Genomic DNA, 57,671 nt, shown 5'->3' with positions numbered 1-57,671 from the left:
TGCGACTCCTGCGGAGCCTTCCTGCGCTGGGACCGTCCGGCGTCCCCGTCGCCCTCATCGGCCGCGTCGGATCCGGACCGTACAGCCGGTGCGGCGCATCCGGCTCCCGCAGCCCCTGCCGCGAACGGCCCGGAATCCGCCCCCGGCGCGGGCGCAGCGGACCATCCTGTACGGCCCGACGCCACCACGCCCGCAACAGGCCGCACCACTCCCTCTGCCACTCCCGCTCCCGCCACCGGCGACGGCACCCGCTCGGCCGCCGTCCCGCAGCAGGGCGCCGGCGCAGACAGTCCGGCCGGCCCGCACGGCCGCGAAGCCCCTGCCGCCCCCCGTCCGGCCGGCGAAAGGGGCGTCTCCGACACCGGTATCCGCGCCCTCCTGGTCCCCGTACCGGGCGCCTCCCCCACCCCGCCGCCCGAGACACCCGGCAGCGTGCTGCCGGGCCGTCCCGAGGCGTCCCGGCCCCGGGTCCGTACCCCGCAGGCGGCCCCCGAGCCCGAGCACGGCGCACCGTGCCCGAGCTGTGGAGCGCTCAACGCACCACGCCGGCACTTCTGCCGGAGCTGCGCCAACCCCCTCGCCGACACCGCGCGCGAGGACGCCGAAGGTCCCTTCGCCGGAGAGCGGCCGCGGCTGCACCGCGACCGCACCCGCTGGATCACCCGGGCAGTGGTGGCAGCGGTGATCGCGGCCGCCGTGGTCGGGGGAATCATCGGGGGGCCGCCGGCCGCGCGGGCCGTGCAGGACCACTTCGCCAAGCGCGTCCCCGTACCCCCGGCCACCTGGAAGGCATCGCACGCCGGCCCCAAGAACGCCACGAAGCTCGCGTTCGACGGCTATTCCAACACCTGGTGGGGGACGGGCTATTCAGGCAACTCGGACGGCCAGTACCTGGAGGCCGGGTTCGGCCAGCCCACCGACCTGCTCAACATTCTGATCACCTCCGGAGCTTCCGCACGCACCCCGCAGGCCACCGACCCGGCCCGGCCGCGCGAGTTCGACCTGATCGTGACGGACTCGGCGGGCAAGCAGCACATCTCGCACCCCCGGATCAATGACGGCGGTGTACAGAAGATCGATGTGGCCGTACGGGATGCGATGACCGTACGGCTGGTGCTGCACTCCGCGTACGGCGCCTCGGACGACAAGCAAGTGGCCATCGCCGAGCTGGAGTTCTTCGGCCGGTCGACGAGGTAGTCGGCGGGGACAGGGACAGTCAGGGGACAAGGACGGTCAGGGGACAAGGACGGCCAAAGGGATCACGCTCCCCCGGAGCATGTCGCCGAAACGACGTTCTCCCGGCGCGCGGCTCGCTGCGCGCGGGGGAACCGAGCGGGCCGCTCAGTGCAGTGGCTGGAAGCGGCGCAGCCGCAGGCTGTTGCTGACGACGAACACCGAGGAGAGGGCCATCGCCCCGCCTGCGATCATCGGGTTGAGCAGACCGAGCGCGGCCAGTGGCAGCGCGGCGATGTTGTAGGCGAAGGCCCAGAACAGATTGGCCTCGATCGTGCGAAGGGTGCGGCGGGCCAGCCGGATCGCGTCCGCCGCTGCCCGCAAGTCGCCCCGTACCAGGGTGAGATCGGATGCGGCGATGGCCGCGTCCGTGCCGGTGCCCATCGCAAGTCCCAGATCGGCCTGGGCGAGGGCGGCCGCGTCGTTGACGCCGTCGCCGACCATCGCCACAGCCTGGCCCGCCTGTTGGAGGCGCTGGACCTCGGCGACCTTTTCCTCGGGGTGGACCTCGGCGATGACCCGGTCGATGCCGACCTCGGCCGCCACCGCATGGGCCGCCGCCGGGTTGTCGCCGGTCAGCAGGACCGGGGTGAGCCCGAGCCGCCGGAGGTCGGCGACCGCCTCGGCGCTGGTCGGCTTGACGGTGTCAGCGACCACCAACGCGCCGCGAACGCTCCCGTTCCAGGAGACGAAGACGACGGTACGGCCCTCCGCCTCGGCCGAGTGCCGCGCGTCGGCCAGCTCGCCCGGCACGGGCAGCGCCTGATCGTCCAGCCAGGTGGCGCGCCCCGCCTGCACCGTACGGCCCTCGACCTGCCCGGTCACGCCCCGCCCCTGCGTATTGGCGAAGCCGGTCACCGGAGCCAGAGCCGCCCCGGACCGCTCGCGGGCGGCGTCGGAGATGGCCGCGGCGATGGGATGCTCGCTCGCGTCCTCCAGGGCACCGGCCAGACGAAGGACCTCCTCGGCATCCTCGCCCTGCGCGGCCACCGCCTCGACCAGGCGCATCTTCCCCTCGGTGACGGTGCCGGTCTTGTCCAGTACGACGGTGTCGACCCGCCGGGTGGACTCCAGGACCTCGGGGCCGCGGATCAGCAGCCCGAGCTGGGCACCGCGTCCGGTGCCGACCATCAGCGCGGTGGGTGTCGCCAGCCCCAGGGCACACGGGCAGGCGATGATCACCACGGCGATGGCGGCGGTCAGCGCGGGGGCGGCCGGGGCACCGGTCAGCAGCCAGACCGCGAAGGTGCCCACGGCCAGGACGATCACGACCGGGACGAAGACCGCCGAGATCCGGTCGGCCAGCCGCTGCACCTCCGACTTCCCGGTCTGGGCCCGCTCCACCAGGGCGGCGATCTGCGCCAGTTTGGTGTCCGCGCCGACCCGGGTCGCCCGTACGGTCAGCCGGCCGTGGCTGTTGAGGGTGGCGCCGGTGACCGCGGAGCCCGGCTCGACCTCCACCGGCACGCCCTCTCCGGTCAGCAGCGACTCGTCCACCGCCGAGGCTCCCTCGACGACCTCACCGTCCGTCGCGATCTTCTCCCCCGGCCGCACCACGAACAGATCCCCGACCGTCAACTCCTCGACCGGGACGCGCACTTCCCTTCCGTCACACAGCACCGCGACGTCCTTGGCGCCCAGGTCCATCAGCGCCCGGATCGCCTCGCCTGCCCGCCGCTTCACCCGAGCCTCGAAGAACCGGCCGGCCAGCAGGAACGCCGTCAGCACGACGGCGACCTCCAGATACAGGTGCTCCCCGCCCAGTACGACAGCCCCGGCGCTCCACAGATACGCCGCCAGCACACCCAGCGACACCAGGGTGTCCATCGTCGCCGAACGGTGCCGCAGATTCATGGCCGCTGCCTGGTGGAACGGCCACGCACCCCACGCGACGACGGGAGTCGCCAGGCCAAGCGCGAACCATTCCCAGCCGGGGAAGTGGAGGGCCGGGATCATCGACACAACGACCACCGGCAGCCCGAGCAGCACCGAGACGATCAGTCGGCGGCGCAGCCCGGCAATGTGCGCGCCCTCGGCATCGGCCGCCTCTTCCTCCGCGGGTGGGGCATCGGTCCGGGACACCTCAGCCCCGTAACCGATGGCCGCAACGGCAGCGATCATCTCCGCAACGCCGACGGCGGGATTCTCCCGCGTGACGCGGGCGGTCGAGGTGGCCAGGTTCACCGACGCGGTCACGCCGGGCAGCTTGCCCAGCTTCCGTTCGACCCGCGCCACACACGAGGCGCAGGTCATCCCGGTGATGGTCAGCTCTATGGACTGCTCGGCATCGGCCCCGGCACTGGTGGCCATGGCGGCACTCCTCACTCCTTGCTCCCTCACCCCTTACTTCCTCACTCCTCTCTTTTCAGTCTCGTACGGCCGGTGCCACGCGGTGAAGCGCTTACCAGGTCTGCTTCTGGCTGACGCCGATGATGTAGCCGTTGGGGTCGGCGAAGTAGAGGACCCTCCGGCCCTGGACCTCGGTCTCCTTGACGACGTCCACGACGGGGCGGATGCGATCGATGTAGCCGTCGATGTCGTCGACGGCGAGGTAGAACATGCCGAAGGCACCCATGGGGGCGTCCTGGTCAGTACATTAGTACCGTAACGGCGCCACCTTGATTACATAATGCGGACATGAAGTCCATTTAGTCGCTATCTACATCACCTTAGCCGCCGCGGGACGATCAAGCATGGCGGGGGCGCGGGGCGCCGTGAGCCGCCCTCACCCAGATAGGGCAAGCACCTAGAGGCGCCGCCGGCAACACCGGGGTAGCCGGAACGCCGGTACAGTACTTTCGTACCGTAATGATTCCCGGTCCGTAGGCAGGAACCCTCAGCAAGGACCCTCAGCAAGTACAAGTGCGGTCGCCTAGGAAGCCGGCGTGCCTCTGGGCGCGACCACGTACCGCTTCGCCGCCAGGGAGCGTTTAGCCGGGCGACCGCTTCGCCGAGCTGTGGTCACGTGATGCGTATGCCACGATGACGGTGATCGCGGTCCTTCCGGGCCAGGGAGGCGAGGTGCACGACGCGACGGACGCCGGCCACTACGCGCAGGACGGCCGGACACCGGTCGAACGCATCGACGCGGTGCTGTTCGACATCGGCGGCACCGTCTACGACGACGAGCGTTTCGTGCAGGCGCTCTACCAGGCGACATGCGAACTGGCCGGCAAGATCGACGAGACCGAGTTCTGGGATTTCTACGACGCCGTCCGCGCAGGGGGAATCGCACTGCGCTCCGCGTTCGCCCGCCGGTTCGTCCCCGGCGGCGACGCTGCGCTGCTGCACAAGCAGATCGTGAAGCACTGGGCGTATCCCGTCGAGGCGCTCTACCCCGACGTCCAACCGGTGTTTGCGGCGTTGGCGCGTGAATACCGGCTCGGCGTCCTCTCCAATTCGCCTCCGCAGGTCCGTGACGCGCTGCGCCGTGACGGCCTGGACGTCCTGTTCGAGGCGGTCCTGCTCGGCGGCATCGACACCGCCGAAAAGCCCGACCTGCGCGCCTTCCGTGCCGTGCTGGACCGGATGGACGTCTCTCCCGAGCACGCCGTCTACGTCGGCAACCGCCTCGACGCCGACATCCGGGGGGCCGCACGGGCCGGCCTGCGCACCGTATGGCTGCTGCGCGGAGAGGCGCCGCCGGCCCCCGTCCTCAGTCAGCTGGCCGAGGCCGACGCGGTGATCACCTCACTGCCCGGGTTGCCGTTGGCGCTGGCCAGGCTGGAGAACCGGGCCCCACCGGTGGCACCACGGGTGCGGGGCGTGTCCATCGCGGCGCTCGACATCACCGGCCAGTACCGGACCCGGCAACGCCTGGCCATCGTGAACGCGGCCAGCGTACGCATCGGCTCCACCCTGGACCTCACGCAGACGGCCCAAGAGCTTGCGGATGTGGCCACCGAGCACTTCGCCGACTTCGTCGCCGTCGACCTGATCGAGGACGTCTCCCGAGGCACCGAGCCACGGCGGGAACCGGCAGCCGGGCCGACCCTGCGCCGTGCCGCGCAACGCTCCGTCCTGGAAGGGTGCCCGGAGGCCGTCACCGAGGCCGGGCAGACGATCCGCTACCCGCGCGACTCCCCCATGACCCACGCGCTGACCGCCGGACGACCGTCCCGGCACTGGGTCGATGATCGGGACATCCAGCGCTGGCTGGACCAGGACCCCGCACATGCCCGCACGATCCGCCGGTGCGGGACCCATTCGCTCATCATGGCGCCGCTCCTGGCTCGCGGGACCTTGCTGGGACTCGCCCAGTACCTGCGGCACCGCGCTCCCGACTCCTTCGACGCGGACGATCTGCTCCTCGCCGAGGAGATCACCGCCAGAGCCGCCCTGGCCATCGACAACGCCCGCCGCTACGCCCGCGAGCGCGACACTTCGCTGACACTGCAGCGCAGCCTGCTGCCCCGGTACGCACCCCGGCACGCCGCGCTGGACGTCGCCTCCCGCTACCTGCCGGCCAGCTCCACGGCAGGCGTGGGCGGCGACTGGTTCGACGTCATCCCGCTCTCCGGCGCACGGGTCGCCCTGATGGTCGGCGACGTCGTCGGGCAAGGCATCCAGGCCTCGGCAACCATGGGACGTCTCCGCACCGCAGCCCTGACACTCGCCGATATCGACATGCCGCCCGAGGAACTGCTCACCCATCTCGACGACGTCGTACTGCGCCTGGACCGTGAAGAGGCACCGCAGGCGGGCCGGGCTACGGCACCAGCGGCCGAGGTCGTCGGCGCCACCTGTCTCTACGCGGTCTACGATCCGGTCTCCCGCCGCTGCACGCTGGCCCGCGCCGGACATCTCGCTCCCGCAATCGTCCACCCGGACGGCGGGGTCGACCTTCCCGAACTTCCTCCCGGCCCGCCGTTGGGGCTCGGCGGCCTGCCCTTCGAATCCGCCGAACTCCACCTGCCCGAAGGCAGTCTGATCGCCCTGTTCACCGACGGCCTGGTCCGTTCCGCCGACCGCGACATCGAACTCGGACTCCAGCAACTGCGCCACACCCTCGCCGGGACCGCAGGCTCCTCCCTGGAGCAGACCTGCGACAGCCTGCTCCACACCCTGCTCCCCGACAGCCCCACCGACGACGTCGCCCTCCTCCTCGCCCGCACTCACGCCCTCGACGCCTCCCAGGTCGCCACCTGGGACCTGGACCCCGACCCGGCCGTGGTGGCACACGCACGGGAGCTGACCACCCGTCAACTCTCCGCCTGGGACCTGGAAGAGACGACCTTCGTCACCGAACTCGTGGTCAGCGAGCTGGTCACCAACGCCATCCGCTACGGCCGCCCTCCCCTCCAACTGCGCCTGATCCACGACACCGGCCTCATCTGCGAGGTCTCCGACGCCAGCAGCACCGCGCCGCACATGCGCCGCGCCCGCGTCTTCGACGAAGGCGGACGCGGCCTGCTCCTCGTCGCCCAACTGACCCAGCGCTGGGGCACCCGCTACACCGGCACGGGCAAAACAATCTGGGCCGAGCAGACCCTTGGCGGCACGGCGGTCGGGTCCGACTGAATCGCTTGGCGATGGCGCCAACGACGCCCCCGCAACCGGCGACTCCGTCCAGCGGTTGGGCTACCTGGCTCGGCCTACCTGACCTGGGCCACCCGTCATGTCACCGGCGTGTCCGGCGTGCGCGGGCCCGGGTGCGCGCCTGCGCCTCACCGGGAGAGAGGACGAACTGGAGCTCCAGGGTGGGCGGCGGCGCGGCCATGCCCGGCCCACCGGCCACCGCCCAGGTGAGGATGTCGTCGGTACTGTCGTCGCCCAGCACCCAGCCGGTCCAGACCGCCCGGCCACCTCGTCGATGGCCTTCGCTGGAGGGCTGCACGACGATGATGTTGGCCTGACTGCAAGGGCCGAGGCACTCGCTCGTACGGACCGCGAGCCGCCCGCCAGACTCCGAGGCGGCGGCGCGGAGTCGGGCGAGTTGCCACTCGTGGTCAGTGCCGGGGTGCTTGCGCGGGCTTCCGCAGCAGCAGCCGCGACACACCACCAACGTGCAGGGACGGTCGCGGGCCGCCCCGATGCTTGTCCGGCCGTCCGGGCCGGTCACAGGGCATTCCGGGAGGGCGGCCGGTGCGCGCGGCCACGGCCGTCCCGGTTGGCGGCGACGGGCACCCGTTCATCTCGCATGGTGGGCATGGCGGTTCAGGCTCCTTCGGGTTCGCGGGCGAGCAACCTCCGTACGGACTCCTTCACTTCCGCCCTCGGATCCTGCCCCGGAGGCCAGGCTCCTATCGCCTTCACGTGTACTCCAGGGCCGCGTAGCGCTGAGTCATATACGACGTCGACGGACCCGGCCCGTTCGAGGCCCACGGAACGTGCCCCGCCGTTCTACCCAACGGGCTCCCGTTCGGCCTCGGCAGGCGTCGCGTCCAGGTGCCAGTGCAGGTCGCGGATGCCGGGCTCCAGGGACAGCCGGGCGACCAGCTGCTCCAGAGCACGGGCCGGGTCACCGGTGACGGCGACCACGGCCTGCAGTCCGGTCGTGTCGTCGTCCTCGCGGCGCACCCGCAGGCCGGTGGGGGTGAGCCCGCCGGCTGCCAGGGACTGCAGGAGCAGGGCACGGATGTGGGTCTCGTCGCCCCGGTCGCACAGGACATGGACGGTGGCGTGGACCCCTTCAGTGTCGGGATCGTGCTGGGGTACACGGTCGATCATCCGCCCAGCGGGGCGCAGCAGGAGGTGGACGACGAGGACCGCGCCGGTGCCGAACAGGGCCAGATCCAGGCGGCCGGAGGCCGCCAGTACCCCGACGGCGGCCGAGCACCACAGCGTGGCCGCGGTGTTCAGGCCGCGTATGGAGGCTCCGTCGCGCAGGATGACACCGCCGCCGAGGAAGCCGATGCCGGAGACGACGTACGAGGCGACGCGGGTGGGGCTGCCGGGGTCGCCGACGGCGTCGCTGTAGAGGACGAAAAGGGTGGCGCCGGCGGAGACGAGGGCGTTGGTGCGCAGCCCCGCCATACGGGCGCGCCACTGCCGCTCAACTCCGATCAGGGCGCCGCAGGCGACGCCGACGGCGAGCCGGAGTGCGAAGTCGAACGTGGTCAGGGCAGCCATGAGGGCCTCCTCTCACCCTGCGTCGGCAGGGCGGGCCGGGCAACGCGGCGCGTGAGGAAGGTCGATGGCTACCGCGTGCCGGAAGGGTGCGTGGACAGAGGGATGCGGGGCCGGCTACGGCCCGGCCTACTGCGACTGTGATCCATGTCCTCACCCCCTTCCGGCTGCCATCAGGACTTCTTGGAGTCTAACGACATGCTTGCGCCATCGCGCAACCAGTCAGCGCGACTTATTTGCGTATGGACGCAACAAACGGCAGACTTCTCGCGGACCGCATCACCGAACGCATCACGGAATGGAGGCAGCCATGAGTGAAGAACCTCCCAGTCCCCGCTGCCTCGCCGGCAGTCTCTGAATCCATCTCACTGCCCTCGTTACGGCTCCTCGCATCGAGCCGTAACGGGCCGTGGCCGGCTGTGCGGCGCTGGAAGTCCAGCCCCGGCCGGCCCTTACCTTTCCCTGCGTTTGTTCTCTCCATACCGGGCCGGTGTTACCCGGGCGCACCATCGCGCCCCGATGCCCCGCCGTGCCCAGAGTGTGGCCGGAGGTTCTTGTGAAGTTGTTCAAGGCCGGCGGCGCCCCCCGCGCGCCGTTCTCCTCCCCGTTCGCGGGCCGCATGTCCCGCATGACCTGGATGGACGTGGTGGTCGCCGCGGCCTTCCTGGTGCTGCTCTATCTCGTCCTGCGGGTCGGCCAGGGCACCACCGTCCGCTTCTCCACCGACCAGTCGGTCAAGGTGGACACCGATCCGTCCCAGCTGCCGTACGACGCGGCGCGCTCGCTGCTGCGGATGTTCGTCGCGCTCGCCGCGTCGACCGTCTTCACCTTCGTGTACGCGTACGCCGCGGCCAAGAGCCGAAGGCTGGAGCGGATCCTGATCCCGGCGCTGGACATCCTCCAGTCCGTCCCCGTGCTCGGCTTCCTGACCGTCGCCGTCACCGGGTTCATCGCCCTGTTCCCCGGCTCCATGCTGGGACTCGAATGCGCGTCGATCTTCGCGATCTTCACCTCGCAGGCGTGGAACATGACGTTCGGCTTCTACCACTCCCTCACCTCCCTTCCCCGTGAACTCGACGAGTTGTCACGGTCGTTCCGCTTCACCAAGTGGCTGCGCTTCTGGAAGGTCGAGGTGCCGTCCGGGATGATCGGCCTGGTCTGGAACGGCATGATGAGCTTCGGCGGCGGCTGGTTCTTCCTCGTCGCGTCCGAGGCGATCAGCGTCAACAACAGGGACTATGCGCTGCCCGGCGTCGGTTCGTACGCCGGAGCCGCCATCACCGACGGCGACCTGGGCAAGGTCGGCTGGGCCATCCTCACCATGGCCGTGATGGTCATCGGCGTGAACTTCCTGTTCTGGCGGCCGCTGACCGCCTGGGCGGAGAAGTTCAAGAACGAGCAGTCCGAGGCCACCGAGGTCCAGAACTCGGTCGTACTGAACCTCCTGCGCCGCTCCAACTGGCCAAGGTTGCTGGGCATGTTGCTGCGCCCCGTGGGCCGCGGGCTGAGCCGGGCAGCCCGTGTCTTCGGCACCGACGACCGGCCGCTGACCGTCGGCCCGGTACGGCAGCGCACCGGCGACATCGCCTTCGCGAGCGTCGCGGGCGCGCTGATCGTATGGGGCCTGACCGACCTCGGCCGCTATCTCCAGGACCACACCGGCCTCGGCGTCTTCGGCGAACCGCTACTGCTGGGCCTGATCACCCTCGTCCGCGTCATCGTCCTCGTCGCCGTCGCAACGGTGATCTGGGTGCCGATCGGCGTGAAGATCGGCTTCTCTCCGAAGCTGACCCGGATCGCCCAGCCGATCGTCCAGGTGCTGGCCGGCTTCCCCGCCAACTTCCTCTTCCCACTGGCCGTCTGGTTCTTCCTCAGGACCGGGGTGTCCCTCGACGTCGGCGGCATCCTGCTGATGGCGCTGGGCGCCCAGTGGTACATCCTCTTCAACACCATCGCCGGCGCCATGTCCATCCCCACCGATCTGCGGGAGGCCATGGATGACCTGGGCGTACACGGCTGGCAGCGCTGGAAGCGGCTGATCCTGCCCGGGATCTTCCCCTCGTACGTCACCGGCGGCATCACCGCGTCGGGCGGCGCCTGGAACGCCTCGATCGTCTCCGAGGTCGTCGTCTTCGGCGGCACCACGCTGACCGCCACCGGACTCGGCGCGTACATCGCCAAGGCCACCGCCAGCGGCGACTTCCCCCACCTGATCGCGGGCGTGGCGGTGATGAGCCTGTACGTCGTCGGCCTCAACCGCCTCGTCTGGCGCCGCCTCCACCGGCTCGCCGACACCCGCTACGCCCTCTGACTTCCCCTCCCCGGTGCGGCCGACAGCCGTACCCCGAAACAGCGATGGAGCCCGCCATGGCCCTCAACGCCCTCCGCAACCTGCGCACCGCACTCACCGCCACCACACCCAGCACACTCGCCACGCCCACCGCGGCCAAGGCGCCGCGCACCGCCGACGGCGACGTCCTGCTCGAAGCCGCCGGCCTGACCAAGAGCTACGCGGGAGCCCACGGCGAACTGCCCGTCCTCGCCGGTATCGACCTGAAGGTGCGCGCCGGCGAAGTCGTCGCGCTGCTCGGCAAGTCGGGCTCCGGCAAGTCCACGCTGCTGCGCTGCCTGGCGGGCCTCGTCCCGGCCAGCTCCGGCACCGTCACGTACCGGGACAAGCCACTGACCGGCGCCAACCCCGGCACCGCCATGGTCTTCCAGACCTTCGCCCTGCTGCCCTGGCTGACCGTCCAGCAGAACGTCGAACTCGGTCTGGAGGCCCGGGGCATACCGGCCGACCAGCGCGCGGAGGCCGCCGTGCAGGCCATCGATCTGATCGGCCTGGACGGCTTCGAGTCCGCGTACCCGAAGGAGCTCTCCGGCGGGATGCGCCAGCGCGTCGGCTTCGCCCGCGCACTCGTCGTCGAACCGGACGTGCTGATGATGGACGAGCCGTTCTCCGCCCTCGACGTACTGACCGCCGAGAACCTGCGTGGCGAGCTGATGGAGCTGTGGGAGTCCGGTCAGTTCCCCACCCGCGCGATCGTGCTGGTCACCCACAACATAGAAGAGGCAGTGCTGATGGCCGACCGGATCGTCGTGCTCGGCTCGCGCCCGTACGGCACGATCCGAGAGACCTTCGAAGTCGGCCTCGACCGGCCGCGTGACCGTAACTCGCCCGCCTTCGAGGACCTCATCGACCGCGTCTACCGCCTGATGACCGGCCGCACCAAGGAAGTCCTTCCCCAAGCTCTCGACTCCTCCCCCAATTTCTCGACCCCGCTCGAACAGGGGGGAACCCCATGCGCAGGGGAGACCCCGATCCCCGGCATCTCCGGCCGCCCCGACGGCGTCGAGCCCGACAAACGCACCACCGCCAACGCCCCGCTCCCCCGGGCCGGCGTCGACGGGCTCTCCGGCCTCGCCGAGATGGTGGCCCACCGCAACGGCCGCTGCGACCTGGCCGACCTCGCCGACGACCTAGGCCTGGCGATCGACGACGTACTTCCTCTGGTCGACGCTCTGGAACTGCTCGGCTTCGCCAAGATCAGCGACAACGACCTGCTGCTCACGGAGCGCGGCACCGCCTACGCCGGCGCCGACGTCCAGCGATCCAAGACGATCTTCGCCGAGGCGGCCATGGAGGCACCCCTGGTCCGACTGATCACCACCAGCCTGCGACAGAACCCCCAAGGCACCTTGCGCGCCGGCTTCTTCCGCGACGTACTCGCCCACCACTACACCAGCGAACAGGTCACCCAGCAGCTGGAAACCGCCACCGACTGGGGCCGCTACGCCGAGCTCTATGCGTACGACGCCGACCCGCAGGAGTACCACCTCGACAACGGCCAAGCCGCTGACGCGCCCCAGCCGTACGACAGGTCTTAGGTCTGCCCGTCGGACACTCCCCACGGGCCCGGCCATGACCCGTCGGACACTCTCTAGTGCTCGGCGACCGGCCGACGGGCACGCACCGCCCGTGGCCGTCGCACAGCCTCTTCCTGCGCGACGGTCACGGGCCCGGCCGACGCGTCGGTCTCCCCGACGCCCTGTTCCACGGGGGCGTTCGCCACCAGCGACGCCTCCTCCAGCAGCCCTCGCACGCGCGCACCCGCCCGGTAGTAAATACGTGTCCCCTCCCGCCGGGAGTCCACCAGGCCGACCGACCGCAGCTTCGCCAAATGCTGGGAAGTCGCGGCAACATGGGCACCCAGCAGCTCCGCAAGCGCGCTCACCGGCAGCTCCTGCCCGCTCAGCGCCCACAGCAACCGGTAGCGCGACGGATCGGCCGCCGCCTTGAGCACGGCGACCGCGCGATCGGCACCGGCTGAATCCCACGACGTAACTTGCGTCCCCATGCAAATATCCTAACCGTCCTCCGGCGAGCAGCAGGGCGACGGCGGCAGCGAGGGCCGCCGCCCGTGCCGCGGACACCACAGACACCGGTCCCCGCCCCGGCCCCGGCCCCGGCCCCGGTCCCGTCCGAAGGCGTGCGGTGGGCACGGCACGGCAGCTCATGCTTCTTCTCCCCTTCCTTCGGTCTTCCTTCGGGTGGCCAACTACCCAGCAGACGTTGCCAGTTGTCGCGTATCACTCGATGAAAGCCGACGCCCGAACAACACCGGCCGCTGCGTCCGGCCTACGCCGGCCCCGTCAACGGGACCGGGCGCCGCCGGGATCGAGGTCGTGAGGCGGACCGCGTAAATCGTCGCCTCGGCATCGCTATCGGTAGCGGTAGCGGCGCGATCCGCCGCATGAGGGAGTCCGAGGGCCGTCACCGCCTCGTGTACGGCGGCATCACGATGGGCGGCGTACACCCACAGCACCTGGCAGCCGGCCTCCACGGCCGCCCCGCACAGCGTGCGCAGCAGGACGGTGGCCAGTCCGCGGTCCTTCCAGGCATCGGCGGCCAGCAGCACGGCGTCGCTTCGCAGACCGTCCCGGACCAGCAAGCCCCAGCCGACCGGCCGCTTGGCGGCGGCCTCGGCGAGCAGGCTGTGCCCTACCCGGGGATGCAGCAGCCGGGACAACTCGTCGCGGGCAGGGAATCCGGTCGGAGCCCGGGACGTGGTGGGCGCACACAGAGCGTGCAAGGCAGTGACCGCGGGCAGATCGCGCGCTGTCGCGGGTCGGAGCGTGACAGCTTCGCCGGCCGGAAGGGTCACACGACGGCGGCGGGCGCGCGGCAGCACAGGCCGTGGCGCCAGGCCTGCGAGCGGACGCACGGCGAGATTTCCCCTGAGGACTCGCAGCATCCGCAGCAGCCGGTCCGGGGCGCGCCGGACCTGCCAGGACGCAGCGCCGGTACGTCTACGTTGACTCTCCGCCATGTCACGAACCGTACACGAGCCGCTACTTTCCGTGGGGGCGGGTGTCTCGTCTGCACTCCGGATTGACGCCGAGATTGACGCCGAGATTGACGCCGCCGCCCTCCGGTCGGCAGCAGGCACTGCGCCGACCCGAACGCTGCGCCAGATGGAGGTACGCCGGTGGAGGCCGGGTCCGCTGCGTCGCAGTGTTACGGGAGCAACCGTGGCGACCGCAGAGTGCCTATGACGAGGGAGCGAACATGGATCCCGGCCTGGAGATGCAGCTGCGGCCCGCGCCAGGCGTACCGACTTCGCGGCTGAGCAACGTGCCGCGCGGGACACTCCCCTGGCTGATGGGTGTGGCGCTGGCGTTCGTCGCGGTGCAGCTCTTGCTGGTCGTACCGGGCTCCGGCCTGGGCTGGGACGAGATCGTCTATGTGAGCCAGGTCCAGGACGGGACACCGACAGCGTTCTTCTCCGCGCCCCGAGCGCGTGGGATCTCCTACCTCGTTGCTCCGGTCGCCGCGCTGACCGCCTCCACGACCGCACTGCGGGTGTATCTCGCGGTGATGTCCGGCGGCGGCCTCTTCCTCGCCCTGTGGGTATGGCGGCGGCTCGTCCCGGCCCCTGTTCTCGGCTGCGCGGGGCTCCTGTTCGCCAGTTTGTGGGTGACCCTGTTGTACGGTCCGCGCGCCATGCCCAATCTGTGGTGTGCGCTGGGGTCGCTGGCCGCGACGGGCTGGTTTCTGCGAGCCGCGCGGACCAGGACGGACCCTGGGGCGCTCCTGGGCGCAGGGACGGCGGTCGCGTTCGTGACGCTCATGAGGCCGGCCGACGGCTGCTGGCTCGCGCTTTCGCTGGTGGCGGCTGCTGTGGTGGTGCGACCGTGGCGTAACTTCGCCCTGGCTGCCGCGCTGGTGGCGGGACTCGTGGCGGGCGCGGCGCCCTGGGTGGTCGAGGCTTACCTCTCGTACGGCGGGCCGGCCGCACGGCTGGCTCGGGCCAGCGAGATCCAGGGCGGCCTGGGCTGGCATTTCGCCGTGGATGACCAGGTACGCAGTCTGGGCGGGCGGACCCTGTGCCGTCCGTGCGACGGGGACTGGACGCACCGCTGGACGGCGGCGTGGGTGTTCGCGCTGCCCGTCCTGGCCGCGTGCGGCGTCGCCTGCGCCTGGAGCACGCGCCGAGGCCGCACCGCATTCCGAGACTACGCTGCACTCCAAGGCGGCACTGTGCACCGCGGCAGCAGCGCCCTGCTCGCCGTCACGGTCGCCGTCGTCATGGCGTTGCCGTACCTCTTCACGGTCGACTACGCGGCACCGCGCTTCCTGCTGCCCGCCTATGCGTTGCTGGCCCTGCCCGTGGCGGAGTGCGTCGTGTGGGGGTTCACCCGCGCTCGCCCGGCTCTGCGGACGGTGACCGGCACCGCGATGGCGTTGGGTCTTGTCGGCCACCTGGCGGTGCAGTTCACGGTGTTGACCCAGGTGGATGGCCGCAACAGGGCACTGCACAAAGACCGGATCGCGATCGGCGCCGAGCTGAACCGCCTGGGTGTGCGCCCACCCTGCGTCGTCATCGGCGAACAGGCCGTCCCGCTCGCGTACTACACGGGATGTGCCTCGCGCCAGCTCGGCGGCCACGACGAGAGCATTACCGAGCGTCAGTTGCTCGACCTCGGCCGGCGTATGCCGCTGGTCCTCATCACGACCAGCACTCAGTCCCCGCCACCGTTCGCCCGCGGCTGGCGCCCGTCCGGGGTGCGCGGTGGCTACCTGGCGTGGACGTCGCCGCGACCGTCCCCGGCCCCCTAGCCGCTCTCCGCCCCGCCCCCGCCGCCACTCCCGCCCGACGTCGCATCTCGTCGGCACCGGCACCTGGACTTGCAGAGTTCTTCAACTCGATAGTTGATGCGAGTACGAAGGTTGATGCGAGTACGAAGTAAGTCGAGGTACGGAGGTTCGGGGTGGGTGGTTTCGCCAAGGCGATACGGGAGCGGGTACGTGTCGCGCGCGCCGCGGTGGCGGCGGCATACGAGTCCGGGGACGCGTACGAGGTGGCCGTGGCGCAGGACGAGCTGGACGAAATGCTGCGGCTGGCGCGGATCAATGGTGTGCACCCGGACGGAGAACCGGAGATCAGTGCCTCGGATGGCAGTTGAGGTGCTCCCATATCTCGCGCCTGGAACGCGGCCGCTCAGCCTGTACTGGGAAAAGCGTCCAGCAGCCGCGTCGGGGCCGCCTGCTTCCAGGAGTCCACGAGGATGTCCCGGAGCTCGTCCATATCCTCCAGCTCGGCAAGCCGCACCCGCACCCATGCGGAGCCGGCTTCGTGCGGCGGAACCCAGAATTTCTCCGGTTCCGCAGCGATCAGCTCCTTCCGCTCATGCATGGGGCATCTCACGGCGAACGACGTCTCATCGTCGGGAACCGTGATGAACATCTTCCCCGCGACGCGGAAGGTGGGCATGCCCCAGGCGAGCTTCTCCACCGTCTCCGGCAGCGAGAGCGCGATACGGCGGACATCATCGGAATCGGTCATGGTCACTACGTTAAGAGTCTGATGGCTCTCATGGGGCTCAGGGGCCCACGCGGCTCATGGGGCTCATGGGGCCCACGGGGCTCACGGCCGCGCGGGCCCCTGGGCTCAGCGCCGTAGCAGCCTCTTCTGCACCGATTCCAGCGGCCCGTGCTCGAACCGCCGCAGCCACAGGCTCGCCCCCATCACCAGCACCAGGCAGATCGCCGCCCACAACCCCATCACCCACCACGGGCCGCTGTCCGCCCAATGGGACGCCAGACCAAGGCCGATGCCGTAGCAGGCCAGCATGGCGAGCACGTTCTGCAATACGTAGCAGGTCAGGGCCATACGGCCGACGGAGGTCAGGGCGGAGGTCAGTGGGCCCGGGTGGCGGAGCCGGTCCATCATCATGCCGATGAGGCCGAGGTAGCCGATCGCCAGGACCGGCGCCGACAGGTACCGCTCCAGGAGGAAGAATCCCGAACCCCACAGCACTGTAAAGACGTTGAGGGGGAGGCCAATTCCCAGTCCCCACCCCGCCAGCCGGCGCCGGATGCGCCGCCCCGCTGCGTCGTCCTGGAAGGCCCCGGCCCTGAAGAGCCGTACGCCGAGCAGGAACAGGAACACCAACAGCGCGAAGGAGAGCACCGGTTCCATACGCAGCACCGCGGCATGCGACAGCCGGAAGGCGATGTGGTCCGCGTAACCTCCCTCGGCGTACAGCGTCACGGCATCAGCCGCGTCCGTGCCGCCACCGCTCCCGCCGCCCGAGGTGAGTACCACGGCAGCCGTGAGCAGCGTCGTCACCGCCAAATGGAGTCCGCCCATGACGATCCACGTCACGCGCTGGGCCCGCGCGGAACGCGTGAGCAGCCAGGCCACCAGCAGCGCGACCACCGCGTATCCCATCAGCACATCCCAGGCGAAGACGAGGACGAAGTGCACGGTCCCCTCGGCGAAGAGGAACAGCGCCCGCCACTTGTACCGGCCCGGCCAGGGCTGCCCGTGCTTGGCGGCCGACCGGAACTGGATGGCCAGCCCGACCCCGAAGAGAATCGTCAGCATCGACAGGAACTTGCCGTTCGCGAGGCCCCGGAAGACCGTCTCGGCCGCCCCGCCCAGGGATGACCACTCGGTCCCCGCCGAGGGCCCGGCGCCCCCGGTGAGGATGCCCCACTCGGCGCCCGGCCCGGCGAAGATCCAGACGTTGCTCATCAGCGTCCCGAGAATCGCCACCCCACGCAGCACATCCAGCAACGGCAGGCGCGCCCGCGCCCCGCGGCCCGCGCTCCCGGTAGCCCCCTCTGCCGCCACGACCGCTTGCGTCCCCATTACCTCGGCCACTCCAACTCCCGCCCGTGATACTCGCTTTCCCACCATGGTCGGGGCGCTCGGGGCCGGATTCCTCGTCCGCAGCGACGAGAACCCACTGCATCCTTCGATGTACTACGAACGAGAAAGGCGTGGGAGTGGGAGGGGGGTATAACCGCACGCTGCCGGGGCCGGCATGAGGGCCCGGTCGGCGACCTGCACCCCGCAGCCATCTTCATCCGGGCCGCGAGGTGATCCGCAAGAGACGGCCCTACGGCGTTACGGCTCGGCGGGCCGCGTACTGTTCGATCAGTTTGGTGCGGGTCGCCACGAGGCGGTGCGCGAGGATTTCGGTGATGGTGCGGACGAGGTCAAGTCCCAGGGCCGGTTCGGCCTCGCAGAGTGCCCGCACCGCGGCTCCGTCGAACTCGTAGGCGCGTACCGGGCTGAACGCTTCGGCACCAAAATCCCACTTGTAGGGCGGGAACAGCCACGACCAGCCGAGCAGGTCTCCGGGCCCGAGCGTCGCCACGGTCACACGGCGCCGGCCGGGCACCTTCAGGTCGAGCGACACCGAACCCGAGCGCAGAACCCAGAAGCGGTCGGCGGTGCCTCCTTCCTCGAAGATCCGTGTGTCCTGCTCGAAGGAGACCTGCTGACCCAGCGTCATAAGTCGTTCGCGGTGAGCTACCGGGAGCGCGACCAGCAATCGCGTCTCTGTGGCCATGCCTGGGACCCTCCTCGCCGACGGCAGGAAACCTAGGCCGGGATGCCGTGTGCGTGTGGCCGTCCTGCTTCCATTGAAGCCGTGCTCGGCCGCCGCGGCACCCCGAGGCGCGGGGCGGTGCACGAAGGCTCCGGGGCTCAGCGTGGAGAGGTGGACGGCGGCGCTCAGGACACATCCGATGTCTTGGGCATCTCGCCCTTCGTCGTCTTCGTGTCGATCACGGAGAACGCCGCCCCTTGCGGATCGCTCAGCGTCGCGAACCGGCCGAACGGACTGTCCATCGGCCCGAATCGCAACACCCCGCCGCGCTCGGTCGTCTTCGCCACCGCCGCGTCGCAGTCCGCGACGGCGAAATAGATGTTGAGGTACGGCGACACTTCGGGCGGGAATTCGTCCGTCATCCCCATACGCCCCAGGACCGGGGTGTCACCGAGGTTGAACAGAGTGAAGTCGATTGCCTCATCCGCCAGGCGCTTTACGCCGTACGAGAAGACGGCGGGGAAGAAGGCATCGGCCTTCTCCGGCTCCCGCGTGAACACCTCGGCCCAGCAGTACGCACCGGGCTCGGCCGTTTTCCCGAAGCCTTGGTGGGTGCCCGCCTGCCATACCCCGAAGGTGACACCGCCGGGGTCGCGGGCGATGAGCATCGAACCGAAGTCGCCCACCTGCATCGGGCCCATCAGCACCTCGCCCCCGTTGTCACGGATCCGGCCGGCCGTGGCGACGACGTCCGGCGACGCGAGGTACAGACACCACGCCGGCTTCTCCTCCTCGCCCTCCTGGCCCGGCATCGGGGGCACGACGGCGGCCACCGCCTTTCCGCCGGAGTACGCCTCTGTGTAATTGCCGAACTCCGTCGACGCCTCGCCGAACGTCCAGCCCAGTACGTCACCGTAGAAGCTCTTCGCGCCCTCGATGTCGGTGAACATCGCATCGGCCCAGCACGGCGCGCCCTCAGGTGGTACAGCCATGGCTCCGCCCTTCCCTGCTCGATGCTCGATGATTGGTAGCTCGATGGTCGATCCGGTTCGTGGCCGGTCCGGTCCATGGTCGATCGATGGCCGGTCCGCCTTTTCACGCTGGTCAGTCGGCGCAGCGTGGTATGCCATTCGCGCGTACCCCCACTCTGCACCGCCCCCGAGGCATGCGATGGGATGGGGTGGTGCTGCACGCGCAGCCGATCGCACACAGAGAGAGCAAAAAGGGGGATTTGTGGCAGGTAGCCAGAACGTGCGGAAGTTCGCACGGGCGATGTCCGAAAACACGGAACTCCGCGGGGCCGCCGAGGAGGAGCTGCGACGCCGTAGCGGACTCGACGTCGGCCGGCTGACGGAGGAGGCCGGCGAGGCCGCTGCCGGTGTGGCGAGGGAGTCGCACGGCGACGGCATGGACCCCGCCGACTTCCCGGCCGCCCGTGAGCAGGGCGGCAGCATCGACACGATCATGACGCAGCAGACCGTGCCGCTGGACGAGGCGCGGGAGGTACTCAACCGCAGTGAGCAGCGCCGCGAGGGCGGACAGAAGGTCCATGCGATCTGCCCGATGGTCATTCCGCGGGGCCGCTCGTTCCTGAGCATGCTGCCGGTGTTGCTGCTGTTGGTGGTGGGGGCAGTGGGCAGCACGGTCGTTGCCGCGGCCGGCGGCAGTTCGTTCACCCACCCGCTCTTCGGGATCCATTACTGGGTGCTGTCGGTGGCGGCGGTCGGCTTCGTGTGGTGGCGCCAGGGCATGGTGATGGTGCCGGACGGCTGCCAGGCGCTGATCACCCGCTTCGGGAAGCTGGAGCAGGTGGTCGGTCCGGGCCGGGTGATCCTGCTCAACCCGTGGAAGCGGGTGTCGTACATCATCAACACGACCCGCGAATACCCCTTCAACGCACCGGTGCGCGAGGCCCCGACCAAGGGCGGGGTGAAGGCTTCCATCGACCTGTTCATCCAGTTCCGGATCAGCGACCCGGTGGAGTTCGTCTACACGCTGGGTGCGGTGCGCGGCTTCGAGGAGAAGCTGAGCAATGCGGTCAGCGAGACCATCCGCAGCCTCATCTACGAGCAGGAGGCCGCGGGGATCTACGACATGGTGGGCGAGGACACCGGCCGGCTGCTGGAGCAGCTGAACCAGCAGTTCCGGCCGGCGGTGGAGCTGGCCAACGCCAACATCACCCACGCCGAGCCGTCCGACCGCGCGTATCGCATGGACTTGGCGGCACCGGAAATGGTGCGGGTCGCCAAGGACGCCTACACCTATGAGTACGCGCTCCACCTGCGCAAGGAGCAGGACGAGGGTGACCTGACCAAGGAGCTGGCCTCCCGTCAGGAGACGCTCTCCGCGATCATGGCGGATATCGCGCAGTACCAGGCGCAGATGGATACGGCCGTGGAGCGGGAGACCAACCGGGCCGAGGCGCTGGCCCGGCAGCGGTATGTGCAGGCCGAGTCGGAGGCGAAGGCCAATGCGGCGCTGCTGGAGGCACAGGCGCTGGACATCCGCGCGGTGACCGCGGCGGAGGCCCCGGAGATTCTGGAGTACCGCTACCAGCAGCAGGTGCTGGACACGCTCGAAGAGGTCGCGGACCATCTGCCCCGGCTCGTGCGGATCGGCGGCTCGTCCGGCACCGATGGCGCCGCGGGGGTCGACTTCCTGGCGCTCGCACGGGAGTTGGTCGGCGAGCGGGGTACGGAGCTGTTCTCGGACGAGGACATGGCCGCCGTCCGCGCACGCCTGGCGGAGGTCACCGACCGGATCTCCGGGCGTGAGGAAGAGATCGCCGCTCTGCTGGAGGCCGAACGGCCGACCGTACCCGCCGTTGCCGGCGGGCTCGCAGAAGCAGCGGACGCACCGGCAACACCAGAGCACGCACCGGCAACACCGGAGCACGGGAACGCAGCCGAGGGGGCCGCGCAGTGAGCACCACACGCAATCGCAGGTCGGTCATCTCCGAGGAAGTGGCCCCCTGGAGTGAGATCCGCCAGCTGCTGCGCGGCGGCGAGGCGGGCAAGCTGATTCCCGTCATCATCCCCCGCCAGCACCGCAGGCTGTGGTGGTTGCTGCTGCTGTGGCTCGGGGTGTTCGCGCTGCTGACCGGCGTCATGCTGAACCTCGGGGAATCGGACGGCGCGGCCGGCGTCGCGTCCGGCGTACTGGCCGTCCTCAGCTACGTCTGCGGGGCGCTCCTGGTGCTCTCCGGCCTGCTGTGGTGGTGGCGCTCGTCCATCGCCGAGATCGAGCAGGGCACGAACGGCGTCCTCACCCGCTACGGCGCGGTGACCCGCACCCTGGATCCCGGCCGGCACTACCTGTGGCACCCGTGGTCGCGCGTGGACTTCGTGGTGGACACCGCCACCGAGATCCCGTACTCGGCCCCGGTGGTGGCCTGCCCCACCCGGGAGAACGTGCCGCTCCGCTCGATCGAGTTCTTCCTGAAGTTCAAGATCACCGATGCGGTGCTGTTCGTACGGACCATCGGGGCGGGCAACTTCGACCTGGTGCTGTCCAGCGCGGTGCAGGACGCCATCCGCCAGCGCGGCCGAATGGTGCAGACCGAGCGCGCCTACGACCTGCGTGGCTCGGATGTCGCCGATATGCAGGAGCTCCTCAACCGCCAGCTCACCCGCTACGGAGTGCGCATCACGGGCTCCAACATCCCCGACGTCCAGCTACCCGCCCAGTACCAGCAGCACCTCGCCACCCAGGAACGAGTCGCCAAGGAACGGACCGCCTACGAGCAGGAGTGGGGCCTGACGCGTAAGCGCCGCATCGACAGCCTGCAGATGGACATCGAGCGGGCGAAGAAGGTGCGCGACGCGCGCATCGTCGAGGTGAAGGCCGCACTCAACAAGGCCCGTGAGGCGGTGGCCCAGCTCCTGGAGGAGCAGGAGACCAACGCGCAGAAGGTCCGCTTCGAGATCGAGACCCGTGGCCGCAGCGGGCTGATCTCCGCCGAGAACGAGGCCCGCGCCCAGCGCCGCCTCGCACAGGCGTACCGCGACAACCGCGCGGTGCTCCAGTACGAACTGGCCCGCCGGCGACTCGAAGTCGGCGCGATCCTCGCCGGTAGGGCCCCGCAGCCGGTGGTCGTCCGCACCGACGGCACAGGCACCGACACCTCGGCGCTCTCCACGCTGCTGACCGCCCAGCTGCTGCCGCGACTGACGGCCTTGCCACCGGTGAATGCGGCTCGCCGCCCGGCGGACGACGAATAAGGCGCCCGCACAAGCGGTGGCCGGTGAGAACAACCAATCTCCGTTCTCGTTCTCACCGGCCCCGTGCGGCAGGACACACCAGCAAGTCCGTCACAGCGGTAGCGCCTTGGACACTGATTCGATGCATTGGTTCGATGCATCGGCTCGATGCATTGATTCGATATATGTCAACATAGATGCATGTCGAATGCCGAGGTGTTGCCGTTGCTGGAGCCGGAAGTCGCGCCATGCTGCCCGCCGCTGACCGAGCGGCCGCTGACCGCCGAGGAGGCGGTTCGCACGGCCGCTATGTTCAAGGCGCTCGGCGATCCGGTCCGGCTGCGCCTGTTCTCGCTGGTTGCCTCCCATGAGGGCGGCGAGGCATGTGTGTGCGACATCTCTGACGTGGGCGTATCCCAGCCCACCGTGTCCCACCATCTGAAGAAGCTCCGCGAGGCGGGGCTGCTGACCTCCGAGCGGCGCGGCACCTGGGTGTATTACCGCGTCGAGCCGTCCGTGATGGCCGCCATGGGCCAGATGCTCGGGCGGGCCACGGCCTGAGCTCCGAGCCGGGGCCCGACCGCACTGCGCCGGGCGAGGCAGCCGAGGCAGTGCATCAACTTTCCCGCATCCGAGCGGTCTGGATCTAGGTCTGGGTCTGGGTCTAGGTCTAGGTCTAGGTCTAGGTCTAGGTCTAGGTGCCGAACTTCCCGCGCCAGGCCAGGGACACGTAGACCAGGGCGACCAGGACCGGCACCTCGATCAGCGGGCCGACGACGCCGGAGAGCGCCTGGCCCGAGGTGACGCCGAAGGTGGCGATGGCGACCGCGATGGCCAGCTCGAAGTTGTTCCCCGCTGCCGTGAAGGCGAGGGTCGCGGTGCGGTCGTATGCGAGGCCGAGGCCCTTGCCGAGGGCGAAGGTGCCGAACCACATGATCGCGAAGTAGGCCAGCAGCGGGACCGCGATCCGGGCGACGTCCAGCGGCTGCGAGGTGATCGTCTTCCCCTGGAGCGCGAAGAGGATGACGATCGTGAACAGCAGGCCGTAGAGGGCGAACGGGCCGATCTTCGGCAGGAAGTTGCTCTCGTACTTCTCGCGGCCCAGCTTCTTCTCGCCGAGGCGGCGGGTGAGGAAGCCGGCGAGCAGCGGGACGCCGAGGAAGATGACGACGTTGAGGGCGATCTTCCACATCGGGATGTCCAACTGCTCGCCCCCGCCCAGGCCGAGCCAGCCGGGGAGCAGGTCGAGGTAGAGCCAGCCGAGCAGGCCGAAGGCGATGACCTGGAAGACGGAGTTGAGGGCGACGAGGACGGCGGCGGCCTCGCGGTCGCCGCAGGCCAGGTCGTTCCAGATGATGACCATGGCGATGCAGCGGGCGAGGCCGACGATGATCAGGCCGGTGCGGTACTCGGGCAGGTCCGGCAGGAAGATCCAGGCCAGCGCGAACATCACGGCCGGGCCCAGGATCCAGTTGATGACCAGCGAGGAGACCATGAGCTTGCGGTCGCCGGTGACGGCGTCGAGTTTGTCGTAGCGGACCTTGGCCAGCACCGGGTACATCATGATCAGCAGGCCGACGGCGATCGGCAGCGAGATACCGCCGATCTCGACCTTGGCCAGGGCGTCGTTCAGGCCGGGGATGAGCCGGCCGAGGCCCAGGCCGAGCCCCATGGCGATGAGGATCCACACCGCGAGGAAGCGGTCGAGTGTGGAGAGTTTGGCGACGACGGAGGGGGCTTCCGCCGTCGCGGGGGCTTCGGTGCGGGTCACGGGCAGGACCTCTTCCGGTCGGCGGCGGTACGGGCGTGCTCGGCCAGCTCGGTGAACTGCCCGGCGAGGGCGGCGATGACGTCGGGCCGCAGCTGGTAGTAGGTGAACCGGCCGCATGGCTCGGTATCCACCACGCCCGCCTCGCGCAGCACTCTGAGGTGGTTGGAGAGGTTGGTCTGCCGTGCGCCGGTCTCCTCGACCAGGTGCGTGGTGCACAGCGTCTCGTGGGCGAGCAGGGTCACGATCTTCAGCCTGAGCGGGTCGGCCAGCACCCGGATCAGATCAGCATCGACTGACGTCATCATGGACTGATACTGTCACATCACTCCGGACTGATATCGCGAAGGAAGAACCGATGTCCTCCACCACTGCCGCGTCCGTGCTGTTCGTCTGCATCCACAACGCCGGACGGTCACAGATGGCCGCCGGATTCCTCGCCCACCTCGCCGGTGACCGCATCGACGTCCGCTCCGCCGGCTCCGTCCCGGCCGACCAGGTCAACCCGTCCGCCGTCGAAGCGATGGAGGAGGTCGGCATCGACATCGCCGACCAGCGGCCGAAGGTCCTGACCCCCGAGGCCGTCCAGGCATCCGACTACGTCATCACCATGGGCTGCGGCGACGCCTGCCCGGTCTTCCCCGGCAAGAAGTACCTCGACTGGGCCCTGGAAGACCCCGCGGGCAAGGGCGTCGAGTCGGTCCGGCCGATCCGCGACGAGATCAGGACCCGCGTCGAAGCACTGATCGCCGAGATCGACGCGAAGCCGGACGCGTGAGCGCCCGGCCCGACGGCAATGACGTACGCGGCCTGTCCCGCTACACCGCGTTGCCCGGCTCTGCCGCTTCGGTCGCCGCGTACGGGTGGACGTAACCCGTCTTGTCGAAGGGCGTGAACCAGCGCTCGATGTCCAACACTCCGGCTTCCGGCTGCGCGCCGTCGGCGCCCTCGTCGGTATCGTCCGTGGCCCCTTCGTACAGCCACTCGTCATCGGAGTCTTGATAGGCCTCGTCGGCGAAGACTTCCCAGGCCGAGGTGATCTCGTCGGTCAAGAGGCCGTAGGCGTCCAGCACGACCTCGGCCTCGCGCAGGAGGAACCTCAGGAGGAACTCCTCGGCCACGCAGCTCAGTTGCACGAAGTCCTCGCGCGTGAGGCGTCCGGTGAGCGATACGGCGGTCACGAGGAAGCGGCGTGCGAACAGGGCCGTGTACTGCGCGGCGAGCCGGTCCGGCAGATCTTCGAGCAGCCAAAGGGGCCCGTCGCATTCCTCGACGGTCCCTCCCCCCTCGCCGAGCGCTTCGACATCGTCGAAGAGCTGGTCCACGAGGAGATCGATGGCGTACACCAGGGCTCCGGCGGCGAGTTCCGCGTGGTCACGGCCGATGCCGGACTCGTCGTCTTCGCACCAGCCGAAGGAGCCGAGACCGAATGCCGTGAGGCGCGGCGCCAGCGCGCTGATTTTGGCGCGCATGGCCTCGACCTCCTCGTCGGTGAGCCGCACGGCAGTGGCTTCCGCCCTCGCCTGGGCATGCTGAGCCGCGCGTGCCGCGGGATCGGCGGGCGGCGCGTCCGGGCCGTCCGCGGCGTCCAGGCTCTGCTGCGCGAGCTCCGGGTGAAGCTCGACCTCACACTTCGTGATCTTCCACTCGCCGAGCAGTTCCGACTGCTTCAAGAACTCACCGACGACTCCGCGCACAGCATCCTCGGCGGCTTCCAACGCCGGTGCGTCCACGAACAGCTTCAGCAGGGCCCCGCCGGAGTAAGCCGCCAAAATGGAATCGACGATCTCGACTTCCATGCCGTCGGGTCCCTCGACCGTATCGACCGCATCGATGCCCTTCCGGAGCAGGAAGAGGACGCCCTCTCTCTGCAGGGCATCCAGTTCAGGGGCGCCGTCCGGAAGGCACGTGTCCACGCTCACCACATATGTCACGCGGCCCATCGTGCCCGAGCAAGGCTGCCCCACGGGCGGGAATGCGTCCTCTCACCAGCTGGGGCTTGTCCGATGGGTCAGGGCCGGGGCCGGGCGATGAGCACGGCGACGTCGTCGTGATCGTCCGGATCGCGCAGCGCGTCGAGGAGCCGGTCGCAGGTGTCCTCCAATGTTGGGTCGGGGATGCCGAGCAGATGGAGGAGAAGGTCCAGGCGCTCATCGATGGCGTGGTGGCGGGTCTCGACCAAACCGTCGGTGTAGAGGACCAGTTGGTCGCCCGGACACAGGCTGAAGGTGGTGGCTTCGAACGGGACACCGCCGACGCCGAGGGGCACGCCGGTGGGCAGGTCGAGCAGTTCGGGGGGCTTGCCGGTGCGTATCAGGACGGGGGGCAGGTGTCCGGCGACGGCGATGTGGCATTCGGCGCGATGCGGGTCGTAGACGACGTAGGCGCAGGTGGCGTACTGCTCCAGGCCGGTGGTGATCTTGTCGATGTGGTGCAGCACCTCGGTCGGCGGGATGTCGAGGTCGGCCAGGGTGGAGGTGGCGGTGCGCAGGCGTCCCATGGCGGTGGCGGCGTTGATGCCACTGCCCATCACATCGCCTACGACGAGCGCGGTCTTGTCCTGTAGGAGGGGGATGACATCGAACCAGTCGCCGCCGACTTCACTGGTGGTTTCGGCGGGCTGGTAGCGGGTGGCGATCTCCAGCCCCGGCTGTTGCGGTGGGCGGTCCGGGAGCAGGCTGCGCTGGAGGGTCACGGCCGTGTTGCGCAGGCTTTGGTACAGGCGGGCGTTGTCGATGCACACCGCGGCCCTGTCGGCCAGCTCACCGGCCAGGGTGAGGTCGTCCTCGTCGAAGGGCAGCGGGTTGCGGGCGCGGGTGAGGCCCAGCGCGCCCAGTACCTCGCCGCGGGCGATCAGCGGCGTCGTGAGATAGGTGTGGATGCCGGCGCGGGCCAGCAGGGCGGCGGCCTCGGGGTCACGGGCGATGCGTGACAGGTCCCGCTCATCGACATGGGGTACCAGGACGGGGCGACCGGTACGCACGCATTGCGTGACCAGTCGGTCGGGTCCGTAGCTGGCGAAGTGGCCGGGCGGGTCGGCGGCGCGGACCGCCTCGGTGGGATAAGCGGCTTTCACCGCGAGGGCCCGGAAGACCGCATGACGGTCGCCGGGCGTCGTGGGCCGGCGGTCCGCCAGGACGGAATCCAGGATGTCCACCGCCGCTACGTCGGCGAGCTCGGGCACGGCGACGTCGGCCAGCTCGCGGGCGGTGCGGTCCACCTCCAACGTGGTGCCGATACGGGCGGAACCTTCGGCGATCATGGCCAGGCGGCGCCGGGCGCGCGCCGCCTCTGTTGCCGCACGGTGCCGGTCGGTGACATCCACCAGCAGACCGGCCACCCCAAGAACCCGCCCGCCGGGGTCCTCAAGCCGGTAGTACGAGACCGACCACGCATGATCGTGGTCGGGGTCGGCGGGCGTACGTCCCACGGTGTACTCATCGACCAGCGGCCTTCCGGACGCCAGGACCTGCCGCAGCGCCGCCTCGATCGCATCGACCTCCAGGAAAGGCAGCACCTCGCGGACCGACCGGCCGATATGCGCCTCGGCGGGGACGCCGTTGATCCGCTCCAGCGCCGGGTTGACGGCCAGGTAACGCAGGTCGGTGTCCAGGACGGCCAGCCCGATCGGGGACTGCGAGACCAGTCGCGTGGACAGGGCCACATCACGTTCCACCTGGCGCAGGACCGCCTCGTCGGTGGCGATGCCCAGGGCGTAGAAGTCACCCCGGTCGTCCAGCAGCCGCATGTTGCGGAACTCCACCAGCCGGGTACTGCCGTCCTTGTGCCGTACGGGGAAGGCTCCGGCCCAGCTCCGGCCCGTCCCCATCACCTCGGTGAACAGCCTGATCACCAGGTCCAGGTGCTGCTCGTGGACCAGCAGCCGCCCCGCGAACTCGCCCAGCGCCTCCTGCGCGGTGTAGCCGAACAGCTCCTCGGCCTGCGGACTCCACAGCACGATCCGCCCGTCGGCGTCCAGCAGCACCGCCGCGACACCGAGCAGATCCAGCAGCCCACTCCGCTGCGCCGCCCCAGGGACCGACCAGTCGCCTGCGGAACCGAAGGGGCCGGCTGTACTCATCCCAGGCACTCCCTCCGCCTGCCGGCGCGACATACGGTCCCGCACCGGCTTCAGGCTGTGGCCTGTGTCCCCTGCACCTCGCAGTCCTTCCATGGTCCCCCCGGACCTGGGTGACCGCGCAGTCTCGTCGCGATCCGGCACACCCGCGTCCTCGGCGGACCGGCGGACGGCCGCCACCGGTGAGCGCGGCCGTGAAGAGAAACCGGCGCGCTGCGCACCGAGCTCGCCGACGCGGGCGTCACGGTACGGTCGGCCTCCTGGCGGAGCGTGACCGAGGAAGCACCCGCCGGGCCGCCTCTTCCCGCGAGACAACCAGGGGCACTCCGGCCGGCGCAGTGGTGGTCATGACGTACTTGATCTGCATCGGTGTCCGCGCTGTCCGAGCCGCGGGTCGGTGCCCGTGCGCAGCGCTTACAGGCCTTGCGCGAGGAGGAGTTCGTGCGCCAGTCGGGCGCCGCGTGCCGCCTCTTCCGCCGACTCGTCCCGTGTCGGGATCTTCTCCAGACCCTGCGCGAGGGTCCGGACCGCGTCCGCCAAGGTCCGCACCTGTGCTTCCAGCTGACTCAACCGAGCCTCGTCGCTGTGCGCGCCTTCGGTGGACCTGGCTTCCTCGCTGTGCGCGCCCGGGGTGATCGGACGCGTTCCGGTGTTCGGCTCGTAGGAGCGATTCGCGGTCATGTCGGGGTCCTCCTGGCCGATTGTGCGGATTTCAAGGAGTCCCCCCGCGTCCTCACTTCCAGACTGGTCCCCCTCCGGCCGCCAGTGGAGGGCCGAAGGTCCCTGCCCTGGACATCCGCCCGGCAAGAGCCCACATCACGCATCGCTCCAGGTGTCGTCGGTTGCGTAGGAGAGGTAATCGGAGACGAAAACCGCGCCGTCCGCCCTTCGGCACAGCTGCTCGATGCTCGGGATCAGGCTCTTGACCTCGACGGATCCCCCCACGGTGGCCTGCCTCCCCCCGCAAGGGATCGGCTTCCGGGACCACACCCATCGGACGCCCCACGGCATCCACGACGGGCTCTGCGGTCACATCGTACGAGCGGATCGCGGCAGTCGACCGAGCCTCCGCCTCTCCATCCCCACGTCGATCCGGTCCCGACTGAATGAGCCGACCGGCCCCCTTCGGAGACATACGGCCAGGTGCCAGGGCTGCTGTCCGGGCAGGTGGCGGTGCGAGCCGGCAGTCCGTATCACGGCCACCCACCGGGCAGCACCCGGGCACGGATGCGGTGGGTGCCGGCAACGCCGACACCCACCGGTCGTAGGACGTTCCGGAGATCAGAGCGAGGTGCGGAAGGGTCCGGTCACTTCGTAGGTGATGCCGCCGCTGCTGGAGCCGGAGGTGCCACGCTGGGAGGAGAAGTACAGGCGGTTGCCCGCGGGGTTGAACGCCGGGCCGGTGATCTCGGAGGAGGACTGGCCGGTGACCCGCAGGAACGGGGCGACGACGTCGCCGGGGGTGATGATGCAGATCTCCAGGTTGCCGCCGTCCTCAGCGACGTAGAGGTCACCGACGGCGGCAGCGGTGATGTTGTCCACGCCGGTGAGCGGGGCGCCGGCGACGTTGTCGTCGTAGACCACCGCGATCGTGTTGGCGGACGCGTTGTAGGCCCAGACGCGGTTGTCGCCCTTGGTGGTGAAGTAGCAGATGTCGGAGCGGTAGTGGCAGCCCTCGCCGCCGTTGAACAGCTTGGCTCCGGAGACCTGGTCGCGGGTCGGGGTGGGGCTGCCGTCCGGGTCGGGCACGTTCGCCCAGGACAGCACGCCGGAGACCTCCTTGAGCACCTGCAGGGTGCCCGAGGACAGATTGCCCCAGGTGGTGGGCACGAACCGGTAGAAGCAGCCGTCGGTCTTGTCCTCCGTCAGGTAGATGACCTTCCGGACCGGGTCGGCAGCGGCGGCCTCATGGTTGAACCGGCCCATCGCGGGCCGCTGGACCGCGGCACTCGCACCCCACGGGTCGGTCTCGTAGACATAGCCGGTGTCGACCTCCTCGCAGGAGAGCCAGGTGTTCCACGGGGTGGCGCCCCCGGCACAGTTGCGGTTGGTGCCGGACAGGATGCTGTACGCGCCGGTGATCGCTGCGCTGCTGTTGAACTTCACCGCGCTGGCGCCGCCCGCGGAGCTGCCGACCTCGGCGTTGGAGACATAGATCCATCCCGATCCGTCGGCGAAGCACGCACCGCCGTCGGGGGCCTGGTGCCAGGTGTAGCCGGTGCCCGACACGGTCTGGGTCGAGCGGGCGATCACCCGGCTGGTGAAGCCCGCCGGAAGCATGATGCCGTTGGCGTCGGCCGACTGCAGAGACCCGTACGGGCTGGGGCCGGGGAGTGCGGGATAGGCGGCCGCCTGCCGCCAGAGCGAACCGGAGAAGGCTGCCGCGCCGACGCCGATGGCGGCGGCACGAAGAAGACTACGGCGTTCCACATCTGCTCCTTCGTCGAAGACGAACGGTGTTTGGTTGAGCGCCGCCGACTGGTCACGCTGAAAACTACGGCCGCCGCGCCGGTCCGATCAGGGCCCCGGAAGAGAACTCCTGTCGGCCGACTCGTGAGTAAGGGGAACGCAGAACGATCAGGCAGTTCACCAGGTGAACGGCAGGGAATCCCAGGACCACTTGGGAGAAACACCGGATCGTCTGCGGCCGGGGCCGGCGCCCTCTCCGCTGACCTCTGTCCTTCAGGGGAAGCCGCGCGTAGATTTCAGATTTCGACGTCGTGATCACTACGGGGGGGGGAAGACGTGGACTGGGGGACTCTTGTCGCGACGGTCAGCGGTGGCTCCATTGCCATCTCTGGCACCGTTCTGGCTGACTACCTGCGGAATCGCCACGAAGATGACCGCGGACTGGGAGCGCGGCGGCGGGCGGTGTACATCGAGTTCATCACCGCCGCCGGCGTGTGCCACGCGCGGTTGCGGCAGATCGCCCAAGCCCCCGGCGCCGAAGCCGACCTGGACACCGCCAGCCGCGCGGCACTGAGCGATGCCGGGATCTACGAAGTGCGCGAACGGCTGTTCATCGACGCGACCACCGCCGTCGCCAGCGCCGGGCAGGCGATGTTCGAGCAGCTCCGCGCTCTTCAACACGCGGTTGCAGCAGGCGCTTCGCTGACATCATCCGCCTTCCATGACGCCTACCACCCGTACATCGGCACTGTCTGGGCCTATCGGCTCGCAGTGCGCAATGAGCTGGACGGCCGGTCTCTCTCGCCCGAGGCTTTCGGCTGGGGCGAGTGGGACGGCAAGGACCGATGCCCGATGTGCCAAGGGGCGGTCGCCACGGGAGTGTGAACGATGGGCTCCCGGCTGCGGCCCCGGCCCCCTCAGCCCCGGTCGCAGGTGTGGCATCCCCGTCCCGCCTGCGGCCGCCGTGTACGGCAACGACAGCGCTCAACTCACCATCTGCGTACGCCCGTCAGGGCTGACCCGCCTCATGTGTCAGTCCCTGTGAGTAAGGTCCATGACCATGGAACTACGGGGACGCACTGTTGTGCTGTACGGGGATTTCCACTCCATCGGGAAGGACGTGGCGCTACGCCGGCTGGAGGCGCTCGGCGCCCGGGTGGCGGACACGGTGACCGATCGGACGGACCTCATTTTTCTCGCCTTCGGTGAACGGTGTCCCATACCCCGCACCGAAGCGATGCTCCGCACACCGCAATTCGACGAGGAGGCGCTGCTGGGCATGCTGGGCATGCTGGAACGCGCGGAGGACACCGCCTCCGATGCCGCGGACACCCAGCCGCCGTTCCTGTCACCGACCGCCCTCGTCTCCGCAGCCGGGTCCGATGCGCTGCGTGCCCTTCTGGACGGCGCCGACTGGTCCGCCTTCACCCCGAACCGCGATCTGCCGACGCTGCGTGCCCGCCTCACCGATCTGGAGCGCGACGAGGGCGTGACCGACGCCCACCGTCTGGCCACCCGCCGGCTGCGCGACTCCGGCGAGGCGACGCTGCTCCACCCGTACGGCCATGACGTGGAGATCGTGGGCCACGCACTGAGCCCGGACGGCCGCTACCTCGCCACCGGCAGCTGGGTCGGCGATGACTACCACGCGGGCGGTGTCCTGCAGATCTGGGAGGTCGCCACCGGACGGTGCGTCAACACCGTCCCGCACATCGACGGCGGCGTCGGATGGCCCGACTACGGGCGGACGATCCAGTGGTCCGCCGACTCCACCCGCCTGGCGATGGCCTACTGCACCAACATGGTGGGGGTGTGGAGCCCTGCCGAGGGAGCCATGGGACCGATCGCGACGCTCTATGTGTCGGACGGCAACTCCCGCCCGTCGGAGTTCGCGCTCTCCCCCGACGGGCGGAGCGTCTACTCCCACTGCGGCACGAATGGCGACGGCGGGCTGCAGGGCTGCCTCGTCCCGCTGGACCGCGGCGAATTGGCCTGGCTGCCCAACCACGTGACGACCGACCACCCGTACACCATGGCGCGGCGGCTCCCCGCGGCGGTGCGCGAGAAGTTCGACCGGATCGAGTCGCGCGACGACCCCGACGGCTTCAGGGTCGGGCAGTGGATCGAGCGCCCGGTCTGGTCGCCCGACGGCACCCGCCTGTTCGGTGCCAACGCCATCTGTGTGGACGCCGAGACCCGTCAGGTGCTCTGGTACGCCCACGCCAGGATCGCCCGACCCAGCCCGGACGGCCGCCTCGTCGCCGCCGTCACCGACCGCGGTCTGTTCTTCCGCGACGCGGCCGACGGCCGGATACGGTGCGGCCCGTTCGCGCTCGGCAGGCCCTGCTCGCTGCGCTGGGCCGGGGACACCAACCGGCTGGCCGTCCTGACTCCCGGTTCGGGCACCGCCGCGCCCGCCGTCCACATCTTCGACGACGACCGGCATGTCGGCAGCCTCTCGATTCCGCACCCGGAGTGGCAGGACGACGACAAGTGGAACGGTGACTGCAACGCCTGGGCCTGGGCGCCCGGCGGGGAGCGCGCCGCTTGCCTGACCTCCGAGGGCAGCGTCGAGGTGTGGTCCTTCACCGATCCCGCCCGCGCCCGGCGGCTGCGGGCCGTGCCCGCAGGCGGCGCCGACGCGGTGCACTGGGGCACCGACGACACCCTGGTTCTGGTCGGCAGCACCTGCGTCCGGTTCGTCCAGGCCGAAACCGGCGACGCCCTCGGCGACTTCACCTACCTACGGGTGCCGGAGGGGCCACGCCCCGTGGAGGGCGACGCCGCTGAAGAGTTCACGAGGCAGATCTTCGCCCTCGACGACCGCACCTGGGCCATGACGCTGGAGCCCGACACCGTCATCGCTCCGCCCGGCCGCAACGACGCACTGGACTCCGTCCTCACCTGGTCGGTGGGGCGCCGCCACGCCTGGCCGGTGCGGTGGGGCGAGCTCCAGGTGCTGCCGGACGCCCTGACCGCCGCCGACCTCCTCGACTCCGAGGACGGCGACATACTCCGGGAGTACCGCGAGGACCTGGCGCAGCCGGCGAACTCCGGCGAGCCCGCCCCGTGGCCGCCGCCGAACACCGCGAAGCTGGATGAGCTGTACGAGGCGGCGCACCGCGCCCTCGCCCACCTCGACCAGTACCGCTGGGGATTCGCCAGCGGCCCGTACCTGCGGGCCGCCGCCCGGCTGCGCGCCCGGCACGGCGCGCCGGAGGCCGCGATGGCGCTGGTCGAGGACATACCCGAGCTGGTGGACCGGATCGCCGCGGCGTCCGATGTCGCCGTGCTCCTCGCCCGCGCAGGGCTGACGAACGCGGCCCGCACCGCGTTCGACTGCGCCGAGTCCCTCATCGACGAGGTGACCGGGAAGGAGGTGAACGCCGACACCGCCTCCTCGTTCGGCGCCGCCTGCCACGCACTGGGCGACCCGGGGCGCGCCGAGGACTGGTTCCAACGCGCCCGTACGGCCATCACCGTCGAGCCCAACCCGTGGCAGGACCACCTGGCGGTCCTCCACGCGATGCTGGAGTGCGGACGCGAGGACCTGGCCCGCGACATCTTGGCGGATCGGCACAGCCACCCGCCGGCCGGCTACACCTCGGAGCCGGAGTGGCTGGTGTACCTGGTGCGCGGTGGCCGGATCGATCTGGCCCGCGAGTTCCAGCGGCTACCCGGTTGGGAGGTCCCCTACGAGGTGCTGACGGCGCTCGCCGAGGCCGGACGGCCCGACCTGCTGGAGGGGTGGGGTGAGCACAACTGGGCGGTCGGTGAGGAGCTCGTCGAGCGGGCCCGCCGGGCCTCCATGGTCGGTACCCCGCCGGTCCGGCCGCTGACGCCGACCGACCGGGACATCGAGGAGTTGGCCAAGGGCTACGCCGAGATACAGCACACTCCGCATGCCCAGCGACAGCGGCCCATCGAGTTGCTGATCCAGCGCGCCGCCGAGTGCGGGCATCTCTCCGCCGTGCTCGACCTGCTGAAACTGGTACCGCTCAGCGACGACTTCAACGACCGCCCGAGCGCCGCGTTCAGCGCGCTGTGGCTCGCCCTCACCGGGTTCAACCGCCCGCCGTGGTGACCGGCGGTGGGGCGGCCGGGTGAGGCCGCCCCACCCCACCAGCGAAGACACTCGGGGAGGCCGACCAGTCGGTCTAGTCACCACGCCCACTTGCGATCTCTGGGGGGAGACTGGATCCGACCAGCCCTGATGGCAACGACCATGGCCGCAGCCGCCTTTGGAGTGCTGAGTAGCAGATGACCAGCAATTCCGCCGATGCACCGACTCCCCCACCGCCGGGCGGTACCGGCAACGGGCCCGCCGTCTCCCGCCAGGAGTTCGACGCGCTGTTCGAGGCGGTCCGTACGTGGGGCCGCTGGGCTGACGCCGACCGCGGTGCCTGGAACCGGGTGACTCCGGGGCACGTACGGCGGGCCACCGCCCTGGTCCAGTCCGGAACGGTCGTCCCGTTGGCGCGCCCCTGGGACACGGCAGCCGGCCCGGACAACAGCAAACCCGCCTTGCACTACATGTCCGACCTCGGTGACGTCGAGGCTCCCGAACCCTCCACGCACAAGGACTTCATCGCCGTCGACTACCACGCCAAGGCCGTCAGCCATCTGGACGCACTGGCTCACATCGCCTACCGCGGGCAGCTCTACGACGGCCGCACAGCGCGCGAGCTCGTCGACGCCGGAGGTGCCCGCTTCGGTGCCGTATCAGCGCTTGGCCCGCTCGTGACCAAAGGCGTGCTCCTCGACCTGCCCACCGTTCTCGGGGGCACCTGGCTGGAACCCGGACGGGCGGTGCACGCCGAGGACATCGTTGCTGCGGAGAAGGCACTCGACGTGACGATCGGCGAGGGCGACGCGGTGCTGCTACGGTCCGGCAGCTTCCGCCGCCGCCGGGAACTGGGCGCCTGGGACCCCGACGCGGCGAGCGCCGGCTTCCACGTGGACGCCATGCCGCTACTGGCCGAGCGCGGCATCGCCCTGCTCGGCGGCGACGGCGACAGCGACGTACGGCCCTCGCCGGTCGACGGCCTGCATTCTCCGGTCCACGCGCTCGCCATCGCCGCGATGGGAGTGCCGCTCCTGGACAACCTCGACCTCGAAGCGCTCTCCGCCGCCGGCGCCGAGACGGGGCGTTACGAGTTCCTACTCCTTGTCGCTCCCCTGAACATCCCTGGCGGCACAGGCTCGCCCGTCAATCCGATCGCGGTGCTGTGACGGCCGGCCGGGCCACCCGCCCCTGGGTGAGAGCGCGATAAGTCCAGGTCACAGCCATTCCGGGAGCCGAACACCCGCAGGCCTCGCGGCACCGCCCGTGACCAGTACCGCTAAATCGACAAAGCCCTACAATTGGATCAAACAGTACAGCTGCCCGACATTCGGGTGGCCATAGCGGCGCGCGCTGATATGGGAAGTGGTTCGGATGGGGCTCGTGGGAGAGGACATCAGCCCCGTACGTGCCCGTGAGCGGTTCCTTCGCGAGGGGACGGTCGAGGGAGCCGTGCGAAGCCCGATCCTGAGTTCGTGGCAGCGTTCCCGATCCCTGGGGCTCTCACCGGAAGGATGCGAGCTCCCCTTCTCGCAGGATCTCGACCTGAACGGCCGGCTCGTCCACGCCGCCGGACCCGTGCTGGACCGACTGCAGGCCCGGTTCGCGGGCAGAAACATGAATGTGTCCCTTGCCGACGGACACGGCGCAGTGCTGCAACGCCGCTTTGGCGAAGCCTCGCTCGTCAGAAATCTGGCCCCGATCCAGAGTGTCCCGGGCTTCGTGTTCGCCGAGCGGTTCGGCGGGACCAACGGCATCGGTCTGGCACTCGCGGAACGGCAGCTGATCAACGTTTACGGCGCGGAACACTTCGCCGAACGCTCCCAGTCAAGTGCATGCTGCGCAATTCCCATCCGGGACCCGCTCAGCGGCCGCATAGAAGGCGTCCTCTGCTTCGGCTTTCCGCTCACCGATGCGGATATGGCGCTGAACACCGTGATCCAAAAGGCAGCCGGCGCCATCGAACGGCGGCTGCTGGAGCAGAGTTCGATGCGGGAGCGCGCCTTGCTCCAGGCGTACCTCGACGCCAGGCGCCGCGCGCCGACCGGCGATCCGTCCGGCAACGGGCAGCCGGGCGAGCTCGCCGAGAGCGGAATGGACTGGCGTGATCAGCTGATCCTCAAGGAGAAGGCCGCCGATCTGATCTCCTCGGCCCAGCGAGCCGCCGTCGAGGTAGCGCTGCCCAGTGGCCGGCGGGTCACTCTGGTGAGCCGGCCGGTCACAAGTCCCTCGGGGGTGGAGGGCCTGGTCATCGAAGCGGTCCTGCCCGCATGGCATCAGCGCCTCGCCGTCCCCACCGAAGCCGGCACCTCGCCCGGCGCCCTGGCCCAGCAGGTCCTCGCCCCCACCGTCCCGCCGCCGGTCCCGCTGCCCGGGCCCCTTCCCGACACCGTACTCAGCCGGGCGGCCACGACGGCCCGCGCGCCCGGCAGGCCCGGCACACCCCCCGAGCCCGGTACCCCCGGCACCACCGAAAGCACCGCCGCCGGTGCGACCAGTGGCCTGGTGCTGGTGGGCGAGCCGGGCGTGGGCAAGTACGCCGTGGCGGCCCGACGCCGCCTGGAGCTGCTGTCCGAGGCCAGCACCCGTATCGGCACCACCCTGGACGTGAGCCGCACGGCCCGGGAACTCGCCGAGATGGCCGTCCCGCGCCTGGCCGACTTCGTCACGATCGACCTTCCCGAGGCGGTACTGCGCGGCGACGAGCCGACCGACCCCCGCACCGACCTCTACCGCACGGTGGTCCACGGCATTCGCGAAGACTGCCCCTTCTACCCTGCCGGTGGACGGGTCGACCTCCGCCCCACCACGCCCCAGCTCCGTTCTCTGGCCAGCAGGCAGCCGGTACTGGAGCCCGACCTCAGGGCTGCCGCAGGCTGGATCGCCCAAGATCCCGCACACGCCCAGCGCCTCCTCGACCACAGCGTCCACTCCCTCATCGCCGTCCCCCTGGTCGCCCGCGGCATCGCGCTGGGCATCGCAAGCTTCTACCGCTCGCGGGACCCCGCCCCCTTCGGGGACGACGACCGTTCGCTGGCCCAGGAACTCGCCACACGGGCTGCCATCTGCATTGACAACGCCCGCCGTTACACCCGCGAACACACCATGGTCCTCGCTCTGCAACGCAGCCTGCTGCCGAGCAGCTTCCCCGAGCAGAGCGCCGTCGAAGTCGCCCACCGCTATATGCCTGCCGAGTCCGGAGTCGGCGGAGACTGGTTCGACGTCATTCCCCTCTCCGGCACCCGCGTCGCCCTCGTCGTCGGGGACGTCGTCGGCCATGGGATGCACGCCGCCGCCACCATGGGCCGGCTGCGCACCGCCGCGCGCAACTTCGCCGAACTGGACCTCCCCCCGGACGAGGTCCTCACACACCTCGACAATCTCGTGGGGCGCCTCGACCGGGACGAGGGCGGTACGGAGCCCTCCACCGGCATCATCGGCGCCACCTGCCTGTACACCATCTACGACCCCACCTCGCAGCAGTGCGTCATGGCCCGAGCCGGCCACCCCCCACCCGCGCTGGTCCGCCCCGACGGCACCGTCTTCTTCCCCGAACTACCCGCCGGCCCACCGCTGGGCCTGGGCGGCCTGCCCTTCGAGACCGCCGAATTCCATCTCCCCGAAGGCAGCCAGATCGTCCTCTACACCGATGGGCTCATCGAAGACCGCCACCGCGACTTCGACACGGCCCTCGAACAGCTACGCCGTGCCGTGGCTCACCCGAACCGCCCACCCGAGGACACCTGTGAGGCAGTTCTGCGGACCGTGGTGCCCCATCACCCCGCCGACGACATCGCACTGCTCGTCGCCCGCACCCACGCCCTGGACCCCCACCGGATCGCCACCTGGGACCTGCCCGCCGATCCGGCGCTCGTCTCCGGTATCCGCGCCGCCGTGACGCACCGCCTGGCCGAATGGGGGCTGGACGATGTCGCCTTCGCCACCGAACTCCTGCTCAGCGAGCTGGTCACCAACGCCATCCGCTATGGCAACGGACCCATCCAGGTACGCCTGCTCTACGACCGCACGCTGATCTGCGAGGTCTCCGACACCAGCAGCACCGCACCGCATCTGCGCCACGCGGCCACCACCGACGAGGGCGGCCGCGGCCTGTTCCTCGTCGCGCAACTCACCCGGGCCTGGGGCACCCGCTACACCGCGAACGGCAAGGTCATCTGGGCCGAATGCGCTCTGGAGGTGCCCGGTGGAATGCCCGGCACCGTCGAGAGTTATTTCGACGACATTCCCGCCATCTAATAGCCCATCCGGCATCAAAGTGAACGGTGGCCGTAGCATGGCGGAAATGCGGTAACCGGTGCCGGTAATGACATCGCGAGACCACATAACACGGCGCAATCACCACCGCTAAACGCTCAGCAGCATTGCCGATTCAGTCGGGAAGTACCAGGCCGACCTGCGGAGAAGTCTGTGCATGACGCTCCTGAATTCCCCCCTCCCCCGCGCCATGGCCCAGAGCCTCTTGTCCGCATACACGGTCTCAGCAAACGGTTCGGCGGCACACTCGCGCTGGACGCGGTCGACCTCGAAATCCACTCCGGCAGCATCCTCGCGCTGCTCGGTCCCAACGGTGCCGGGAAGTCGACCCTCATCAAGGTGCTCGCCGGCGTCCACCACGCGGACGAGGGCGAGGTGACCGTTGCCGGGCACCCGCTCGGCACCGAGGCCGCCTCCCGCACGATGTCCTTCATCCACCAGGACCTGGGGCTGGTCGAGTGGATGACCGTCGCCGAAAACATCGCCCTGGGCACCGGCTATCCACGCCGCGCAGGGCTGGTGTCCTGGCGGATGACCCGCGAGCGGTGCGCCGAGTCGCTGAGCATCGTCGCCGCGCACCTCGATCCGCGCGCTACCCTCGCCGACCTCCCGCGAGCCGAACGCTCTCTGGTGGCCATTGCCCGCGCGCTGTCCACACAAGCCGAACTCATCGTCCTCGACGAGCCGACCGCCAGCCTCCCGGCAGCGGACTGCGCCCGGCTCTTCGACGTACTGCACACCCTGCGCGACCAGGGCCACGCCATCGTCTTCGTCACCCACCGGCTCGACGAGGTGTACAAGGTCGCCGACACCTTCGCCGTCCTGCGCGACGGCCACCTCATCAGCCAGGGCCCGCTCGCCGACCACCGCCCCGCCCAGCTGGTGCACGACATCGTCGGCCACGAACCGGGCGGCTACCGGATCGCCCCCGCCGCGGGCCCAGCCGTCCTGAGCCTCGACGGCGTACGGACCGACAACACGGCGCCGGTCAGCCTGGAACTGCGCACCGGTGAAATCCTCGGCATGGTGGGCCTCACCGGCGCCGGACATATGGAACTGGGCCGCGCCCTCGCCGGCGCCCGGCAGTTCCTCGACGGACGGGCCCTGCTCAACGGCCGGCCGTACCGACCGAGCACGGTCGCGGCCGCCGTCGACGCCGGTGTCGGCTTCGTGACCAGCAACCGTCAGGAGGAGGGCTGCGCCGCCGAACTGACCGTACGGGAGAACTTCCTGGCCAATCCTCGGGCGGGCGGCCTGCCGGTCTCACACTGGATCAGCCCCCGGCGCGAGCGAGCCGAGGCCGCTGCTCTGGTCAAGCGGTTCGCGGTGTACCCCCGGGACAGCGAGGCGCCGATCGCCACCCTGTCCGGGGGGAACCAGCAGAAGGTCATGGTCGGCCGGTGGCTCAGGATGCGTCGAAGCCTGCTGGTCCTCGAAGAGCCGACCGCCGGGGTGGACGTCGGCGCCAAGACGGCGATCTACCGCCTGCTCCAGGGCTCGTTGGCAGAAGGCCTCGCCGTCCTGCTCATCTCCACCGACTTCGAGGAGGTCGCCAACGTGTGCCATCGGGCCCTGGTATTCGTCCGCGGGGCGGTGACAGTGGAGCTGAGCGGCGAAGCCCTCACGGTCGCCGGACTCGCCCGCGCCTCCTCGGCCATGGCCGCTCTCACCGGGAACACGGGATGATGCCCCCCTCCCCCCGCCCCCCGCTGAGCCGCCGGGTCGGGCATCTCATCGGCGCCTACGGCCTGTTGGCCCTCACCGCCCTGCTGTTCCTGACCTTCTCCCTCACTCTGCCGGACACCTTTCCCACCCTGGACAACATCTCCGCGATCCTGTCCAACCAGTCGATCCCCGCCATCCTCGCGCTCGGCGCGATGATCCCCATCGTCACCCGCAAGTTCGACCTGTCCATCGGCTACGGCCTCGGCCTCGCGCACGTCATGACCCTGCAGCTCATCGTCAACTCGGCATGGTCCTGGCCGCTCGCCTGCCTCGCGGTGGTCCTCGGCGGCGCGGTCGTCGGCACCTTCAACGGTGTCGTCGTCGAATTCGCAAAGATCGACTCCTTCATCGCCACCCTCGGCACCGGCAGCATCCTGTACGCCCTCACCGGCTGGATCACCAACGGGGCCCGGATCGTCCCCGGCCCGCACGGCCTGCCGGCCGCGTTCACCGACATCTACGACTCCAGGTTCCTGGGCCTGCCGGTACCCGCCTTCTACGTCCTCGCCCTCACCGCCGTACTGTGGCTGCTCCTGGAGCGGCTGCCCCTCGGCCGGTACCTGTACGTCATCGGCTCCAACCGCCGCGCCGCCGACCTGGTGGGCATCCCCTCCCGACGCTATGTCATCTATGCCTTTGCCGGATCGGGCGTGATCGTCGGCATCGCCGGTGTCCTGCTCGCCGCACAGCAGCGAATCGGCAACCCCAGTGTCGGCCAGGACTACCTGCTGCCCGCTTTCGTCGGTGCGTTGCTCGGCTCCACCGCGATCAAACCCGGCCGCGCGAACGCCCTGGGCACCCTGGTCGCCGTCACCATCCTCGCCATCGGCCTCGCCGGCATCGGCCAGCTCGGCGCCCAGTTCTGGGTCACCCCGCTGTTCAACGGCGCCACCCTGCTCATCGCCGTCGGCATGGCCGGCTACGCCGCTCGCCGACAGCTGCGCCAACAACGGACGGAACCTCCCCGAACTCGCCATGACATGCCCAAAGTCCCCTCGTGACGTGGGCGCGTGTCACCCGCCTGTCGCCCTCTCGGCAAGGAGCACCCGTGCACGTGAACCGCATGACCGCCCTTGGCAGCGCAGTCGCACTGGCAGTGGCGGCCGCTGTCATCGTCGGCTGCGAGCGCGGCACGTCGACCGGCACCGGGTCCTCCTCGGCAGGGCCGGGCAAGACCGGCTGCCCCACCGTCCTGGCCGGCGCCAAGGCGGCCGTTCAGCAGGCCGAGAAGACCACCTCCGCATGGCACGGGCCCGTCGGCGGCCCCACGGCAGTCCCCGGCAAGAAGATCGTCTATGTCGCGCAGACCATGACCAACCCCGGCGTCGCGGGCACCGCCAAGGGCGTGCAGGAAGCTGCGAAAGCCATCGGCTGGAACGTCCGGGTGATCGACGGCGAGGGCACCCCCGCCGGGATCCAAGCGGCATTCAGCCAGGCCATCGCCCTCCGGCCCGCGGGCATCGTCATCGGCGGCTTCGACCCCCATCTGACGTCGCAACAGGTCGCGAAGGCCAACGCGGAACATATCCCGCTCATCGGCTGGCACGCGGTCGACTCCCCCGGCCCGAGCAAGGACCCCGAACTCTTCAGCAACATCACCACCAAGGTCGAGGATGTCGCGAAGATCAGCGCAGACTGGATCATCACGCACTCCGACGGCAAGGCCGGCGTCGTCGTGTTCACCGACGCCTCGATTCCCTTCGCCAGAAACAAGTCCGAGCTGATCAAGAAAGAACTTGCCACCTGCCCCAGCGTGAAGCTGCTGGCAGAGGAGAACATCCCGATCTCGGACACCAGCAGCCGTACTCCCCGGGAAGTCTCCTCGCTCCTCTCCCGCTTCCCGGACGCCTGGACACACTCCGTAGCCATCAACGACGTCTACTTCGCCGACGCCGCCCCGGCCCTGCGCTCAGCAGGCAAGAAAGGCGCCGGGACCCCCTTCAACATCGGCGCGGGCGACGGCGATCCCTCCGCCTTCCAACGCATCAACAGCAAGCAGTTCCAGACAGCCACCGTTCCCGAGCCGCTGACCCAGCAGGGCTGGCAGATCCTCGACGAATTCAACCGCGCATTCTCCGGCAAACCCGCCAGCGGCTACGTCGCCCCCGTACACATCGCCACGGCCGCCAACAGCAAAGGGGCGACCAGTTGGGACCCGCCCGGCTACCGCGCGGCCTACCGGAAGATCTGGGGCAGGTAGGCCCCGGGCTACCCACCTGTCAACAACGTCCGTCAGTTTTAGAGCTGGTCGCCGGCCGGTCGCACCGGCTCCACCTCGGCTGCCGCCCGCCGGTCAAGGTCCGGCGGGCGGCGAGCACCTCGTCTTGGTGTTCCTCGGAGCAGTCCTGAATCGCCGTCAGCAGGCCGGTGAGGCTGTGACCGAGTTCGGTGAGTTCGTATACGGCCTTGGGCGGGATCGTGGGGTAGACGGTGCGGGTGACCAGGCCGTCGTGCTCCAGGGTGCGCAGTGCCTGCGTGAGCATCTTTTGCGTGACCGGGCGACGAGGTGTACGGGCTGGTGCACTTCCCGTGGCGCGGCGGCGGCTACGCAGAGTACGTCACCGCCCCGCCCCGCCATCTGGCACACAAGCCCGCCGCCCTCACACACACCGAGGCCGCGGCAATGCCTATGGCGGCGCTCACCGCCTGGCCACCTGGCCGTACAGGTCGCCAAAGCGCTCGGGGCGTACGTCGTCGGCACCGCGCGGGCGGCGAAGCACGCGTTGGCCTCGGCGTCGAGCCTGACTACGCCTCGTTGGAGAAGCTCAACGCCCTCATCGAGCAGGGGCGGCTGCGGGGTGCACATCGAACGCCGCCTGCCGCTGACGGAGGTGGCCGAGGCTCACCGCCTGATCGAGAGCGGGCGAGTGAAGGGAAAGATCGTCCTCGTTCCCTGACGACCTCGTGCGCGGTTGACGGCGAGGCGCCGAGCACTTCAGTGGGACTCGGTGTCCACAGGATCGCCACCAACGCAGACACAATCAGTGACATAATGGTCACACAATGGCCGGACCGGAGTCCGGACCGGAGTAGCGCCGTGAGCCGGTTGATCCCGGGATGCTGCGGGATCTCTGTCCGCCCGGTGGGGGCGGAAGCGCGCGTTGTCAGCGGAGGGGCGGGGGCCGAATGCGGCAGGCGGGTGTGCTCGACGTCGGGTGCCACAGTGCTCTGCTCACTGTGGTGCGGTGGCGAACTGGTGCGGTGCTGGAACCTGTCTTCTCTCACAAGGTGCGGCTGAGACTGCACGAGACCCTCGACCGGAAGGGACGAGTGGGCAAGGCCGGGGTCAAGAGCGTGCAACGGGCGGTGGCCGAGGCGATCACTGCGGGTCCGCACCTTCGTCTGCCGGAGGTGTTCGCGTTCGCCACCTCCGTTATCCGGGATGCTCCCAATCGCGATGAGGTCATCGCGCGGGTGGCCCGGACCACCGGCACGCGGCTGCGGGTGCTGCCGGGCGACGAGGAGGCGCGGCTGGCCTATGCAGCGGCCCGCCAGTGGACGGGCTCCACGGCAGGCCCCTTGTTGGTCCTGGACATCGGCGGCGGCACGGTGGAGATCGCCTCGGGGACGGGCGACCAGCCCACCATCGTGCGCTCGCTGCCGCTGGGCGCCCGCAGGATCACCCGGGAATGGCTGCCCGGCGACACCGCCTCCTCCAGACGGCGCCTGGCCGAGGTCCGGCGGCATCTGCGGCACTCGCTGAGTGTGGCCCCCGGCGTGCCGCAGGCGAAGCCGGGCGACCGTGTTCTCGCCTGCTCAAAAACCTTCGAGCAGCTCGCACGGCTCGCCGGCGCCTCACTGAACACACCACGGCGAACGAGACACCGACTGACCCTGCCTCAACTGCGAGCGGCGATTCGCCTGCTGGCGGACGTCGGCCCGGATCGTCGTGCCGCCCTGCCGGGTATCTCCCGGCACCGCGCCGAGCAGTCCCTGGCGGGAGCTTTGGTGGCGGAGAGCCTCATGGAGGCTTGCGGTGTGGAAAGTGTCGAGATCTGCCCCTGGTCCACCAGGGAGGGGCTCCTGCTCGAACGCCTCGGCGTGATCGGCACCGGATCTCATCGCCGCCGACGCGCCGGGTGATCCGCCTGGAACGGCTTCTGCGCACAGCCCATGCCCAGATGCGGCTGTCTCGCTCGCAGTTCAGCGCTGATGCTGCCGGGGTTGTCCGGCCGGCTATGGGCGGGCATACCGGGTCCAGCGCACTGGCATGCCCCGGCCAACTCGTGCAGCCCGGCCGCGTCGCCGGAGATCGGTGTCCACGGCGGCCGGCCTGACCGAGGAATCCCTGGCAACGTGCGCCCGCCGGCGTCAGGCTGTGGGCTGCGCCCCTGCACCTGGCAGTGCATCCATGGCGCCCGGCCAGGACCGCTGGTCCGCGGGGCATGGGCGGTCAAGCCATCACGGCGTCCAATGCCGCACGTCCTCGGCGGGCCATCCCTCAAGAACCCGAATTCCCTGTCAGGTTCTTCCATGCCCCGAAACGAGCGGGCAGGTCCCGCCACGGGACACCTGTCCGCTAGCGGAAGGGAATCCCGTTGATCACCTTGCGGCGCCACCCATTCCTCTCCGTATCTTCGTACCAGTCGCTACTACCCAATTCATCGAGGGCGGTGAGGGCGGTGAGGGCACTGTGGAGCTCAGTGACTGAGGGTCTTAGCCTCTCTGGACCTGCGATCGCCACCGCAGAGTAAGCATCGGTGAGGAAATGCCAGCGCTCCCAGCGTTGCTTGTACAGCGATTCGCAGCGCGCATTGCCCGGACACCGTAAGTAGGCGAGCGAGCAGGGTAGTTGGGCGTTCCCTGCTGGCCTACCAGTAAGCCGTCACCCCGCGACCAGGCAATCGGCGTGAACAAGGGCAAGCCGCGGCCGTCGATGCGCCATGGCCAACCAGGAACAAGCTCGTAAGCCGAATGGCCTCGTTCCAGAGGTGGTGAGGGGCGTCCCGAACTAGCTTCGCGCATATGACGGACGCAAGCACGGAATCACGTCACCATGAAACGCGGCTTGCTCTCGTCCTGAACGGCGGAGTCAGCCTGGCCGTGTGGATGGGCGGTGTGACGCACGAACTGGACCTCCTCCGGCGAGCGTCCAGCGGTAACGGCTCCGCGGGCGCCGTGGACGACGGGGACCGGCGGGTATTCGAAATCTGGCAGGAGCTGGCTCGTAAAGCCGGGACCAAGGTTTCGATCGACATCGTATCCGGAACCTCTGCCGGTGGCCTGAACGGGCTGTTGCTCGCCACCGCCCTCGCCCGCGGTTCGGCCCTTCCCAATCTCCGTGCGATGTGGGAGGAGTCGGCCGCGCTGGACAAGCTGCTGAAGCCGCCGCCGAAGAAACTGAACAGCGTGCTCAGTGGGGAGGGGTTCGAAGACAAGATCAGGAATGCCCTCACCGCCATCGGTGACTGCTCTGCATGCCCCCAACAGCCGGTGACGTTGTTCGTGACGGCGACCGCCCTGGATGGGCGAAGCAAGCAGTACAGAGACGGCTTCGGTGCCAACTTCGATGTCCGCGACCACCGGCGTCTGTATCGCTTTCAGCAGGGTGAGCGAATGGTCTACACGAAGAAGGACTGCCGGACCTGGAGCCTGAAGCGAAAGCTTCACACCGACTTCGAGAAGGCAAATGATGCAACCCTTGTGCTGGCTGCACGCGCCACCGCAAGCTTTCCGGTGGCATTCGGCCCGGTCAGCGAGAGTCTTTTGATGAAGTACCGGCAGGAGCCACCCGCGGCCTTCGGATTCCCCGCAAGCTGCGTCATGGACGGTGGGGTGCTGAACAATGCCCCCTTCGGTCCGGTGCTTGACGCGATTACCCGACGGAAGATCGACCTTCCTGTGCGGCGCGTCGTCGTATTCATCGTCCCGTCCGCCGGCCGCATTCCACCGGAGGGCACCAAGGATCGAGCATGCGAAGACATCCAATGGTACGCGGCCGGCATGAGCGCTATCACGTATCCAGGAGAGGTCAATTTTCGAGCCGGGACTGAGGATCTAGCAAAACGTCTGGCAAGCAGCATTCGGGACAGGCAACTGGACCTCTTTCAGAGGATTGCTGGAGACAGCGAACTGGAAGCCACCACCCGCGAGGCTGCAGTGAAGATGCTTCTTGAATACCGCCGCAACCGAGCTCGTGCCGTGCTCTACGACGTCCGAAAGCGCTTCACGGAAACGAATTCGGTGAACTGTTTGTCGGTGACCCCGGAAGCGGAGCGGGAGTGGGTCGACGATGCCCTCAGGGTGGATCGGGGAGACGACCGGAGATGGAAGCGCCCCAACTGGGTGCCGCACGATCACGAAAGTGAAGTCCTTGGGCCGTGGGATTGGGAGGACGAGGCCGTTGGCTGGTCCTGGGGGCTCTCCACAGCGGAACGCGTCCTGCAATGCCTCATGGGACATCTTCATCAGCCACTCGTTTCCCTGAAAGGAGGGATTCTCAGCGACGCGAGACGGCATGCTTTGATTGAAGGTGCGCGGGAAATCAGTGTATACCTGCGCGAGGTATTGGCGATGGCGGATGCCGTCAACGCCGAACTCCTGATGCATGCCCGAGGCGAAGAAATCGCCGACGACGGAGCAGCACGACTTTACCAGACAGTGTTCAATGAATTGTCCGTTCCGGCGGAAGTAAAGAAAAGAATCCATCTGGCCGCGACGGCCTACATAAAGGCGATCGGCCCGGTGGGCGAGGCCGACTCAGCGAGTTCCCACGCGGATTGGAATAGCAACAGCAACTGGAATGTGAATTCAGTCTTGTCCGCCTGCCTGGCGGTCGAGGTGGTCTGTCGCGCTTATGCTCCCCCATCGGAGATTGTCGACCCCCTGGCGCCGCAATTCGATTTCTTGCGACTCGGACCCGATAAAATCAGCCCACTGTTCGACGAGGATCGCTACGATGGACTGGGCGAGCGTAAGCTTTTCGGCATCCATCTTATGCACTTCGGCGCTTTTGTCGATTCCGAATGGCGCAAGTCCGACTTTACCTGGGGTCGCCTCGACGCTGCTCATCATCTGCTGTACCTTATTCCCGGCCTGAGTGACCAGGACCGCAGATGTGCGGAGGCTGAGCTTCACGAGGCAATCCTCCGGGGAGAGGCTCCCAGGGGGCCCACGGGCGAGCTGGCCACGGCGGTCGCCGCTCGGAATTGGATGGGAGGAAATCTTCACAAAGCTGCGGGGAAAGGTATCGACCTTTTGAAGGACGTCTACCAACGTAATGACAAGGCCAAGGAGACGTTGAAAAGCGTCATGGGATCCGTCGGCGAGCTTCTCGAGAAATCGGGCAAGCCATCAGAGAGCGAATCCCAGGCGCTCTGGATGAAGGCATGGGACACCTTTGTGGCGTACGGAAAGTCCGCCCTTGCCCCTTCCGTGAGCAGGTCGGAGCTGTCAGGCAAGAGCAACAGAAAGCGTCGGTGGCTGCGCAGGCTGACCCGGTTCTCACGGCGGTCGATCTCGACAGCTTACGAGAACGACCCCACCAATCTCCCCCGAAAGGCAAAAGCGGGGTTGAAGCTCGATGTCGCGGCCCTCATTATGGCCATCCTTGTTTTCGGCCTTGCCGTCGGCCTTGCCATCGGCCTAGTGGTTGGTAAATGGGCGTTCTGAAGTCCAATCCCCGCTGCCGCTGATCCGCTCACCAGCAGGGAAGCGGTCGACGTTGGTCATTGTTGGTCGCTCCCGGCGGTCCTTCGACGGCCCAGGGACAACCCCGAGGAGCCGGGACGCTGTTCAGGGCATGTATCGAAGTGAGGATGACGGAGAGCCCATTTGTGATCCAGAATGATTGGATGGTCACGCTTGAGACTCCCCGTTTGATCCTGCGTCGCTGGCGCGAGGAAGACGTTGCGCCCATGGCTGCCGTCAATGCCGACCCCGAGGTCATGCGGTGGATCCGTGACGGCAGCGTCCGTGACGAACAGCAGACTCGCGGCGGGGTCCAGGCATGGGAGAGCGAGTGGGAGTCACAGGGCTTCGGCCTGTTCGCCGTGGAGATCCGGTCCACTGGCGAGCTGGCCGGGTTCACCGGCCTTTCGGTGCCCGACTTCTTGCCGGAGGTACTGCCGGCGGTTGAGGTCGGCTGGCGGCTGGGACGTTCCCACTGGGGGCAGGGCTTGGCCACCGAGGCCGCTGCGGCCGCTGTACGGTTCGGGTTCGAAGAGCGAGGGCTGGAGCGGATCGTCAGCATCACTCAAGTGGGCAACGACGCCTCCGAACGGATCACGACCAAGCTGGGGATGCATCCGGTCCGTGAGACCGTCAATCCCACCTGCGGTCGGCCAGTACGGGTGTTCGAGTTGTCGTCGGAGCAGTACGCCACAACCACTCGTTGACGGCGGCAACGAGGACGGTAGCCTCGTAGCGGACCGCGAGTTTGTCGTACCTGGTGGCTATGGCTCGATGTCTCTTGAGGCGATTGATGCCGCACTCGACCGCGCGCCGGGCCTTGTAGTCCTCTGGGTCGAACTTCGGTGTCCGGCCACCGCTGGACCCGCGCTTCTTGCGGTTGCGGACCTGGTCGGCCTCGTCCGGAATGGTGCAGCGGATACCGCGACGCCACAGGTAGGCGCGGTTCTTGCGGGACGCGTACGCTGTGTCCGCCCGCACCCGTCGCGGGCGTACGCGGGGCCTACCGCACCCCAGTCGGGGCACCCGGATGCGGCCCAGCACGACCCCGAACTGCGGAGAATCCCCGCGCTGCCCGGCCGTGATCACGATGTGGACATGGGCTTCTGCCTCTGTGCGACGGCCAGGTGCAGCTTGGTGGTAAGGCCGCCGCGGGAGCGTCCTAGCCCGGTCGTCCGGCTCGCAGACGACACCGCCAGGCGGTTGCTGTTGGAGCCGCGGCTGGCCAGAGGGCCTGAAGCAGCGCCTTGCCTCGGCGCCGCACGGGTCGGCGTGCTCGACGCGGGCGGCCCACCGGGAGGGGAAACGACTGTCTTCCGGCCAGGCGGCGTAGCCCCGCACCTACTGTACGGATGTCGTCACGATCCGTCGGAGGCCCGGAACAGCGCCCGGCCCGTGGTCGTGCCGACGGGTCCTTGCTTCTGCCGAGGTGAAGCGACCTGGCTGAGATGCGCTGAGCCCGGTGGTAAGGCTACGGTGAAATTGCGGCGGCGGTTCCGAGGTTCCATGCGGACTGGGCGTTCGCACAGGGCAGCCGTCTTCCATTCCATCCCATGTCACTCCCGTGGAGGAGATTGTCATGCCCGACGGACGCGTTGAAGCATTCAGCCAGATCGCCAGTGTGGCCCTCGCCGAACCAGGTACGAGAGATCCGGAGCTGAAGTATGTGCAGGGATTCCTGCAGCGGTTCGGATATCTGGGAGGAAACTCCTTCACTCCGGGAGCAGTTGACGAGAAGACCACCGAGGCCCTGATGAAGTATCAGGAGCGGAACGCCGTTCCCTCCACCGGAAGTTTCGACGAACTGACCCGCGACGCCATGACGAGCGCTCGGTGCGCGCTTCCCGATCTCGACAGCGGGGTGGAGTTCAGCGCCCGTTGCGCGTGGCCCAAGCGGGCACTGACCTACGCGTTCGACGTCGACAGTACGGACACCACCGGCACACCCGAATTCGAGGCGGTGCGCAACTCCCTCCGTACTTGGGCGGCGGCGGTGCAGCTCACGTTCACCGAGGTCACCAGCGAAGCCGACCCCGACATCCTCATCGGCTGGCGGCCGGCCAACGACCCCGATCACAGCATGGTCGGCGGCACTCTGGCGCATGCCGACTTTCCCCCCGACTGCGGGGTCGTCACCACAAATCTGCCCAAGCCCGTGCACTTCGACGACACGGAGCACGTCTGGTCGATAGGTGCAGCGGCGAACGCCTTTGACGTGGAAACCGTGGCTCTCCACGAGCTGGGCCACATTCTGGGCCTCCAGCATTCCAACGTGAACGGCGCCGTCATGTTCCCCACGGTCAGTTCGAATTCCACCCTGCGCGTGCTGCAGCCCGACGATGTGGCGGGAGTGCAGCAGCTCTATCCGTGAGTGCCGGCTGTCGCGTCGTGAGGTTCGGACCGCCTCGACGTCAGGCTCTGGGCCCGGCACCGCATGGCTCCCCTCCCGCGATGACTGGGAACCCGTGGGCGGCAGCGCGTTTCGTCCAGAGTGCGCGGCCTGCCGGTCGGTCAGCCCCTCGGCGACCGGCAAGACCGGGACCAGCGCCAGCCGGGCCGACGACACCGGCGGACACCCCGCGCTGGCCGGAAACAGCCCCTAGAGCTGGGCGTCTCCACCCCTGAACACGACGACGGCCTGCACAACCCCAACAGGAACGTGCAGGCCGTCGTCACGCAGGCCCCGGATTTACCAACAGCGTCCTGGCCGGGAGGGGCGCTAGCGTATTCCCCTTCGCATCGGGCACGCATCGGGCACGCATCGGCTCTGCGATACATACGCCTGGACCGAATCCAAGCGGAGTTGCACGCCGTTGGGAACGCGAAGAGCCTGGCAGACCCAAAGGGCCTGCCAGGCACTGAAGTTAAGTCCCTGTAGGCAGAACTCGGTTATGTGGAAGGCGAATTCCCGAGTTCTGTGGAGTCTGGGCGCTCAATCGTGACCAGGTGCTCGCGCCGCGTACGCGAACCTCTGAGCAGTAGCCGTTCCCCCCGAGAAAGACCGGTGGATCCAGGTTTGGGCTCAGGCGGCGACGGTGAACCCGTGCCGGCTGCCGAGCGTAGTGAGGGTGGACTTGCCCGGGATGCCGTCGGCGTTCGCTCCGGTGAACCCCTGGCGGCGCTGGTAAGCCGCGTAGGCGTCGACAGTAACGGACCCGAAAGACCCGTCGTCGCCGAACCTCGGGTCCAGCAGCCCCTCTGCGACCAGGGCAGCCTCCACGGGTCTGACGTCCGCCGGGAATGTGGTGTGCCCCTGGGCAGCGTCCGGGTCGCTGCGTGCGGCAGTGACGACGTGGGAGAGGCTGACCCTGATACCGGTAGGTGGGGGCGGGGATGGGGCACCGCCGGGCCGTGGAGCGCCCTTCTTCACCCACGCCTGGAGCGGGTCGCCAGGGCATAGGGTGGCGAAGCCATCGCGGTGGCCTTTGATCTCCGCTCCGGCGCCGCCCTTCTCCCGCAGGAGGTCGATGGCGTCGCGGATACCGTCCAGTTGAGCATTGGTCGGATGGGTGAGGCCGGCGTCGCCCACCATGGCGCACACCGAGTAGTGGTTCAGGTTGAGCTGGCGGTTGCCATTCGCACCTTGTTGTTTGTGCAGGCCACGCCCCTCGAAGACATGACCGTGCGGACAGACCATGAAGCTGTAGGCGATGTCGGAGTAATTCTCCTTGCGGTTCGCCAGATGATCAGCCTGGATGGCCCGCATCCGGCCGGCGCACTTGGCGTGGTTCTCCGGCTTGGCGAGATCGGCCGGGACGGGAGCGCCCTCATAGTGGACCTTCACACCCCGGGTGGACGCGATGTGCACGAGGCGCGAGCGGGGCGGCTTGGCTCCCCAATCAGCACGAGTGACGAGGTGCATTGCTCACTCCCTTGCGAGTTGCAGGTCGACGCCGTCGCATGACGGCACGAAATCCGTGGGCTGGGCTTCCGAGAGCGCGTCGGCACCGAAGCACGAATCGAGGTCGGCTTTTCTGCCGAGCCTGCAGTCCAAGGGGCTCATCGATTCTCGACTGACGGTTGATCAGGCCGACCGTCATGAGTCTCGTGGATGGACGAGTGTGCTCCTCCTGGGCTCAGAGACTGGGATGCAGCCACGGACGGGAAGGCGCGCCGTGTCGGGCACCTGTGTCTTACCAATACGCGAGAGCGGCGGGCGTCGCCGAAGGCGGGTCGGTGGAGGCGCGAGCAACTGCCATTCTCGCCAGCCTTGCGAATCTCACCGCAGACGCGTGTGCGATGTTCGCAGCTTCGCTAGCACGTAGCGCATAGCGCATAGCACGTATGTAGCGTCTTTATCAGGGTGCATCTGCACACTCGGGGAAGTCAAGCAACGCGGCGGCGGCTCAAAGTCACCCCGGATGTTTTCTGTGCCGCCCGCCAGTACAACGAGTACTCCAAAGCCGGTTGGCTTCCCGGCAATGCCCCAGGTCGGGCCCGGTGAAGCCATTCTCGAGCGGCTACGGGACGTGTTCTGGAACTCCAAAGGCGAGACCGGGGCCGACCGCAACGAGCAGGCGAAGACCCCCTCTCGGTCGATTCGCGGAGGCTGGAGAAGCGGAGACCGGAAAAGCGTCGGCCGCGGTGCTCCACCTCGTCACATCCGCGGCCTGCGCGATGGTCGGCACCGATCTGGTCCTCGGCAGTGGATCTTCGGCCTTGACGGTTCGTAGGCCGGCCCACAACAGGGCCCAGCACTCCGTTTGCCCCGTTGCTGACGCTGCCATACGGTCGAAGTAACTGATCTTTCACGCCTCGCGAAGCCGCCTCGCTCTCCACGGAGGCGCGGCTAGGAGGTGCCCTGATCCGCTATGTGTATACGCGTCAATTAGGACGCTCACAGCCGGGATTCGCTCGCAGTCGGGATTTGATCCCTTACCCGCAAGCACACGTATCACATTCCGGAAATCTATCCTCCCGGGCCGAGGACTCCGTCCGACACCCGGTCCTCGGTCCTCGGTCCTCGGTCCGACACCGTCATGAGCCATGACGGCATGACGGCATGACGGCATGACGGCATGACGGCATGACGGCATGGCTCCTGATCGGAAAGTTCAGAAGGGCGTAGAGAATGAGAATGAACCTGACCGAGCTGCGCGCCCTCGCCACACAGGTGGGGTTCACCGGCAGCGACATCAACATCGCGGCGGCCGTCGCCATGGCAGAGTCCACGGGCGACCCGGCCGCTGTCGGGGACGAGGCTCTGGCCGACAACAAGTGGGGGCCGTCCTTCGGTCTCTTCCAGATACGCTCCCTCAGGCACCCAGAGCAGTTCACCCCACCGGACACGCTCAGGATTGCCGGAAAGCTCAAGGACCCGCTCTACAACGCCAAGACGGCAAAGGCCATCAAGGCCGCACATGGCTGGAACCAATGGTCCACGTTCACGAACGGGGCCTACCGCCGGCACATGGATGGCGGCTCCGCCAGATTCGAGCCGTTCCCTGGTGCTTCGTTCTTCCACACCGGAAAGAAATCGCCGATCATCACCGCGATGCACAACCGGCTTGTCGCTGAAGGCTGCAATCGATACGCGTCCGGCCGTGACACCGACGTGTGGGGCTCGGGCGATGAGAAGTCCTATGCCGCCTGGCAGGAGAAGCTCCACTTCTCAGGCCGTGATGCCGACGGCGTTCCCGGCAAGTCCAGTTGGGACAAGCTGCACGTCCCCAACGTCTGACTGACCTTGCCTGAAGAGCCGGTGCGGGCGGCCTTGGCCGTCGGTGCAATATGCCCACGTGGCTGCCGCGGCTGAGGTCGGGCCGGCGCCTACTCGGCACCGGCCCGACGCTCGTCCTCAGAAGGCACTCGACCGTCAGCGGTACACCAACGCGCTGGGCATGATGTCCTGATATCCGCGCAGTACCGCCGGCTCCGGTTGATCACCGGCCATGGCGATCTCTGACACGGAGTTCAGTCGGTTGACGGCCTCCCGCAGGTGCGGGGCGCCGCCGAGGGCCACGTACTTTCCAACCTCGGGGTGCAGAAGGGCGGCCGCGACGTCGTTGTCGGCCCGGGACTGCGGGTAGTTCACCCACACTTCGGCAGTTGCTTTCGCGCCCACCGGGACCGCGCCCTGCGCCCACAAGAGTTCCACCTCGACGAGGTGACGACCCGGCGTGGAGAAGGCGAACCCGTCGGAGTCCCAGTACACCCTGGCCTCGGCACTGCGGTCGCTGCCCTCTTCGAGGGGCCGCAGCGCCACGTGGTCCGTGCAGACCGCGATCGACCGTAGCGTCTTCTGCTGCCCCTGGGGGTTGGTGATCCGGATGAACGCGTGCTGTGCCTCGATACCGAGGTCGGTCGGCACGGGGATGGGCAGCCTCATCCGGTTGGTCAGCGTCCACGACACCCGCAGCGGCTCACCCAGGTCGATACGGTCGTTCTCCACCTGGAGTTTCAGGTGGAGTTCGTCCGGGCTGAAGTGGAGCCGGTCCACTGACGGAACGCTGGACGAGTGGCCGGAGCCGAAGGTCATCCCACCTGGTCGCAGCGCCGGGTCCGGCCAGTGGATCAGGTGGTGCCGGACATGCTCGTTGAACCCCAGGTTGATGTCCGTCGGGAATACTCCGGGCGGGCCGCCCAGTACGTCCGCCACGCTGGGGGTCGTCGTCATGATGGAGTTGTCGGCGCCGCCCTCCTGTTCCTGGTGGATCTGGTTGAAGCCGTGCGCCAGCTCGTGGCAGGCACTGCGCAGGTATGCCCGCGGTACGTTGCGTTGCCGCTGGTCCGCCGCGGCGCCGTAGAAGCTGGACTCGGCCGAGGGGTAGCCGTCGTCGGAGAAGCTGGCCACGCCCTCGCGCGGAACGTCAATCTGGTCGTACATCACGCCGCGGAAGCAGCCGAGCTTGGCGGGCACGACGACAAGGTGCATCCGCCATTCCCTGTCCAGATCGGTCGTCGGTTTGCGCACCGACTGCATGAGCTGGTGCAGATTCGCGCGGCTCCAGCAGTTGGTGCTGATGACGCCTTCGGGCACGGGAATCCCGGTCTGGTCGTACTCGACCGTCACATCCCAGTTGGCCGAGGCGAACACACTGCGGATGTCCTCCGTCCCGGTGCCCGACAGCGCAGGCACGGGTTGTGGTGCGATCGCGCCGCTTACGGTGTCCACTTCCACGTGGGCGCGCCGGAAGTAGGGCGAGACCCACCGCATGGTGACCGATCCCTGCGGTGTCCCCGCCTCAAGGAGGCTCCCTTCGAAGGCGGTTCCCCCAAGGGCCGGAGGAGTGGGGACGGGGTGCAGGACCATCGTGAAGGTGCGGCTCGGGGTGGACGGGAACGTGCCGTTGAACGACCCCGGCGCGGGCTGGGTATAGCGGTACTCCTCGACCATGAGCATCAGGCGACGAGGACCGGCGGTGAACGGCGGGCTTTGCCGGATCCCAGTCACCTTCAAGTAGGAGTAGTACTTGTTCCTCGGGTAGATGGGGATCTCACGGCGCCCTGGGGCCACCGGCTCGACGCTGGCGAGGACCGCCGGTGAGAAGCTCGCCTCGACGGCTCCCGTGTTGACGTTCGCGCCGGGGAGCGGCAGCGGAAACGGGAGGTTGAGGAAGCGGTAGACATCGCCGCTCGCGGTGGTGCTGGTGCCGTTCCGCTCTACGCGCATCGTGCCCCGATAGGTCACCAGCGCCGGCGTGGTCTGGATGGTGAGCTGGTAGCAGCCCTGACTCAGGCCGACGTGGGGCAGGGGAAGCGGCGGGAACGGCGTCTCCTCCGGGAAGCCGGAGATCTCGGCTGCAGACTGCATCCCGCCTCGGGCATGTTCTTCGGTGCCCAGGTCATCGGTCATTTGGATTGCTTCGGCGAGTGGCACCGTACCGACGTCGGTCCGGGTGACCGATGGCGTGGCTTCGGATTGAGCCGAATGCGGGTGATCGGACGTGATTCCGTCGTTCATGTTTTCTCTCTTCGATATCGGCTTTCGTGCATTTGGGGGAACGTCAGAAGTCATGGCGGCGGTAGGAAAACTCGCACCCTTCGGCATCCCGGAAGGTCAGGACATCGTCGGACAGCGTGAACGTGTACCGCACCAGCTCATCGCCGGCGGTTGTGATGAGAACCGTTCCCGGTGCGTCCTCGCGCCAGATGCCCGCATCCCAGACGATGAAGCCCTGGTCAGCGCTCTTGGCACCGCGGTAGGTCGCTTCGAAGAACTCCACGATGCCGGGGTACAGGCGATCGCACTCTCCGTCGGCGAGCTTTTCCCACCGCCCAATCAGAGTCGACTTCGTGGCCACGCCTGAACTCCCGTATCGCCGCCTACTCACGCCTCGGTTACCGACGGCGGTGTTGTCACACAGGGCCTCCGGATCCACACTCCGCCCGGCCCCGGGCGACGGCAACTCGAATCACCCATACCAGCGCCTTCGGCTGAGGACAGGGGACGCCAGGGGCCTCACGCCTGCCTGCGGTCAGCACCCCGCTTCGGGCCTGAACCGACCCGAGCCGCTCGCTCCGGCCTGGCAGACCTGTCGATTCTCGTTCCGCTTGGGTGGTCACGCCCCGGGGTCGGCCCGACCCACCGACATCCCCTTGTGATCGTCACCACATTCCTCTGATGTCACGATCGCCGCTCGGGCGGTGTCCTCATGGCGTGAGGTCGGACTGGTCGGAGGGGGGTGTGTTGGCGCGGGTGGTGGTAGTCGGCGCGGGCTACGCAGGTGTGATGTAGAAGCGAAGTAGAAGCGAAAGGAGCCTCATCATGAAGGCCGTCATCGTGTGCGCCTCCGTGTCTCATGGGAACACGAAGAGGATCGCCGAAGTTATGGGCCAGGTCCTGGAAGCAACTGTTGTCGACCCAGAGCGGGCCGATATGGCGGAGCTCTCGACTTGCGACCTGGTGGGATTCGGCTCGGGGATCTTCTCTGGGAGGTTCCATCCACGGCTGCGCGAGTTCGTCCAGTCGCTCCCGCAGGGGGAACGACGCAAGGCGTTTGTGTTCGCCACCAGCGGGTTGCCCGAACCGCGTTTCCGGCCCTTCACCCGACCCCTTGTGCGGCTTCTTGAGCAGAAGGGCTTCGAAGTGAGCGACACGTTCTCGTGTCGCGGGTTCGACACCTGGCTTCCGTTCAGGCTCGTCGGCGGTATCAACAAGGAACGGCCCAACGTCACCGATCTGGAGGAGGCGCGCACGTTTGCCGAAGGGCTACGAGCCCGGGTCGGTGCGGTGTCGTGAGCGGTCCGGCAGGACCACCGCGTGCTCCTCGGCCGTCAGAGCCGGCTCCGGCAGCGGGAGGCGAGGGTGGCCGGCGACGGCTTCGGCTGTCGTCTGGGGCAGCGGGTGGGCCTGCCCCAGACCACCGGAGGGTTGGGGGGTGGGCGGCAGACCGCGTTAATAAGTGGGTGAGATGGGTAAAGCGGGGGGTTGGGGGAAAG

At 68.7% G+C, this 57,671-nt stretch carries 45 protein-coding genes and 2 pseudogenes (1 of these 47 running past the window's edge); 24 read left to right on the top strand and 23 right to left on the bottom strand.

Annotation, left to right across the window (positions count from 1 at the left end):
- Positions 1-1,197 carry the 3' portion of a hypothetical protein gene (locus tag AB0I10_RS18730; protein WP_363153584.1) on the top strand. Its footprint begins 66 nt before the window's first position, so the window shows 1,197 of its 1,263 coding nt (coding positions 67-1,263); its start codon lies beyond the left edge, outside the window; the stop codon is at positions 1,195-1,197.
- A 144-nt stretch (positions 1,198-1,341) separates the two neighbouring features.
- On the opposite strand, the gene AB0I10_RS18725 is transcribed toward AB0I10_RS18730, so the two are convergent.
- Positions 1,342-3,543 (bottom strand): heavy metal translocating P-type ATPase, encoded by a 2,202-nt coding sequence (locus AB0I10_RS18725; RefSeq protein WP_363153583.1) that lies wholly within the window; start codon positions 3,541-3,543, stop codon positions 1,342-1,344.
- Between the two features lie 91 nt (positions 3,544-3,634).
- A complete protein-coding gene (locus AB0I10_RS18720) occupies positions 3,635-3,808 on the bottom strand; it encodes a hypothetical protein (RefSeq protein ID WP_363153582.1) in 174 nt (57 codons plus the stop codon).
- A gap of 446 nt (positions 3,809-4,254) precedes the next feature.
- Between AB0I10_RS18720 and AB0I10_RS18715 the strand changes: the two genes are divergently transcribed.
- Positions 4,255-6,753, top strand: a complete 2,499-nt coding sequence (locus AB0I10_RS18715; RefSeq protein ID WP_363153581.1) for an HAD-IA family hydrolase — start codon at positions 4,255-4,257, stop codon at positions 6,751-6,753.
- Positions 6,754-6,853: 100 nt separating this feature from the next.
- Here the strand turns inward: AB0I10_RS18715 and AB0I10_RS18710 are convergent, their stop codons facing one another.
- Together AB0I10_RS18710 and AB0I10_RS18705 are read right to left on the bottom strand one after the other, a co-directional pair.
- On the bottom strand, positions 6,854-7,267 hold the full coding sequence (locus AB0I10_RS18710) for a (2Fe-2S) ferredoxin domain-containing protein (protein ID WP_363153625.1): 414 nt from the start codon (positions 7,265-7,267) through the stop codon (positions 6,854-6,856).
- 308 nt (positions 7,268-7,575) lie between these two features.
- A complete protein-coding gene (locus AB0I10_RS18705) occupies positions 7,576-8,304 on the bottom strand; it encodes an MgtC/SapB family protein (protein WP_363153580.1) in 729 nt (242 codons plus the stop codon).
- Positions 8,305-8,920: 616 nt separating this feature from the next.
- Here AB0I10_RS18705 and AB0I10_RS18700 point away from each other — a divergent pair.
- On the top strand, positions 8,921-10,612 hold the full coding sequence (locus tag AB0I10_RS18700; protein WP_363153624.1) for an ABC transporter permease subunit: 1,692 nt from the start codon (positions 8,921-8,923) through the stop codon (positions 10,610-10,612).
- Positions 10,613-10,668: 56 nt separating this feature from the next.
- Positions 10,669-12,189 (top strand): nitrate/sulfonate/bicarbonate ABC transporter ATP-binding protein, encoded by a 1,521-nt coding sequence (locus AB0I10_RS18695; protein ID WP_363153579.1) that lies wholly within the window; start codon positions 10,669-10,671, stop codon positions 12,187-12,189.
- Positions 12,190-12,242: 53 nt separating this feature from the next.
- Here the strand turns inward: AB0I10_RS18695 and AB0I10_RS18690 are convergent, their stop codons facing one another.
- Both AB0I10_RS18690 and AB0I10_RS18685 read right to left on the bottom strand, forming a co-directional pair.
- Entirely contained in the window at positions 12,243-12,659 is a 417-nt protein-coding gene (locus tag AB0I10_RS18690; RefSeq protein ID WP_363153577.1) for a metalloregulator ArsR/SmtB family transcription factor, read from the bottom strand.
- A 201-nt stretch (positions 12,660-12,860) separates the two neighbouring features.
- Positions 12,861-13,631, bottom strand: a complete 771-nt coding sequence (locus AB0I10_RS18685; RefSeq protein ID WP_363153575.1) for a hypothetical protein — start codon at positions 13,629-13,631, stop codon at positions 12,861-12,863.
- A gap of 239 nt (positions 13,632-13,870) precedes the next feature.
- Between AB0I10_RS18685 and AB0I10_RS18680 the strand changes: the two genes are divergently transcribed.
- The gene (locus AB0I10_RS18680; protein WP_363153574.1) at positions 13,871-15,421 is read left to right on the top strand and encodes a hypothetical protein; all 1,551 of its coding nucleotides are present in this window, start codon (positions 13,871-13,873) and stop codon (positions 15,419-15,421) included.
- A gap of 152 nt (positions 15,422-15,573) precedes the next feature.
- Positions 15,574-15,768, top strand: coding sequence for a hypothetical protein (locus AB0I10_RS18675; protein WP_363153573.1), 195 nt, complete (start codon positions 15,574-15,576; stop codon positions 15,766-15,768).
- 35 nt (positions 15,769-15,803) lie between these two features.
- Here the strand turns inward: AB0I10_RS18675 and AB0I10_RS18670 are convergent, their stop codons facing one another.
- From AB0I10_RS18670 to AB0I10_RS18655, 4 genes are all read right to left on the bottom strand, one after another.
- Positions 15,804-16,148, bottom strand: a complete 345-nt coding sequence (locus AB0I10_RS18670; RefSeq protein ID WP_363153572.1) for an MmcQ/YjbR family DNA-binding protein — start codon at positions 16,146-16,148, stop codon at positions 15,804-15,806.
- A gap of 105 nt (positions 16,149-16,253) precedes the next feature.
- A complete protein-coding gene (locus AB0I10_RS18665) occupies positions 16,254-17,459 on the bottom strand; it encodes a DUF418 domain-containing protein (protein WP_363153623.1) in 1,206 nt (401 codons plus the stop codon).
- Positions 17,460-17,709: 250 nt separating this feature from the next.
- A complete protein-coding gene (locus AB0I10_RS18660; protein WP_363153571.1) occupies positions 17,710-18,165 on the bottom strand; it encodes a cyclic nucleotide-binding domain-containing protein in 456 nt (151 codons plus the stop codon).
- A 164-nt stretch (positions 18,166-18,329) separates the two neighbouring features.
- On the bottom strand, positions 18,330-19,136 hold the full coding sequence (locus tag AB0I10_RS18655; protein ID WP_363153570.1) for a VOC family protein: 807 nt from the start codon (positions 19,134-19,136) through the stop codon (positions 18,330-18,332).
- A gap of 280 nt (positions 19,137-19,416) precedes the next feature.
- On the opposite strand from AB0I10_RS18655, the gene AB0I10_RS18650 reads away from it, so the two are divergent.
- From AB0I10_RS18650 to AB0I10_RS18640, 3 genes are all read left to right on the top strand, one after another.
- On the top strand, positions 19,417-21,069 hold the full coding sequence (locus AB0I10_RS18650) for an SPFH domain-containing protein (RefSeq protein WP_363153569.1): 1,653 nt from the start codon (positions 19,417-19,419) through the stop codon (positions 21,067-21,069).
- A complete protein-coding gene (locus AB0I10_RS18645) occupies positions 21,066-22,364 on the top strand; it encodes an SPFH domain-containing protein (RefSeq protein WP_363153568.1) in 1,299 nt (432 codons plus the stop codon). The genes AB0I10_RS18650 and AB0I10_RS18645 overlap by 4 nt, the downstream gene beginning before the upstream one ends.
- Before the next feature lie 180 nt (positions 22,365-22,544).
- Positions 22,545-22,904 (top strand): metalloregulator ArsR/SmtB family transcription factor, encoded by a 360-nt coding sequence (locus AB0I10_RS18640; RefSeq protein WP_363153567.1) that lies wholly within the window; start codon positions 22,545-22,547, stop codon positions 22,902-22,904.
- A gap of 133 nt (positions 22,905-23,037) precedes the next feature.
- Here the strand turns inward: AB0I10_RS18640 and arsB are convergent, their stop codons facing one another.
- Positions 23,038-24,114: an ACR3 family arsenite efflux transporter gene (arsB, locus tag AB0I10_RS18635; protein WP_363153566.1), complete on the bottom strand. Its 1,077-nt coding sequence runs from the start codon at positions 24,112-24,114 to the stop codon at positions 23,038-23,040.
- On the bottom strand, positions 24,111-24,419 hold the full coding sequence (locus tag AB0I10_RS18630; protein ID WP_363153565.1) for a metalloregulator ArsR/SmtB family transcription factor: 309 nt from the start codon (positions 24,417-24,419) through the stop codon (positions 24,111-24,113). The genes arsB and AB0I10_RS18630 overlap by 4 nt, the downstream gene beginning before the upstream one ends.
- A 50-nt stretch (positions 24,420-24,469) precedes the next feature.
- Here AB0I10_RS18630 and AB0I10_RS18625 point away from each other — a divergent pair, with 50 nt between their 5' ends.
- Positions 24,470-24,889 (top strand): arsenate reductase ArsC, encoded by a 420-nt coding sequence (locus AB0I10_RS18625; RefSeq protein WP_363153564.1) that lies wholly within the window; start codon positions 24,470-24,472, stop codon positions 24,887-24,889.
- Positions 24,890-24,929: 40 nt separating this feature from the next.
- On the opposite strand, the gene AB0I10_RS18620 is transcribed toward AB0I10_RS18625, so the two are convergent.
- From AB0I10_RS18620 to AB0I10_RS18600, 5 genes are all read right to left on the bottom strand, one after another.
- Positions 24,930-25,910 (bottom strand): hypothetical protein, encoded by a 981-nt coding sequence (locus tag AB0I10_RS18620; RefSeq protein ID WP_363153562.1) that lies wholly within the window; start codon positions 25,908-25,910, stop codon positions 24,930-24,932.
- Between the two features lie 212 nt (positions 25,911-26,122).
- Positions 26,123-28,192, bottom strand: coding sequence for a SpoIIE family protein phosphatase (locus AB0I10_RS18615; protein WP_363153561.1), 2,070 nt, complete (start codon positions 28,190-28,192; stop codon positions 26,123-26,125).
- A 411-nt stretch (positions 28,193-28,603) separates the two neighbouring features.
- The gene (locus tag AB0I10_RS18610) at positions 28,604-28,870 is read right to left on the bottom strand and encodes a hypothetical protein (RefSeq protein ID WP_363153560.1); all 267 of its coding nucleotides are present in this window, start codon (positions 28,868-28,870) and stop codon (positions 28,604-28,606) included.
- A gap of 135 nt (positions 28,871-29,005) precedes the next feature.
- Positions 29,006-29,134, bottom strand: coding sequence for a hypothetical protein (locus tag AB0I10_RS18605; RefSeq protein ID WP_363153559.1), 129 nt, complete (start codon positions 29,132-29,134; stop codon positions 29,006-29,008).
- Positions 29,135-29,470: 336 nt separating this feature from the next.
- Positions 29,471-30,619 (bottom strand): alkaline phosphatase PhoX, encoded by a 1,149-nt coding sequence (locus tag AB0I10_RS18600; RefSeq protein ID WP_363153558.1) that lies wholly within the window; start codon positions 30,617-30,619, stop codon positions 29,471-29,473.
- 315 nt (positions 30,620-30,934) lie between these two features.
- Between AB0I10_RS18600 and AB0I10_RS18595 the strand changes: the two genes are divergently transcribed.
- From AB0I10_RS18595 to AB0I10_RS18565, 7 genes are all read left to right on the top strand, one after another.
- Complete coding sequence (locus AB0I10_RS18595) at positions 30,935-31,483, top strand: CchlQ (RefSeq protein ID WP_363153557.1); 549 nt, start codon at positions 30,935-30,937, stop codon at positions 31,481-31,483.
- 175 nt (positions 31,484-31,658) lie between these two features.
- Entirely contained in the window at positions 31,659-34,682 is a 3,024-nt protein-coding gene (locus AB0I10_RS18590) for a hypothetical protein (protein WP_363153556.1), read from the top strand.
- A 176-nt stretch (positions 34,683-34,858) separates the two neighbouring features.
- Positions 34,859-35,830: a cyclase family protein gene (locus AB0I10_RS18585; RefSeq protein ID WP_363153555.1), complete on the top strand. Its 972-nt coding sequence runs from the start codon at positions 34,859-34,861 to the stop codon at positions 35,828-35,830.
- A gap of 205 nt (positions 35,831-36,035) precedes the next feature.
- Complete coding sequence (locus tag AB0I10_RS18580) at positions 36,036-38,918, top strand: SpoIIE family protein phosphatase (protein WP_363153554.1); 2,883 nt, start codon at positions 36,036-36,038, stop codon at positions 38,916-38,918.
- A gap of 171 nt (positions 38,919-39,089) precedes the next feature.
- On the top strand, positions 39,090-40,622 hold the full coding sequence (locus tag AB0I10_RS18575) for a sugar ABC transporter ATP-binding protein (RefSeq protein WP_363153552.1): 1,533 nt from the start codon (positions 39,090-39,092) through the stop codon (positions 40,620-40,622).
- Positions 40,622-41,662 carry an ABC transporter permease gene (locus tag AB0I10_RS18570; protein ID WP_363153622.1) on the top strand — a complete coding sequence of 347 codons (1,041 nt, stop codon included), beginning with the start codon at positions 40,622-40,624 and terminating at the stop codon, positions 41,660-41,662. The genes AB0I10_RS18575 and AB0I10_RS18570 overlap by 1 nt, the downstream gene beginning before the upstream one ends.
- A 62-nt stretch (positions 41,663-41,724) precedes the next feature.
- On the top strand, positions 41,725-42,861 hold the full coding sequence (locus AB0I10_RS18565) for a substrate-binding domain-containing protein (RefSeq protein ID WP_363153621.1): 1,137 nt from the start codon (positions 41,725-41,727) through the stop codon (positions 42,859-42,861).
- 19 nt (positions 42,862-42,880) lie between these two features.
- On the opposite strand, the gene AB0I10_RS18560 is transcribed toward AB0I10_RS18565, so the two are convergent.
- Positions 42,881-43,144 (bottom strand): helix-turn-helix domain-containing protein, encoded by a 264-nt coding sequence (locus AB0I10_RS18560; RefSeq protein WP_363153551.1) that lies wholly within the window; start codon positions 43,142-43,144, stop codon positions 42,881-42,883.
- Positions 43,145-43,155: 11 nt separating this feature from the next.
- Between AB0I10_RS18560 and AB0I10_RS18555 the strand changes: the two are divergent.
- Positions 43,156-43,558: pseudogene (locus AB0I10_RS18555) on the top strand (zinc-binding dehydrogenase); the annotation flags it as partial.
- 229 nt (positions 43,559-43,787) lie between these two features.
- Positions 43,788-44,744 (top strand): hypothetical protein, encoded by a 957-nt coding sequence (locus tag AB0I10_RS18550; protein ID WP_363153550.1) that lies wholly within the window; start codon positions 43,788-43,790, stop codon positions 44,742-44,744.
- A gap of 379 nt (positions 44,745-45,123) precedes the next feature.
- Here AB0I10_RS18550 and AB0I10_RS18545 read toward each other — a convergent pair.
- Positions 45,124-45,219, bottom strand: a pseudogene (locus AB0I10_RS18545) (transposase); the annotation flags it as partial.
- A 407-nt stretch (positions 45,220-45,626) separates the two neighbouring features.
- Here AB0I10_RS18545 and AB0I10_RS18540 point away from each other — a divergent pair.
- Both AB0I10_RS18540 and AB0I10_RS18535 read left to right on the top strand, forming a co-directional pair.
- Positions 45,627-48,272: a patatin-like protein gene (locus AB0I10_RS18540; protein WP_363153549.1), complete on the top strand. Its 2,646-nt coding sequence runs from the start codon at positions 45,627-45,629 to the stop codon at positions 48,270-48,272.
- Between the two features lie 182 nt (positions 48,273-48,454).
- Positions 48,455-48,997: a GNAT family N-acetyltransferase gene (locus AB0I10_RS18535; RefSeq protein ID WP_363153548.1), complete on the top strand. Its 543-nt coding sequence runs from the start codon at positions 48,455-48,457 to the stop codon at positions 48,995-48,997.
- Here the strand turns inward: AB0I10_RS18535 and AB0I10_RS18530 are convergent.
- Entirely contained in the window at positions 48,924-49,334 is a 411-nt protein-coding gene (locus AB0I10_RS18530) for a transposase (RefSeq protein ID WP_363153619.1), read from the bottom strand. The two genes, AB0I10_RS18535 and AB0I10_RS18530, sit on opposite strands and share 74 nt — an antisense overlap.
- A 535-nt stretch (positions 49,335-49,869) precedes the next feature.
- Here AB0I10_RS18530 and AB0I10_RS18525 point away from each other — a divergent pair.
- Entirely contained in the window at positions 49,870-50,661 is a 792-nt protein-coding gene (locus tag AB0I10_RS18525) for a matrixin family metalloprotease (RefSeq protein WP_363153547.1), read from the top strand.
- 651 nt (positions 50,662-51,312) lie between these two features.
- On the opposite strand, the gene AB0I10_RS18520 is transcribed toward AB0I10_RS18525, so the two are convergent.
- Positions 51,313-52,152: an N-acetylmuramoyl-L-alanine amidase gene (locus tag AB0I10_RS18520; RefSeq protein WP_363153546.1), complete on the bottom strand. Its 840-nt coding sequence runs from the start codon at positions 52,150-52,152 to the stop codon at positions 51,313-51,315.
- Positions 52,153-53,367: 1,215 nt separating this feature from the next.
- On the opposite strand from AB0I10_RS18520, the gene AB0I10_RS18515 reads away from it, so the two are divergent.
- Positions 53,368-53,970, top strand: coding sequence for a peptidoglycan-binding protein (locus tag AB0I10_RS18515; protein WP_363153545.1), 603 nt, complete (start codon positions 53,368-53,370; stop codon positions 53,968-53,970).
- A 135-nt stretch (positions 53,971-54,105) separates the two neighbouring features.
- Here AB0I10_RS18515 and AB0I10_RS18510 read toward each other — a convergent pair whose 3' ends face one another.
- Both AB0I10_RS18510 and AB0I10_RS18505 read right to left on the bottom strand, forming a co-directional pair.
- A complete protein-coding gene (locus AB0I10_RS18510) occupies positions 54,106-56,085 on the bottom strand; it encodes a hypothetical protein (RefSeq protein WP_363153543.1) in 1,980 nt (659 codons plus the stop codon).
- A 151-nt stretch (positions 56,086-56,236) separates the two neighbouring features.
- Positions 56,237-56,533 (bottom strand): hypothetical protein, encoded by a 297-nt coding sequence (locus AB0I10_RS18505; protein WP_363153542.1) that lies wholly within the window; start codon positions 56,531-56,533, stop codon positions 56,237-56,239.
- A 464-nt stretch (positions 56,534-56,997) separates the two neighbouring features.
- On the opposite strand from AB0I10_RS18505, the gene AB0I10_RS18500 reads away from it, so the two are divergent.
- Positions 56,998-57,471: a flavodoxin family protein gene (locus AB0I10_RS18500; protein WP_363153540.1), complete on the top strand. Its 474-nt coding sequence runs from the start codon at positions 56,998-57,000 to the stop codon at positions 57,469-57,471.
- Positions 57,472-57,671 lie beyond the last annotated feature (200 nt).

This window comes from Streptomyces sp. NPDC050636 (assembly GCF_040654775.1).
GTDB lineage: Bacteria > Actinomycetota > Actinomycetes > Streptomycetales > Streptomycetaceae > Streptomyces.
Note: the sequence above shows the minus strand (reverse complement) of the source record. Positions and strands in the feature narration are given on the sequence as shown.

Bases quoted from the DNA above. Each gene is read 5' to 3' on its own strand.
- AB0I10_RS18725 (WP_363153583.1), bottom strand. From the start codon at position 3,543: ATGGCCACCAGTGCCGGGGCCGATGCCGAGCAGTCCATAGAGCTGACC.
- AB0I10_RS18720 (WP_363153582.1), bottom strand. From the start codon at position 3,808: ATGGGTGCCTTCGGCATGTTCTACCTCGCCGTCGACGACATCGACGGC.
- AB0I10_RS18705 (WP_363153580.1), bottom strand. From the start codon at position 8,304: ATGGCTGCCCTGACCACGTTCGACTTCGCACTCCGGCTCGCCGTCGGC.
- AB0I10_RS18700 (WP_363153624.1), top strand. From the start codon at position 8,921: ATGTCCCGCATGACCTGGATGGACGTGGTGGTCGCCGCGGCCTTCCTG.
- AB0I10_RS18695 (WP_363153579.1), top strand. From the start codon at position 10,669: ATGGCCCTCAACGCCCTCCGCAACCTGCGCACCGCACTCACCGCCACC.
- AB0I10_RS18690 (WP_363153577.1), bottom strand. From the start codon at position 12,659: ATGGGGACGCAAGTTACGTCGTGGGATTCAGCCGGTGCCGATCGCGCG.
- AB0I10_RS18685 (WP_363153575.1), bottom strand. From the start codon at position 13,631: ATGGCGGAGAGTCAACGTAGACGTACCGGCGCTGCGTCCTGGCAGGTC.
- AB0I10_RS18680 (WP_363153574.1), top strand. From the start codon at position 13,871: ATGGATCCCGGCCTGGAGATGCAGCTGCGGCCCGCGCCAGGCGTACCG.
- AB0I10_RS18670 (WP_363153572.1), bottom strand. From the start codon at position 16,148: ATGACCGATTCCGATGATGTCCGCCGTATCGCGCTCTCGCTGCCGGAG.
- AB0I10_RS18665 (WP_363153623.1), bottom strand. From the start codon at position 17,459: ATGGGGACGCAAGCGGTCGTGGCGGCAGAGGGGGCTACCGGGAGCGCG.
- AB0I10_RS18660 (WP_363153571.1), bottom strand. From the start codon at position 18,165: ATGGCCACAGAGACGCGATTGCTGGTCGCGCTCCCGGTAGCTCACCGC.
- AB0I10_RS18655 (WP_363153570.1), bottom strand. From the start codon at position 19,136: ATGGCTGTACCACCTGAGGGCGCGCCGTGCTGGGCCGATGCGATGTTC.
- AB0I10_RS18650 (WP_363153569.1), top strand. From the start codon at position 19,417: ATGTCCGAAAACACGGAACTCCGCGGGGCCGCCGAGGAGGAGCTGCGA.
- AB0I10_RS18640 (WP_363153567.1), top strand. From the start codon at position 22,545: ATGTCGAATGCCGAGGTGTTGCCGTTGCTGGAGCCGGAAGTCGCGCCA.
- AB0I10_RS18630 (WP_363153565.1), bottom strand. From the start codon at position 24,419: ATGATGACGTCAGTCGATGCTGATCTGATCCGGGTGCTGGCCGACCCG.
- AB0I10_RS18625 (WP_363153564.1), top strand. From the start codon at position 24,470: ATGTCCTCCACCACTGCCGCGTCCGTGCTGTTCGTCTGCATCCACAAC.
- AB0I10_RS18620 (WP_363153562.1), bottom strand. From the start codon at position 25,910: ATGGAAGTCGAGATCGTCGATTCCATTTTGGCGGCTTACTCCGGCGGG.
- AB0I10_RS18615 (WP_363153561.1), bottom strand. From the start codon at position 28,192: ATGAGTACAGCCGGCCCCTTCGGTTCCGCAGGCGACTGGTCGGTCCCT.
- AB0I10_RS18610 (WP_363153560.1), bottom strand. From the start codon at position 28,870: ATGACCGCGAATCGCTCCTACGAGCCGAACACCGGAACGCGTCCGATC.
- AB0I10_RS18590 (WP_363153556.1), top strand. From the start codon at position 31,659: ATGGAACTACGGGGACGCACTGTTGTGCTGTACGGGGATTTCCACTCC.
- AB0I10_RS18585 (WP_363153555.1), top strand. From the start codon at position 34,859: ATGACCAGCAATTCCGCCGATGCACCGACTCCCCCACCGCCGGGCGGT.
- AB0I10_RS18580 (WP_363153554.1), top strand. From the start codon at position 36,036: ATGGGGCTCGTGGGAGAGGACATCAGCCCCGTACGTGCCCGTGAGCGG.
- AB0I10_RS18570 (WP_363153622.1), top strand. From the start codon at position 40,622: ATGCCCCCCTCCCCCCGCCCCCCGCTGAGCCGCCGGGTCGGGCATCTC.
- AB0I10_RS18565 (WP_363153621.1), top strand. From the start codon at position 41,725: ATGACCGCCCTTGGCAGCGCAGTCGCACTGGCAGTGGCGGCCGCTGTC.
- AB0I10_RS18560 (WP_363153551.1), bottom strand. From the start codon at position 43,144: ATGCTCACGCAGGCACTGCGCACCCTGGAGCACGACGGCCTGGTCACC.
- AB0I10_RS18550 (WP_363153550.1), top strand. From the start codon at position 43,788: ATGCGGCAGGCGGGTGTGCTCGACGTCGGGTGCCACAGTGCTCTGCTC.
- AB0I10_RS18540 (WP_363153549.1), top strand. From the start codon at position 45,627: ATGACGGACGCAAGCACGGAATCACGTCACCATGAAACGCGGCTTGCT.
- AB0I10_RS18535 (WP_363153548.1), top strand. From the start codon at position 48,455: ATGGTCACGCTTGAGACTCCCCGTTTGATCCTGCGTCGCTGGCGCGAG.
- AB0I10_RS18525 (WP_363153547.1), top strand. From the start codon at position 49,870: ATGCCCGACGGACGCGTTGAAGCATTCAGCCAGATCGCCAGTGTGGCC.
- AB0I10_RS18520 (WP_363153546.1), bottom strand. From the start codon at position 52,152: ATGCACCTCGTCACTCGTGCTGATTGGGGAGCCAAGCCGCCCCGCTCG.
- AB0I10_RS18515 (WP_363153545.1), top strand. From the start codon at position 53,368: ATGAACCTGACCGAGCTGCGCGCCCTCGCCACACAGGTGGGGTTCACC.
- AB0I10_RS18510 (WP_363153543.1), bottom strand. From the start codon at position 56,085: ATGACCGATGACCTGGGCACCGAAGAACATGCCCGAGGCGGGATGCAG.
- AB0I10_RS18500 (WP_363153540.1), top strand. From the start codon at position 56,998: ATGAAGGCCGTCATCGTGTGCGCCTCCGTGTCTCATGGGAACACGAAG.